Below are 47,118 nucleotides of genomic sequence, written 5' to 3'. Positions count from 1 at the left end.
CCGGAACCAGGACCGGACCCCGAGCGCGGGTGGCGGGCCAGGGCGCGCCGCGCCCCGTGGGGGACCCGCGGCGGTCGGGGTGCCGGGGACGGCTCCGCCACCGGCGAGACGCCGCGGACGGGACCGCGTCCGGGGGCGTCGGGACCGCACGCCACGCCGGAGCCGCCGGATCCGAGCGTGGTCGCCGCGGCGCTGGGCGGCGCGATCGACGACACCCCCGGCCTCTCCGTCCTCGTCTTCGACCGCGAGCTCCGCGTCCGGGCCGTGGCCGGCATCGACCTCGGGAGCGCCGAAGGCGCGCTCCTGATCGGCCGCCCGGTCGTGCACGCGTTCCCGCTCGCCGCCCGGCGTCCGCTGGCGGCCGCCCTGGCGGCGGCGCTCGAGGGCGCGGAGCGCACGGTCGCGCTGCCCGACGCCGAGGGCGCGGAGCGCCTCGAGGCGACCTGCCGCCCGGCGGTCGCGGGGGTCCCCGGCGGGGTCTGCGTGGTGCGCGACCTCGAGGTGCTGGGCGGCGGCTCGCTCCTCGTCGAGGCGCAGCGCGCGTTCGAGATCACCTTCCGGCACTCGCCGATCGGGCAGGGCCTGCTCTCGCGCACCGGCCGCTGGCTGCGGGTCAACGGCGCGCTGGCGGAGCTGCTCGGCCGCCCGGAGGAGGAGCTCGTCGGGGCCGAGGCGGTCGACGCGATGCACCCCGAGGACCGCGAGGACGAGCGCGAGCGCCTGCGCACCCTCGTCGACGGGGTCGACGACCACTACGTCGTCGGCACGCGGTTCCTGCACGTCGACGGGCACGTCGTCCGGACCCACACGCGGATGACGCGGATCACCGACGAGGACGAGATCGCCCGCGGCTTCGTCGCGCAGGTCGTCGACGCGGCCGCCTGGCGCCGGTTCCGCGGCGGCTGAGCGTCGTCGTCGGGGGCCGCGGCGGGCCGGCCCCGGCGGCCGCCCGGTCCTCAGCCGACCACGAACGGCACCGGCCGCAGCGCGCCGGCGTCGACGAGCCCGCGGTCGGTGATCTTCAGGTCCGGGATCACCGACAGTCCGAGGAAGCTGAGCGCCATGAACGGCGACGGCAGCGTCACGCCCCGCGCGGTCAGCGCGGCGTCGAGGTCCTGCTGCTGCGCGTGGACCGTCGCCGCGGGCAGGTCGGAGAGGAGGCCGGCGACGGGCAGCGGCATCTCGTGGACCACGGTCCCGCCGTCGGCGACGACCAGGCCACCACCCAGCTCCCGCAGCCGCTCGACGCAGACGACCAGGTCGTCGTCGTCCGTCCCGACCGCGATCACGTTGTGGGCGTCGTGGGAGACGGTGCCCGCGAACGCCCCGGACCGCAGGCCGAAGCCCGTGACGAGCCCCAGTCCGACGCGACCGGTGGCGTGGTGGCGCTCGAGGACCGCGATCTTCGCCAGGTCGCGCGCCGGATCGGCGAGCACGAGGCCGTCCCGCACGGTCGGGACGACCTGCTCCTCGCCGGTCAGCAGCTGGTCGGGGATCGCACGGATCACCCGCACCCGCGCGTCCGCGTCGGCCGGGGCGGGCAGCGCGAACGAGGCCCGGTCCACCGTGCCCAGGTGGACGGTGTCGCGGACCCACCCCGGCGTCGGCGCCGGGGTGCCCGCGGGCGCGGCCGTCGGCCAGGCGCCGTCGTCGTCGACGGGCCGGCCGTCGCGGGCGACGACCGCGCCGGCCCGCACCACCAGCGACGGGCGGAACGTCGTCAGGTCGTCGAGCAGCAGCAGGTCCGCGGCCCAGCCGGGGGCGATCGCCCCCACCCGGTCCAGCGCGTGGCACCGGGCGCCGTGGAGCGTGGCGAGCAGCAGCGCGTCCTCCGGGGTGACGCCGCCGGCCACCGCGGCGGCGCACATCCCGTCGATGTGGCCCTCCTCGAGGAGCGTGCCCGGCTCGCGGTCGTCCGTGCAGAACGCCAGGTGCTCGGGGCCGTGGCGCAGGACGAGCGGCAGCAGGTCGCGCAGGTTGCGGGCGTTGGTCGCCTCGCGCAGCAGGACCCACGCGCCCTTGCGGCGCTTCTCGAGCGCCTCCTGCAGCGTCGTCGCCTCGTGGTCGGTCGACGGGCCCGCGGCGAGGTAGGCGTCCAGCGCGGCGCCGGTGACGCCGGGCGCGTGGCCGTCGACCCGCGCGGCCTCGGCCACGAGCGCCAGGACGGCCAGCGCGTGCGGATCGCCGTGGGCGACGCCCGGCGCGTTCATCATCTCGCCGACGCCGCGCATCCGCGGGTGGCCCAGGAGCTCGCGCAGGGCATCGGCGTCCAGCGGCCCGCGCGGCGACTCCAGGTCGCTCGCCGGGACGGTCGACGGCAGCATCGCGTGGACGCCGAGCGGCAGGCCGTCGCACGCGTCGAGCATCCACGCCACGCCCTCGGCGCCGAGCACGCCGGCGATCTCGTGCGGGTCGACGACGACCGTCGTCGTGCCGCGCGGCACGATCGTCCGCGCGAACTCGGCGGGCAGCAGCTTCGACGACTCGATGTGGACGTGCGCGTCGATGAACCCCGGGACGAGGTGCCGGCCCTCGGCCTCGATCACGCGCGTGGCGTCGTCGGGCGCGCCCGGCGCGAACCCGGCGACGCGCCCGTCCGCGACCGCGACGTCGTGCTCGCGCCACTCCTTCGTGAACGACGAGAACACGCGGGCGCCCCGGACGACGAGGTCGGGCGCGGCCTCACCGCGGGCGACGGCCAGCAGACGGGGGGACGGGGTCGGCATGGATCCAGCGTGGCAGGACGACGAACGACGCGGCGGGTCGCCCCCGAGCGTGAGCGCCGCACACCCGGCGAGGTCCCGGCCGCCTACCATGGAGGGTCGCCCATGGCCGTCCTCATCGCCTCCGACCTGAAGAAGGACATCAACGGCAACCCGCTGTGGAAGGGGCTGTCGTTCAAGCTCGAGCGCAAGACGCGCATGACGCTGTCGGGCCGCAACGGTGCCGGCAAGACGACGCTGCTGCGGATCCTCGCCGGCCAGTCCAAGGCCGACGGCGGCGACCTCTCGTTCGAGAAGGGCGCCCGCGTGATCCTGCACGACCAGCGCCCGCCCCGGGAGCAGGGGATCACGCTGCGCGAGTACGTCACGTCGGGCCGACAGGACCTCGTCGACCTCGAGATCACGCTCCGCGCCCTCGAGCAGAAGATGGCCGACGGCGACATGGAGGTCTTCGACAAGTACGCCCGGGCGCAGAGCGAGCTCGAGTCGCTCGGCGGCTACCGCTGGCGCGACGAGGCCGCCGACATCGTCCGCGGACTCGGGTTCGACGACGCGGCGCTGGACCGCAACCTCGAGACGTTCTCCGGCGGCCAGCTCACGCGCGCCTCGCTCGCCCGTGCGCTGTCGGCCAAGCCCGACCTGCTGCTGCTGGACGAGCCGACCAACCACCTGGACCTCGAGTCGCTCGAGTGGCTCGAGAAGACGCTCGTCAACTACGAGTCGGCGATCGTGCTCGTCGCCCACGACCGCTGGTTCCTCGAGGCCGTCGGCACCTCGGTGCTCGAGATCGAGGCCGGCCGGGCCAAGTTCTTCCCCGGCACCTGGCACGCCTGGCGCCGCGAGCAGGCGGCGCGCGAGATCGCCCTGGGCAAGTCGATCGCCAAGCAGGAGGCCCAGATCGCGCGGATGGAGGACTTCGTCCGCCGCTTCTCCGCCAAGGCGACGAAGGCCAAGCAGGCGCAGAGCCGCGTCAAGGCGCTGGACAAGATCGAGAAGATCACCCGCGATCCGACCGACGACCGGACGATGGGCTTCAACTTCAAGAAGGCCGAGCGCGCTGGCGCGGTCATCTACGAGCTCGAGCACGGGCGCATCGAGGTCCCGCCGCCGACGATCGTCAAGGACGTCAACACGAACCACACGACGATGGTCAGCGACCCGCACGCGCGGGTCCTGCTCGGCGACGCGGAGCTGTGGCTCGAGCGCGGCGAGCACGTCTGCCTGGTCGGGCCCAACGGCGTCGGCAAGACGACGCTGATCGAGACCCTCGCCGGTCGTCGCCCACTGGCCTCGGGCGTCATCCGGACGGGGCACAACGTCAAGGTCGGCTACCTCAGCCAGCACGGCGAGGAGATGCACCACGGCGGGGCCCGGACGATCCTCGAGGCGTGCATCAAGGCGACGAACCTGAAGCCCGGCGAGGCCCGGTCGCTGCTGGGCAAGTTCCTCTTCACCGGCGCGGACGTCGAGAAGTCGCTGGACGACCTCTCCGGCGGTGAGCACAAGCGCCTCGGCCTCTCGATCCTCGTGGCCTCGGGCGCCAACGTCCTGATCCTGGACGAGCCGACCAACCACCTGGACATCGAGTCGCGCGAGGCCCTCGAGGACGCGCTCTCGGGCTACGACGGCTCCATGATCATGATCAGCCACGACCGGGCGCTGCTCGAGGTCATCGGGACCCGCACCGTCGCGGTCGAGGACGGCAAGCTCGAGTCCTACCTCGGCGGGTGGCAGGAGTACGTCGAGGTCCGCGAGGACCGCATGGCCGCCGCGCGTGCCGCGAAGGACGCCGGCAAGAAGGCCGACGCGGCCGCCCGCAACGGCGCGGCGAACGGCAGCGGCAACGGCAACGGCGGCGGGGCCAAGAACGGCGGCGGGGCGAAGAACGGCTCGAACGGCACCGGATCGGGTGGCGCGAAGGCCGGCGGCTCCGGCGGCCGGTCCGGTGGCGCGACGACCGTGGCGTCCGGGGGTTCCTCGGGCGGCGGCACGGCCACGAAGGCCCCGCCGGCGGGCCCCCCGATGTCGAAGAACCGCCGTCGCGAGATCGAGAAGGCGGAGGCCCGGATCGAGCAGGCCGAGGTCGCGCTGGCGGAGCTCGAGGAGGAGCTCGCCGCTCCCGGCGCCTGGGCCACCCCGGAGTCGACCGAGAAGAACACGGCGCGCCACGAGTCCGCCAAGGCGAAGGTCGCCGAGCTCTACGACACGCTCGAGCGCCTCTCCGCCTGACGGGCGGTCGGCGGCCAGGACACGTGTCCGGACCACGCCCCCCGCGGGCCGTCGTCGGGGGGTGGGAGGCCACGGGGCTGCTCGAGGTCCGGGACGATCCCGGTGCGCTGGACGAGGGCGGCCGGTGGGCGGTGGTGCGGACCTTCGAGGGGGCGCTGACCGCGGCGCGGTTCTCCGACTGGCGGCCGCTCGGCGCGACCCGCCCCGCGCGTCCGGTCCCGTGGACCCCGGTGCCGCCCGGGGCGTGGAGCTCCAGCCTCGACGAGGACGCGTTCCGCGCGGGCGTCGCCTCCGTCCGGGAGCGGATCGCCGCCGGCGACGTCTATCAGGCCAATCTCTGCCGGGTCCTGTCCGCGCCGCTCGCCGAGGACACGACGCTGCACGGTCTGCACGACCTGCTGACTGCCCGGCACGCCGCGCCGTACGCCGCGCACGTGCACCTGCCCGACCACGGGATCGACGTCGCCAGCGCGTCGCCGGAGCTGTTCCTCTCCCGCGACGACGACCTCGTCGTCTCACGGCCGATCAAGGGGACCGCGCGGACCGCGGCGGAGCTCCTGCCGAAGGACCGCGCCGAGAACGTGATGATCGTCGACCTCGTGCGCAACGATCTCGGCCGGGTCTGCCGCCCGGGCACGGTCCGCGCGACGGAGATCTGCGGCGTCGAGGCCCACCCGGGTCTCGTGCACCTCGTGTCGACCGTCGAGGGGCGGCTCCGGCGGGACGTCGGCTGGCGGGCGCTGCTGGACGCGACGTTCCCCGCGGGGTCGATCGTGGGGGCCCCGAAGCTCGCGGCCCTCGCCGTCCTCGCCGGCCTCGAGCCGGTGCCGCGCGGGCCGTACTGCGGGGCGGTCGGCTGGGTCGACGCGGACCGCGGTCGGGCGGAGCTCGCCGTCGGGATCCGGACGTTCTGGCGCGAGGGAGCGACGCTGCGGTTCGGGACCGGGGGCGGGATCACCTGGGACAGCGACCCCGGGGGCGAGTGGCGCGAGACGGTGCTGAAGGCCGGGCGCCTGCTCGCGGTGGCCGCCGCCTGACCCCGGACGGGGCCGCCGCCCGCCGTCCCGCCCGCCGGGCGCCTGCCAGGATGCGGCGCATGGAGACGTTCCGGGTCGAGCTGACCGCACCGCTGGACCCCGGCGCCCTGCACGCCTACCTCGAGGACCTCGCCGCCCACCCGGAGTGGCGCTTCGACGTCGCCTCGTCGGTGCTCGCGGGCGGGCTGACCGGCGGCGTGGGGGCGCGCTACGACCAGCGCACGGCGGACGACGGGCGGGAGACGGAGGCGGAGCTCACGGACTCCGAGCGCCCCACGATGGTGGCCTTCGCGGTCGTCGACGGGCACGAGCGGCTCGACGTCGAGCAGACCTTCGAGCCCGACGGCCCGGGCTGCCGCATCACGATGGACGTCACGACGACCTGGACCGGCCGTCCCTGGCACCGCCGGCCGAAGGGCCGGCCGTCGACCGAGGAGCGTGCGGCGCGCTACGGCCGGGCGCTCGCCGAGCGCCTCGGCGGCGAGCTGCTCTAGCGTCGCGGCCCGCCGCCCTCAGGTCCCGATCCCCCGGATCGCGACCGTGACGTCGTGCCCGGGCGGCAGCTCCCAGCGGCCGCGGACCCAGCGGACCGGGGCGCCGTCGGGCAGGTGCGCCACGGCGCGCCCGTGCTCCGGCTCGCCCCACAGCGTCGCGACGTACGGGACCTCGTCGTCGGGGGCGGACCCGAGCCCCCGGGCGACGTGGTGGGCGGGGTGGGTGACCACGATCGCCCCGCGCCGCACCCAGACCGGGACGCGGTCCAGCGGGGCGTCGACCGTCACCGTCGACCCGCCGCCGGAGACGACCTCCGCGCCCGACCACGCCTCGATCCAGCGGCCGCGGGGGAGCGGGACGCTCCGCTCCACGCCCCCCTCGTCGACGACGGGGGCGACCACGAGCGACGGGCCGTAGGCGAAGGCGTCGGGCACGCCCCACAGCGCGTCGTCGGACGGGTCCAGCAGGCTCAGCGGCCGGACGATCGGCACGCCCGTCCGGGCCGCCGTGCGCGCGGCGGCCCGGACGTAGGGGACGAGCATCTCGTGCAGCAGCACCGCCCCGCGGAACAGCGCGAGCGTCTCGTGCCCGTAGGTCCACGGCTCCTGCTCCAGTCGCGCGTGGGCCTGCATGAGCGGCGTGAAGCACCCCAGCTGCGCCCACCGGACGAGCAGCTCGCCGGTCGCCCGCTTGACGCCGGCGTCGCCCAGGTAGCCGCCGACGTCGTGCGACCAGTTCGAGATCCCGGAGTGGGCCGCCGAGACCGTCGCCGCCAGGAGCACCCGCAGCGACCAGAAGTCCGACGCCTGGTCGCCGCCCCAGAGCATCCCCGTGGCCTGCTGTCCGGTCCAGCCGGAACGGCCGAAGAGGACGCCGTCGCCGGGGTGGGTGTTCTGGAGCGCCCGGCGCATCGACCGGCGGTAGTCGTCGCCCCAGCGCCACGCGCGCGTCGCGCCGGTGGAGCCGTCGGCGAAGCGGACGTCCTCGGGCAGGTAGTACCCCTCGCCGTCGTCGGCCTTGATGCCGCGGACGCCCAGGGCCAGGGCCTCCTCCGCCTGGGCCCGCCACCACGCCTCGCCCGGCCCGGTGAAGTCGATCGGGGAACCCCGGCCCATCCACCACTGCGCCAGGTAGGGGACGTCCGCGTCGGGCAGGCCCTGCAGCTCGTCGTCGCCGGCGCGCCGCATCGTGCCGCGGATCTCGCGGGCGTGGTCCCGGGCCTCGGCCGCGGGCGGCCGCAGGAACGCCCGGGCCCGCGCGCCCTCGGCGTACGTCTCGGCCGGTCGGCGGTGCATGCGGATCGACGCGGGGTCCGACGGCGACTGGCCGCCGGCGGAGTCGACGTTGACCCACGGCGTCACCCAGACGACGGTGCGCACCCCGTCGTCGAGCAGCCGGCGGACCATGCCGGCGAAGTCCGGGAACTGGTGGGGGTTCGGGCGCCAGGTGTTGTAGTTCGTCTCCCACGGCGAGTCGAGGACGACGGCGTCGACCGGGATGTCGTGCCACCGGCAGCCGTGGACGTCCTCCATCACCTCGTCCTGGTGCTGGTGGATGTCGCGGGACTTCCAGAACCCGTAGCCCCAGGCCGGCAGGAGCGCCGGGCGTCCGGTCGCGCGGGCGAAGGCGCGCAGGCGGGTCGTCGGCCGCGGGTGCAGGTGCAGCCGCAGCCGCAGCGGCCCGGCGACGGTCCGCACGCTGGGGGAGACCCGGCCGCCGTCGAGGTCGAACCGGGTGCCGTTGCCGGCCGTGTCCAGCCACGCGGCCCAGCCGGCGTCGGTCTGCAGGAACGGCACGGGGGCGTAGTCGCCCTGCGGGATCCCGCCGCGCGCGGCCAGCGCGGGTGCGCACCCGGGACCGAGGTAGCGGCGGTCCGCGCCGAGCTGGATGTCCCGCCCGGCGTGGTCGACGGAGGGGTGGTGCCGGGCGCCGAGACCCGCCAGGCGCGGCCGGTCGACGGTCCAGCGGACCCCCGTGCGCAGGTGTGGCCCGGGGCCGTCGTCCTCCGCGGCGGCGCCGCGCACACGGCGGACGGCCCGTGCGGGGGCCGGGGGGCGCGGCGGCGCGTCCGAGGTCAGGTCGACGTGGACGACGTCGGGTTCCGGGAGGGCGACGCGGAGCGTCCCGGTCCGGCCCGACGCGAACGTCAGGGCGAACGTCGCCGTGGTCGTCGTCCGCTCGGACCGCGCCGGTGGCACGGCGCCCGGATCGTCGTCCGCCGGCCCCGGACCGTCGGGTGCACCGGGCACCGGCCGCGCCCGCACGATCCGGTCCTCGGGCTCGCGGTGTTCCCGCGGGACGACGCCCTCCGTCACGCGCACGAAGCGGTCGTCGACCGTGCCGTCGCACGCCCACGGCTCCAGGCCGGCCACGACCGTCCGGCCGTCGCGCAGCACGTCGACGCGCAGCGGGGCCAGGCCGACGAGCACGGAGACGCGTCCGCGGCCCAGGACGACCGGCAGCGCGGGGGCGGTGGGCGCAGCGGTGCTCACGGGAGCATGCTGGGCCACCCCTCCGCGGTCCCGGTGAACGTCCCGTGAAGCACGACCCATCCGGCGAACCGCCTGCAACCGGGCGGGTTCTGCGCCCGCACGGGAGATCCGTCCGTCTTCACTCCATCGTCACCGGTCGGACACGCCGCCGTCACTCGACCCGGCCCGCCGGGGCGGAGCCTAGGGCGCATGAGCCCCAGCCCAGGCAGCGTTCCGAACGTCCCGCCGGCCCTCTCCCGGTGCGACCTCCACGTCCACTCCACCGCGTCGGAGTTCTCCAAGCTCGGCGTCCAGCGCTCGGTGGGCATGCCCGAGTGCGCCACGCCGCCGGAGGAGGTCTACGAGCTGGCCAAGCGCCGCGGGATGGACTTCGTGACGATCACCGACCACGACACGATCGCCGGTGCCCTGCAGATCGCCGACCGCCCCGACGTCTTCGTCGGCGAGGAGCTGACGGTCTGGTTCCGCGGCGAGCCGCAGGCCGTGCACGTCCTCTGCCTCGGCATCACCCAGGACGACCACGACTGGCTCCAGGCGCACAACCACGACGTCGTGCGCTGCGCCGAGTACCTGCACCAGAACGAGATCACCACCGCGCTGGCGCACCCCTTCTACTCCGTCGAGGCGCCGCTGACCGCGCGCCACCGCCGGCAGCTCGCGGAGCTCTTCCCGATCTGGGAGGTCCGCAACGGCTCCCGCGCCCGGGAGCTCAACGCGCCGGCCGCGACGTTCATCGACGTGCGCGGCGGGATCGGCATCGGCGGCACCGACGACCACGCCGGCGTCGACATCGGCCGCACGTTCACGGAGACGCCGCTGGCCTACACGCCCGAGGAGTACCTCGCGCACATCCGCGCCGGTCGTGCCGTCGCGAAGGGCACGCAGGGCAGCGCGGCCAAGTGGACCCACGCCGCCATGGGCATCGCGATCCGCTCGCTCGGCGTGGACCCCCGCGGCGAGGCGCCCGATGCGCCGATCGAGCGCCCGCGCCCCGAGGCGATCGCCACGATGGTCTCGTCGCTCATGACCGAGGGCGACGTGCGGCGCGGCTCGGAGGACCAGGAGATCACGCCCGACGACGCGCGGATGCTCCTGCGCGCCTGGCTCGACGCGGTCGGCCTGCGCGACCTGACCGCCCGCCAGCTGCTGGCGATGTTCCAGGAGGACGACTTCGACCACCGCGACCTCTTCCGCCGGGCGCGCACCGCCCACGAGGGCAAGCTGGCCGAGACGGTCGAGGCCGTGGTCGCCGCGGCCGAGCGGGTCGGAGCGGGGGAGGAGCCCGACCTGACCGCGATCGGCGGGCAGCTCCTCGACGCGCTCCTGCCGGCGCTGCCCTACGCGCCCGCCGCCGCGTTCCTGGGCCGCGAGCGCCGCAAGCTCAAGACCCGCCTGGACGGCGAGCTGCCGCGGGTCGCGCTCGTCGCCGACGGCATCGGCGGCATGCACGGCGTCACGCACACCATCGACACCCTCCGCCGCATCGGCGTGCCCGGCTACGAGGTCGAGGTCATCGGCACCGACGTCCGCGTCGACCGGCGCCTGCCCGCCGTCGCGGACGTCGACATCCCGTTCTACGCGGGCCTCCAGGTCGGCATCCCGGGCGTCCCCGCCCTGGTCGAGCAGATCGCGGAGGGCCGCTACGACGTGGTCCACCTCTGCTCGCCCGGACCGGCGGGGATCGTCGCCGGCGCGCTGGCGAAGATGCTCGACATCCCGGTGCTGGCCAGCTACCACACCGAGCTGGGCAGCTACACCGGCCTGCGCTCCGCCGACCCGCGGCTGCAGACCTACGCCGACCTCGTCCTGGCGGTCTTCTACGGCCAGGCCGACGTCGTCGTCACCCCGAGCCCGCAGAGCGACGAGGCCGTCCGGCAGCTCGGCGTCGCGGCGGACGCGGTCGGCCGCTGGGACCGGGGCGTCGACGTCGAGCGCTTCCGCCCGACCCGCCGCTCCGACGAGACCGCCGTGCGCGTCCTGGGGGCGGCCCCGAACGAGACGACCCGCGTGAACGTCCTCTACGCGGGGCGGCAGAGCGCCGAGAAGGGCGTCGACCTGCTCTGCGACACGTTCCTCCGCGCCCGGGCCCGCGACCCGCGGCTGCACATGGTGCTCGCCGGCGGCGGGCCCGAGGAGCACGTCCTGCGCGAGCGGCTCGGCGAGCACGCGACGTTCCTCGGCTGGCTCTCGGGCGACGACCTCGCCGACGCCTACGCCAACGCGGACGTCTTCCTCTTCGCCAGCCGCACGGACACGTTCGGCCAGGTCCTGCTCGAGGCGCAGGCCTCCGGGCTGCCGATCGTCGCCGTCGGCGAGGGCGGTCCGCTGTCGATCGTCGAGGACGGGGTCTCCGGGCTGCTGCGCCCCGCCGACGCGGGCGCGCTCTCCGACGCCCTGGTCGCCGTGGCCGGCCGGCCCGGCCTGCGCCGGCGCCTGGCGCTCGGGGGCCTGATGCGCGTCCAGGACCGCACGTGGGAGGCCGCGATGGGTCGTCTGGCCGACGGCTACGCCCGGGCGCTGGCGGCGGGGACGCTGCGCGCGGCGCGGCGCGAGGCGGAGGCCTCGGCCGCCCGCGAGCTGGTCCGCCCGAAGACGGGGCAGAAGCGCGTCGCCTGAGCGGGAGCGTCGCCCGGGCGGGAGCGTCGCTGGGCGGGACCCGGCCGCCTGCGGCTGCGCGGGAACGCGTGGCCGTCGCCCGGAACGCTGCGGGGCGGTCGTCCGTCCCGCGCCCTACCGCCTCTTGAGCCCGATGCCCTCGAGGTGGTGGGCGACGGTCTCGCAGGCGTCGATCGCGTTCTCGAAGGCGCCGTAGATGTCCTTCCAGCGGATCACGAAGAGCGGGTCGACGCCCTCCTCGAACAGCGAGGCGATCGCGTCGCGGCTGATGCGGTCGCCGTCGTTCTCCAGCCGGTTGATCTCGACGAGGGCGGGCCCCATGTCCTCGCCGTCGCAGAGCGCCTCGAGCGCCAGGGCCACCTGGCGGGCCGCCAGGACGAGGATGTCGACCAGCTGCAGCGCCTGGTCCGTGGGTGCCTCGACGCGGTACACGGCGAGCATGTCGCCGGCCGCCTCGGCGTCGTCGACGACGTCGTCGAGGGCCGTCGCGAGGCGGAACCCGTCCTCGACGTCGAACGGGCAGCGCAGGCGCGAGCGGTCGGCGCCGTTGAGGCGATGGATCAGGTCGTGGGCGATCCGGTCGCCCTCGTGCTCGGCCGCTACGAGGTCCTCGAGCAGGGCCGTCCCCTCCGGGTACGTGTGCACCAGGTCGCGCAGCAGGCGCGTCGACGTCTCGATCGTCCCGGCGAAGTCGAGCAGCAGCTCGGAGATCGCGGGGTCGAAGGTCTGTGCTCGTGGACCGGCGGGCATCCCGGGCCACGCTAGCGGCGGACGCCGTCCGTTTCGGGGTTGAGGACGAGTGTTCACATCCCGTTCACGGACCGTTCACGGGATGGTGACCGGGAGCACGGTGCCCGCGTCGGACACTGCACGCGATGAGCACGGAGACCCGAGCGGTGGACGCGGGAAGCCCAGGCGACGGCGGCCCGATCCGCGTCGCCCAGGTCGAGATCCGGCCGTCGGAGGGCCTGGCGCTCGTCGCCGGCCGCGCGGTCAGCCTGTCCGTCCGCGAGCTCGAGCTGCTGTCCGCGCTCGCCCTGCGCTCCGGCCACGTCGTGGCGCGGGACGAGCTGTTCTCGAACGTCTGGGGCGGTCCGCTGCGTTCCGGCGACCGCTCGATCGACGTCTACGTCCACAAGGTCCGGCAGAAGCTCGAGGCCGCCGCGCCGGGCTGGAGCTTCATCCACACGCACATCGGCTTCGGCTACCGGTTCGCCCCGGAGCCGATGGCCTGATGCGCTCATCCGCCGGCGGCCCGACGGGCCGCCGTGTGCCCTCCGTCACGCCGCTGCGACTCCCCGTCGCACGCGTGAACGACTTCTTCACACCCGTTTCACATCACGACCACGGCCGAGTAACAGGATGTGCAGCGAGCGCTGCCAGCCTCCTCGGCGTCACGTTCTGAGCAATCAAGGAGACCACGTGCGCACTCGTACGTTCGCCGCGTTCGGCGCTTCCGCCGTCCTCGCCCTCGGAGTCACCGCTTGCGGTTCCGACGACAACACCGACAGCACCACGGCCGCCTCCGGCGCCGCCACGTCCACGGCCGCGGAGAGCACACCCTCCTTCACCGGTTCGATCAACGCCGGCGGCTCGACGTTCGCCAAGCCCGTCTATGACACCTGGGGCGCGAACCTCAAGGCCCAGGGCCTGAGCTTCAACTACGCCGGCACGGGCTCCGGCGCCGGCATCGCCGGCGTCACCGACGGCACGCTCGACTTCGGCGGCTCCGACTCCGCCACGGACGACGACGAGCTGAAGGCCGCCGAGAAGAAGAACGGCGACGTCCTGAACATCCCGATGTTCTTCGGCGCCGTCACGGCCTCGTACAACGTCGAGGGCGTGAAGACCGGTCTGAAGCTCGACGGCGAGACGCTCGCCAACATCTTCCTGGGCGACGTCACGACCTGGAACGACAAGCAGATCGCCGACCAGAACCCCGGCGTCACGCTCCCGTCCTCCAAGATCACCGTCGTCCACCGCTCGGACGAGTCCGGCACGACGAAGGCGTTCCTGTCGTACCTCGGCGCGTACTCCAAGAAGTGGGAGGACGGCCCGGGCGTCGACAAGTCGGTCAAGTGGCCGACGGGCACCGGTGCCAAGGGCAACGACGGCGTCGCCGCCGCCATCAAGCAGACGCCGAACTCCATCGGCTACGTCGAGCAGGCCTACGCGCTGAACAACGACTTCACGTACGCCTCGCTGAAGAACAAGGCCGGCAACTACGTCGACCCGACGCTCGAGTCCGTCTCGGCCGCCGGTGACAGCGTCGAGGTCCCCGCCGACCTGCGCTTCGCGATCGGCAACGCCGAGGGCGACCAGACCTACCCCGACGCGTCCGCCACCTTCGTGGTCGTCGCGAAGGACCTCTGCAAGGCCGGCAAGACCGAGGCCGTCGCGAAGGACATCAAGGGCTTCCTCACCTACGGCCTCGCGGCCGGGCAGGACGAGGCCAAGAAGCTCGCCTACGCCCCGCTCCCCGACAGCGTGAAGACGAAGGCCCAGGCCGCCGTCGACTCGCTCGAGTGCAACGGCGCGCCGATCGCCGCCACCCGCTGATCACCCCGCGGGCCCTCGGGTCCGCGGAACCGGTCCGGACCGCCCTGCCCCCTCGGGGGCACGGCGGTCCGGATCAGCAGTTGCAGTGACGCCCCGCTCACGCCCGCAGAAGACCACCAGCCGCCGCCATGGAATCCAGCACCGTCAAAGCACCGACCGACGCAGGGGCCCGTCTTCGCGACCACCTCGCGCGGACCAAGACGGGCAGCTGGCTCGATCCATGGGTCAAGGGCGCGCTGACCGCCCTGGCCGGGCTGATCTTCGTCCTGCTCGCGTACTTCCTGATCAAGCTCTTCGTCGAGGCCCGCCCGGTCTTCGCCGCCTACGGGGTCCTCGACTTCGTCTTCAAGGTCGACTGGCTGCCGTCGCAGGACACCTACGGCGCAGGCGCACTGGTCGCCGGCACCGTCATCACCTCGATCGTCGCCCTGATCATCGGCGTGCCGGTCGCCGTGGCCACCGCGCTCTTCGTCACCGAGCTGGCGCCGGTCAAGCTCCGCGGCCTGATCTCGGGCACGCTCGAGCTGCTGGCCGCCGTCCCGTCCGTCGTCTACGGCCTCTGGGGCTTCCTCTTCCTCGCGCCCAAGATCAAGGGCATCGAGCAGTGGTTCGCCGACACCTTCTCGTTCATCCCGTTCATCGGGGGCGAGGTCTCGGCCGCCAACTACTTCATCACCGGGCTGATCCTCGCGATCATGATCATCCCGATCGTCTCCGCCATCTCCCGCGAGGTCATGGCCACCGTGCCGGCCGACCAGAAGGAGGCCGCGCTGGCCCTCGGCGCCACGCGCTGGGAGATGATCCGCTCGACCGTCCTGCCGTACTCGCGCGCCGGCATCGTCGGCGGCTCCATGCTCGGCCTGGGCCGCGCGCTCGGCGAGACCATCGCCGTCGCGATCCTCATCGGTGGCGCCACGTCCGGCGTCGGCGACTCGCTCTTCTCGCAGGGCTCGACGCTCGCCTCGGTCATCGCGCTGGAGTTCCAGGAGGCGACGGCGAGCCCCGAGCACCGCGCCGCGCTGATCGGCGCCGGCCTGCTGCTCTTCGCCGTGACCCTCGTCATCAACGCGGTCGCCCGCGGCTACATCTCCCGCGCCGAGTCGCGTCTGGTGCGCGCCGAGAAGGACGCGAAGAAGGCCGCCGCGGCCTCCGCGGCCGGCGAGGCGCCGAAGGGCCCGTCCCTGATGTCGCGCGTCCCCCGCCCGCACCTGCCGGAGCTCGTCACGTCGCTCAGCGGCCGCAAGCGGGTCGACTCGATCGCCCGCGGCTCCGTCGGCTTCCTGACCGGCGTCGCGCTGCTGCCGCTCGTCGCGCTGCTCGCCTTCCTCGTCATCCGCGGCGGCGGCGCCATCTCCTGGGACTTCTTCACGACGGACCCGACCGGCGCGGCCGGCGCGGTGAGCAACGCCAACCGGTTCCTCGGCGGCGACGCCGCGGCCTCGACCGCCGGCCAGGACCTCGGCGGCATCCGCTCCGCCATCGTCGGCTCGCTCGAGGTCGTCGGCCTCGCCGCGGTCGTCGTGGTGCCGATCGGCATCGCCGTCGCGGTCTACCTCGTGGAGTACGGCCAGGGCACCTGGTTCGGCGGCTTCGTCCGCTACCTCGTCGACGTGATGACCGGCGTCCCGTCCGTCGTCTTCGGCCTCTTCGTCTACATCTCGCTCGTCGTCTCGCAGGTCGGCGGCGTGCCGTTCGCCGGCTGGAAGGCGTCCGTCGCCCTCGGCCTGCTGATGCTGCCGATCGTCATCAACTCGTCGCTGCCGGTCCTCCGCCTGGTGCCGTCGGCGCTGCGCGAGGCCGCGCTCGCCCTCGGCGTGCCGCGCTGGAAGGTCATCCTCCGGATCGTCCTCCCGACCGCGCTGCCGGGCCTCGTCACCGGCGCGCTGCTGGCCATCGCCCGCGCCGCCGGCGAGACCGCCCCGATCATCTTCACCGCCGGGGTGGCCACCGCCCTGGTCGGCGACCCCAACGGGCCGCTGAACACCCTTCCCGCCCAGATCTACGCCGACGTCACCGCCTCGTCGTCGGCGCAGCACGACCGCGCCTGGGGGGCTGCACTGACGCTCGTCGTGCTGATCCTCCTCCTCAGCCTCGTCGCCCGACTCGCCCAGCGCAGGAGCCGCATCTCATGAGCACCGATCCCCAGACCCCGACGCGCGACACGTCGATCGCCGACGGCGTGGAGACCCCCTTGCAGACGCCCGCCTCGATCGCCGCCGACCCCGCCACGAAGGCCGCCAGGCCGGCCGTGACCGGCACCGGCCACGAGGTCACGCTGAAGAACGTCAAGTCGTTCTACGGCGACAACATGGCCGTCAAGGGCGTGGACCTCGAGTACCGCGCCAACCAGGTCACCGCCATGATCGGGCCGTCGGGCTGCGGCAAGTCGACGCTCCTGCGCTCGATCAACCGCATGCACGAGGAGATCCCCGGCGCCCGCGTCGAGGGCGAGATCCTGCTCGACGGCGTCGACATCAACGCCACGGGCACCGACGTCGTCGCGATCCGCCGCATGATCGGCATGGTCTTCCAGCGGCCCAACCCGTTCCCGACGATGTCGATCCGCGAGAACGTCGCGGCCGGCCTGAAGTTCAACAAGGTCAAGGACGTCGACCACGACGAGCGCGTCGAGTGGGCGCTGCGCGGCGCCGGTCTGTGGGACGAGGTCAAGGACCGCCTGAACGCCCCGGGCGTCGGCCTCTCCGGTGGGCAGCAGCAGCGGCTCTGCATCGCGCGCACGATCGCGATCAAGCCCGACGTGATCCTGATGGACGAGCCCTGCTCGGCGCTGGACCCGATCGCGACGCTGAAGGTCGAGGAGCTGATCCAGGAGCTCAAGCAGGAGTTCACGATCGTCCTCGTCACGCACAACATGCAGCAGGCCGCCCGCGTCGGCGACCGCACCGCGTTCATGTACCTCGGGGACCTCGTCGAGGTCGACGAGACGTCGAAGATCTTCACGAACCCCTCCGACACGCGCACGGAGGAGTACGTCTCCGGGAAGTTCTCGTAGACGATTCGGTCGACCCCGTACGGGTACGGTCCTCATCGTGACGACGCGCAGCCAGTACCGGGAGGAGCTCCGGAACCTCGAGCAGGCGACGCTCGGGGCGCTGGACCTCATCGTCCGGCAGGTCGAGCGCGTCACGGAGGCGCTCGAGCAGCAGGACGTGGAGCTGGGCACGTTCGTGATGGCGGACGACGACCGCGTCGACGGCCGCTACCTCGACGTGAACCAGGGCGTGCTGTCGCTCTTCGCGCTGCAGGCGCCCGTGGCGGGGGACCTGCGGCTCGTGGCCTCGCTGCTGCACGTTGCCAAGCACTTCGAGCGCATGGGCGACCAGTGCGTGAACATCGCCAAGCTGATCCCGCTGACGGGCAACGACCCGCCGCGGCGGGCCGAGGTGCTGACGCCGATCCTCCGGATGGGCGCGCTGGCCCGCGACGAGGTCGTTCAGTGCCGGCAGGCGCTCGAGCTGCGCGACGTCGACCTGGCGCTCGACATCGTCCGGCGCGACCAGGAGCTCAACGAGCTCAACCGCGAGGTCTTCCGCCTGGCGATCGAGCTGGGCGACGACATCGACACCCGCGAGTGGCTGATGACGATGACCATGGTCGCCCGGGCCTTCGAGCGCATCGGCGACAACGCCGTCGACATCGGCGAGCAGGTCGCGTTCGTGGTCGAGGGGCTCTACCCCGAGTTCGGCGACCGGGCGGCCCGCCTGGCACGCCGGCGTCCGGTCGGCCCGGCGGTCCCGCCGGCGGGCGGCGACCCGGCTCCCGACGACGGGGCCGGCGAGCCGACCTGACCCCGGGGCGGGGCGCGCGGTGGCGGCTGCCGGGTGCGGTCCCCCGGGCGACGGCCTCCTGGGTCCGAGCCACGGCTCCCTGGGCCCGCGCGACGCCCTCCCGGGTCCGGTCGGGCGACCGCTCCGGCGCGTGGCGGGGTCGGCGGCCCGGCCCGGGGGCCGGACGTCCTGCAGGGGAGCGGTTTTCGCGGAACGGCGGGCAGCGTACGCGGGGGGTGTCGGTTGTGAAGAGGTTGTGTCCGGGCCGGGAAACCCGTCGCGGGCGTCCGACCGCGCTCTACACTCCCTCGGGATGCAGGAGCACCAGTCCGCCCCAGCAACGACGGTCGCCGACGGTCCGGCCTCGGGCTCGACCGTCTCGCGGACCCTCCGCGTCGCGGTGATCGACACCGACAGCGGCTTCCTCCACGTCCTCGGCAAGCGCTTCGAGCGCGCCGGGTGGCAGCAGCGCACGCTCGCCAGCCCCGTGCCGGTCGAGGACCTCGTCGCCATGCGGCTCGCGGCCCTCGTGGTCGACGTCGCGATCCTCGGGCCCCAGGCCTGGGAGTACCTCGAGAAGGTCGCGACCCGCATGCCGGGCCTCGGCATCATCGTCTGCACCGGGCAGTCCAGCGTCGCCCAGCGCGTCCGTGGCCTGCGCCTGGGCGCCGACGACTGGGTGTCCAAGCCCTGCCACCCCGACGAGCTGATGGCCCGCATCGAGGCCGTCGCCCGCCGACGCCGCCGGGTCGAGCCGCAGCAGGAGCAGCGCCCGCGCCTGACCGGCGAGCTCGAGATCCGCGGCGACCAGTTCCAGGCCTTCGCGGCCGGCGTCTCCGCCGAGCTGACCAAGCGCGAGTTCGAGCTCATCGACCTCCTGGCCGCCGCCGAGGGCCGCGTCCTGGAGCGCGAGGAGATCTACCAGCGCGTCTGGGGCTACGCCATGGCCCGCGGCGACCGCTCCGTCGACGTCTTCGTCCGCAAGCTGCGCCAGAAGCTCGACAAGGCCTCGCCGGGCTGGCGCTACATCCACACCCACTTCGGCGTCGGCTACCGGTTCGCCCCCGAGCCCGTCGGCGACCTCGTCGCCGAGCCCGAGCGCCCGGCCGGTCGCGTCCGCACGCCGGAGGAGCTGCTCGCCGAGGACCGCGCCAGCGCCCTCCGTGGCGACGCGCTCGAAGCCGCGTTCGCCGAGCGCGTCTGACGGCGACCCCCACGGCCCGGTCGTCGCAGACGCCCAGGCCTGTCGCAGCGCCCGGAGTTCCGCCACGCCGGTGTCGCGGCACCGCGGCGTCGGGTGACCCCGGCGGAGTAGGCTGACCACGTGACCACGGACCGCGTCCGCGCCCTCCTCATCGTCGTCGCCCTCGCGGCGATCGTCTACGCGGTGCCGTCGGGGCAGAACAGCGCCAACGCCGTCGGTGCGGCGTTCAGCGCGCTCATCCTCGCCGCGCTGGTCCTCTTCGGGGCCCGGATCTACCGCGAGCACCGCGGACGCCTCGAGGAGCTGGGCGACGCCCACCGCCTGCTCTTCTTCGCCGGTCTCGGCTCGTTCGTCGTCGCGATGGCCGCCCGGCCGTCCCTGACCGACACGGGCCCGGGCACGGTCCTCTTCATCGTTCTGCTGCTGATGCCCGTCGTGATGCTCTACGCGGTCTACCAGCGCTGGCGCGACGTCTTCTAGGCGGGAGGGCCTCGGTACGGCCGAGGAGTGGCGGACGGCGGGGTGAGGCCGCAGGGCGGCCGGCCTCGTGTTCCGGATTCGTGATGCGGGACCGCACCAATCCGGTAACGCGGGGCCAGGCGGGGTCCCGTGGTCGCCGCGTTCCGGATTCGTGACGCAGGAGTGCGCGATTCTGGTAACGCGCCGTCGGACGGGCTGCGGCCACCATCGTGTTCCGGATTCGTGATGCAGGAGTGCACGATCCCGGTAACGCGTGGTCGGTCGGCCGGCTTCTGGCACCCCGTTCCGGACCGGTGCCCTGGGTCGCGGCTGGTCCGGTGATGTGAGAGGCCGGAGTACCCGCCTTTCCGACGGACCCCGGAGAACGGTCCCGCCGGTCGAGGAGAAACGCCGCGCCCGCGACACGATCCTGGCGCGATCGGACGGTGGTTCCGACACGGGCGCCCGGGACAGGCTGCGGACATGTCGCCGCCCCCGCTCGTGCCGCCGTCGCCGCTGCCGCTCCCCGGGGGCGAGGCAGGGCAGGGGAGCGTCGAGTTCGTCGCCCTCCTGCCGATCCTCGCGCTCGTCGTCCTCGCGCTGTTGCAGGCCACGCTGGCGGGCTTCGCGGCCTGGTCGGCCGGGACGGCCGCCCGTGCCGGCGCCCGCGCCGCGGCGGTCGGCCGGGACCCGGGCGCAGCCGTACGGCGGGCGGCGCCGATCGGCGGCGCCGGGGCGACCGTCCGTCGCGACGGCGACACCCTGCACGTCCGCCTGCCCGTGCCGTCGATCCTCCCCGTCTCCTTCGGGACCGTCGGCGCCGTCGCCCACCTGGAGGCCCAGCGATGAGCCGCGACCGGTCGACGTCGCCGCAGCGCGAGCGTTCCGTGGACGCCCCGCATCCTGCGATGCCCGGGGACGCGTCGGGGTCGCCCCGGGCGCGGTCCTGGAGGACCGACGTGGGCAGGCGTCCGTCGAGACCGTCGCCCTGGCTCCGATCGTCGGACTCGTGGTCGTCGCCCTGGCGGTGGCGCTGAGCGCCCACCGGGCCGGCGAGGCCGCCGGTCTCGCCGCGCACGCCGCAGGGTTGGCGGTGATGCAGGGCCGCGATCCCGAGGACGCGGCCCGCGAAGCGATCCCCGACGTGGGGAAGGAGCGCCTGCGCGTGTCCGTCGACGGGCCTCGGATCGTCGTCCGGGTGCGTGCCGAAGGTCCGCGGGGCCTCGTGTCGGGCTTCGACGCGGAGCGCCGGGCCGTCGCCCGACGCGGCGAGGGTCGCTGATGCCGTCCCTCCGCGCCCTCGTCCTGCGGCCCGAGCCGGTCGACGACACGGGCCTCGCCCCGGGCGACCGGCCCGGTCCGGCGTCGACCGAGCACCCCGGCCCCGGCCTGGGCGACCGGCCCGGTCCGGCCTCGACCGCACACGCGGCCCCCGTTCCGGACGACCAGAGCCGGCCGGACGCCGCGGAGGGGCGGGACCGCATCGCCGGCCCCGGCGCCGAGACCCCCGACCCGACCGACGAGGACGGTCGCACGCACCGGCCGGGGCAGGGCCTCCGTCGACGGCTCCGGGGCGGGGCGGGCGGCGCGGCCGGCGATGAGGGCCGGCCTCGCGACGTCAGGGCGGGCAGGACGGTCCGTCGTCCCGGCGGCCGCTCCGTCGATCGCCCCGAGGAGCATCCGCGGGGCCTCGCGGTCGTCCTGGCCCCTGCCGACCGTGCCCTCGTGGCCGGGGCGGCGGTCGCGGCGGCGGCTGCGCGGTCGCGGCGGTCGGCCGCGCCCGTCCTCGCGCTGTGGGACCCGCGGGGAGGCTGGCCGTCCGCGGAGGGCACCACGAGCACGGCCGGTGCCCGACGGACGGCCGTGCACGCGGCGAGCTGCGGGGTCGAGGCCGTCGCGGTCGGACGGACGGTGCGGGTCGAGCTGCCCGCGGACGACGTGCAGGCCGTCGCCGCGGCGGAGCGCCTGGAGAGGGCCGACGGCCTCGGGCCGGTGGTGCTCGTGATCGCCGGGCCCTGGGGCGCACCGTTCCTGGCGCCGATCGAGCGGGCGGGCCTCGTCCACGCGGACGGCGGACCGGCGGCCCTGGCGGCGTGCGGGCGGACCCTCTGCCGGCACGGCGTCGAGGTCGCCCGGGTGCCGGTCCCGACCGGCCCGGTGGCCCGGGTGCTGCTGCGGGCGGGATGGGTCGGTCGGTCGCAGGTCCGGGTCCGGGCGGCCGAGGACGCGGGGCAGTCGCTGCCGATGATCCTCGGGGCCCTGCTGCTGGCGCTCGTCCTGGCCGGGGTCCTCGGGGCGGTGGCCTCGGCGATGGGCGGGCGCGAGGACCGGCAGCGGGCCGTCGACCTGGCGGCGCTGGCGGCCGCGGACCGCATGCGCACCGACTGGCCCTCGAGGGCCGGTTCCCCGCCGACCATCGGCGTCGACCGCTACCGCGACCGGGCGATCGAGGCCGCGCGGCGCGCCGCCACCTCCAACGGGCTCTCGGGCGTCCGGGTGACCTTCCCGGATCCCGTCGCGGACGAGGCGGGGCCGCTGACCGTCCGGGTCCGGGCCCCGGGCAGCACCGCGGTCGCGGGCGTGGACCTCGGCACGTCCGTCGAGGCCACGGCGGAGCTCTCGCCGCCGGCGCTTCCCGTCGACGTGACGTCCGGCGACGAGTACGACGGACCGCTCTCACGGCGACAGGGCAAGCCGATGCGCCCCGACGTCGCGCTGGCCTTCGACCGGATGAACGCGGCGGCGACCGCCGCCGGGCACCCGCTCTCGGTGACCAGCGGCTTCCGCTCCAACGCCGAGCAGGCGCGGCTCTTCGCGGCGCATCCCGACCCGAAGTGGGTCGCGCGGCCCGGGACGAGCCTGCACCGCCTGGGCACCGAGCTCGACCTGGGGCCGAACGGCGCCTACGGGTGGCTCGCCGCCAACGCGATGCGCTTCGGGTTCAAGAAGCGCTACAGCTGGGAGCCCTGGCACTTCGGGTTCGTCCGCGAGACCGGCTCGAGCCACGTGGCCGAGCAGGGACGCAACCCGAAGGCGCCCGCGAGCTCCGGGGCGCTGCCGGCGTGGACGCCCGCCCGGTTCCGGCCGACGATCCTGGCGGCCAGCATCCGCTTCAAGGTCTCGGCGGCCCTGTTGGCGGCGCAGCTGAAGCAGGAGTCCGGGTTCGATCCCGGCGCCCGCTCCCCGGCCGGCGCACAGGGCATCGCGCAGTTCATGCCCGGGACGGCCCGGGCGATGGGGCTGCGCGACCCGTTCGATCCGGAGCAGGCGATCCCGGCGCAGGCCAGGCTCATGTCGCTCCTGCTGCGGCGGTTCGGGTCGGTGCAGCTGGCCCTTGCGGCCTACAACGCGGGGGAGGGCAACGTGGCGCCGTGCGGCTGCGTGCCCCCGTTCCCTGAGACCCGGCACTACGTCGCGACGATCGTGGCGCTGATGAAGGGCTACGACCCCGCCGGGGGCCTGGCCGACGTCCTGTCGATCAGGCTCGTGCGTTGAGCGGGCGCCCGACCGCACCGCCGCGGCCGGTCTCGCCGGCCGACGGCCCGTTCGCCACTGAGGACCGGGGTCGTCCGCGACCCCCGCGTATCCTGGAGAGGATGGCTCCCCTCTCCTCGGACGCGGGTCGCAAGGAGCGGCTCACGACCCAACGCCGGGCGCTGCCCGACGGCCCCGGGGTCTACCTCTTCCGGGATCGCGGCGGCACCGTGATCTACGTCGGCAAGGCCAAGTCGATCCGCAAGCGGGTCGCCAACCACTTCAACAACTCCGTCACGCGCGGCGCCGTCGAGATGGTCGACGTCATCGACGACATCGAGTTCGTCCTCGTCTCGAGCGAGACGGAGGCGCTGCTCGTCGAGAACGGCTTCATCAAGCAGTACCAGCCGCAGTTCAACATCCGGCTGCGCGACGACAAGTCGTACCCCTACATCTGCGTCACGCTGCGCGAGGACTACCCGCGGGTCTACCCGACCCGCGAGAAGCACCGCCCGGGCAACCGCTACTTCGGTCCGTACTCCAACGCCAAGCGCGTGCGCAACACGCTCGAGCTGCTCGGGCGGCTGTTCCAGTACCGCACCTGCCGGGGCGCGGAGCCCGGTCGCCGGTCGGGCTCGCCGTGCCTCGATTACCACATCGAACGGTGCACGGCCCCCTGCGTCGACTACGTCAGCAAGGCGGAGTACCGCGACCAGATCGACGGCGTGATGGCCTTCCTGGCGGGCCGCTACCGGGAGATCGAGTCCGGGATCGAGACGCGGATGAAGGAGGCCGCCGCCGACCAGGACTACGAGCGCGCCGCCCGCGAGCGCGACCGGCTGCAGTCCGTCCGGTCGCTGCTCGAGCGCCAGCGGGTGACCAGCGACAGCATCGGCTCGCTGGATGCGATCGCCGTGACGGTCGAGGGCGACGACGCCAACGCGCAGGTCTTCCAGGTCCGCGACGGCTCCCTCGTCGACCGGCAGTCGTTCTACCTGACCGGCGTGGCGGGGGAGGCCCTCGCGGCCCGGGCCGAGGCCGCGGCGGTCGGGACCACCGCGGCCACGATCGCCCCGGGCGCCACGGTGCCGGGGACCACCGCGCACCTCGAGGCCGCCGGGGCCACCGGGGCCGTCGCGGCGCCGGACGCCCCCGAGCCGGACGACGCGACCTCCGGCGCGGACGCCCGCGCCGGATCCGCGTCCGCCGACCCGCCGGAGGACCCGACCGCCGTCGACCCGGGGGACGACGAGGACGTCGTGCCCTTCGATCCCGCCGAGCCCGGGGGCTTCGGGGCGCGCCTCGCCGCCGACGACGCGGTGGTCGCGGAGGTGCTCGAGCAGTTCCTGCTGCGCTACTACGCCGGGGCCGTCGTGCCGCCGGTGGTGCTCGTGCCGGACGCCGTGCGCGACCACGCGCCGCTGGCCGCGGCGCTGGCCGACGTCCGGGGCAAGCGCGTCGAGGTCACGACCCCGCAGCGCGGCGATCGGCGTCGGATCCTCGACATGGCCACGCGCAACGCCGAGCTGGCCCTCGGGCAGGAGCGGCTGCGGGCCGAGCGCAGCCGCGAGCAGCGCTCCGGCGCGCTCTCCGACCTGCAGGCGTCGCTCGGGCTCGAGCGGCTGCCGATGCGGGTCGAGTGCTACGACATCTCGCACACCATGGGCACCGAGACCGTCGCGTCGATGGTGGTGCTCGAGGGCGGCATGCCGTCCAAGGCGCACTACCGGCGGTTCATCATCCGCGACCTCGAGGAGGGCACTCCCGACGACTTCAAGTCGATGAACGAGGTGCTGCGCCGGCGGATGGCCCAGTGGACCCGCCAGCAGGAGAAGGGGATGAACGAGCCCAACCGGGACGCGTCCTTCGCCGCGCTGCCCGACCTCATCGTCATCGACGGGGGCAAGGGCCAGCTGTCCTCCGGCATCGGCGCGCTCGAGACGTTCGTCGAGCGCGGCGTCGCCGTCGTGTCCCTGGCCAAGCGGATCGAGGAGGTCTTCGTGCCCGGGAAGGGCGTCCCGATCGTCCTGGGCCACGACACGCCGGGGCTGCAGATGCTCCAGCGCGCCCGCGACGAGGCGCACCGGTTCGCGATCACCCACCACCGGGGCCGACGCGACAAGAAGCTCACGACCTCGGTGCTCGACGACCTGCCCGGCGTCGGTCCGGCCCGGCGCAAGGCGCTGATCCAGCACTTCGGCTCGCCGGACGCCGTCGTCGCCGCCAGCCGCGACGAGCTCGAGGCCACGCCCGGCCTGCCGGGCAAGCTCGCACGCGAGATCTACGTCCAGCTGCACCGCGGCGGCTCCTGACGGGCCGCCCCGCGGGCGGGGGCGGGTCGGCGGTCCCCGCCGACCGTCCGGGAGGCCGGTGCGTGGCTCCGCGCCGGGGGCCCGCTCCTATAGCCTCAGCCCTCTTCCCAGGTCTCCCGGCGCACAGGGCGCCTCGGGGGGCCTGCGTCGTTTCTCGCATCGCACCCTCGACTGGACCAGAAGGACGGCTTCATGACCGTACGCGTCGGCATCAACGGCTTCGGCCGCATCGGCCGCAACGTCTTCCGCGCCGCCAAGGCCTCGGGCGCAGACATCGAGTTCGTGGCGGTCAACGACCTCACGGACCCGAAGACGCTCGCCCACCTCGTCAAGTACGACTCCCTGCTCGGGCCCTACAAGGGCACGGTCGAGGCGACCGACGACGGCATGATCGTCGACGGCCAGGAGATCAAGATCTTCGCCGAGCGCGAGCCCGGCGACATCGACTGGGCGTCCGTCGGCGCGCAGGTCGTCATCGAGTCCACCGGCTTCTTCACGGACGCCGAGAAGGCCAAGGCCCACCTCGGCGGCGACGTGTCGAAGGTCATCATCTCCGCCCCGGCGAAGAACGAGGACATCACGCTCGTGCTGGGCGTCAACGACGACCAGTACGACAAGGACCAGCACCACATCATCTCCAACGCGTCGTGCACGACGAACTGCCTCGCGCCGTTCGCCAAGGCGATCAACGACGCCGTCGGCATCGAGCACGGCCTGATGACGACGATCCACGCGTACACGGGCGACCAGCGCCTGCTCGACGCCCCGCACAGCGACCTCCGCCGTGCCCGCGCCGCCGCCGTCAACCTGATCCCGGCGTCCACCGGTGCCGCCAAGGCCGTCGGTCTGGTGCTCCCCGAGCTCAAGGGCAAGCTCTCCGGCTTCGCCGTCCGCGCCCCCGTGCCGACGGGTTCGGTCGTCGACCTGACGATCCGCACCGCCAAGGACACGACGGTCGAGGAGATCAACGCCGCCGTCAAGGCCGCCGCCGACGGCCCGATGAAGGGCATCCTCGCCTACACCGAGGACCCGATCGTCTCCACCGACATCACGCAGGACCCGCACAGCTCGATCTTCGACTCGCTGCTGACGGTCGCCATGGAGGGCCGGATGGTCAAGGTCGTCTCCTGGTACGACAACGAGTGGGGCTACAGCAACCGCGTCGTCGACCTCGTCGGCCGCGTCCTCTAGCCGACCGCCGACCCGACGGGTCCCGCCCCGACCGACCGTCGTCCCCGGGGCGCCGGCCCGGTCGGGGCGGTGCTGTCCCGCATCCGCCCGCCGTCCACGGCGGACGGCGCCCGCGTCGGCCCGCCGGCGCACCCGCACCACCGCGCATCCCACGAGAAACGACCCGCACGCACCCATGACGCCCGACGCCGCGACCTCGCCCATCCGCACCCTCGAGGGCCTGGACGTGAGCGGCAAGCGCGTCTTCGTCCGGGTCGACTTCAACGTCCCGCTGGCCTCCGAGCCGCCCGCGGACAGCAACGCCCCCGACGAGCAGATCGCCGACGACACGCGCATCCGCGCGGCCGTCCCGACGATCGAGAAGCTCCTCGCCGACGGAGCCGCGCTCGTCCTCGCCGCCCACCTCGGCCGACCGAAGGGCGTCGACCCCAAGCTCTCGCTCGCGCCCGTCGCCGCCCGCCTGCAGCAGCTGCTCGGCGAGCGCGTGACGCTCGCCCCGTCGGTCGTCGGCGACGAGGTCACCGCGGCCGCGCAGGCGCTCGAGCCCGGCGTCGAGGGCCGCCGCGTCCTGATGCTCGAGAACGTCCGCTACGAGGACGGCGAGACGAACAACGACGAGGGCTTGGCCAAGGCCTACGCCGCGCTCTCCGACGGCGTCTTCGTCAACGACGCGTTCGGCGCCGCGCACCGCGCGCACGCCTCCACCGAGGGCGTCGCCCACCAGGTGCAGCAGTCCGCCGCCGGCCTGCTCCTGCAGGGAGAGGTCGAGACGCTCGAGGGCATCCTGGAGAACCCCGGCCGGCCGCTCGTCGCGATCGTCGGCGGTGCCAAGGTGACCGACAAGATCGGCGTCATCGACGCGTTCCTGGACCGCGCCGACACCGTGCTGATCGGCGGCGCCATGGCGTTCCCGTTCTTCAAGGCGCAGGGCCACGACGTCGGTTCGTCGCTGTGCGAGGAGGCCGGCGTCGAGCCCGCCGCCCGCGCGCTGCGCGACGCCGAGAAGAAGGGCTGCCGCCTGCTGCTCCCGAGCGACCTCTCGCTCGGCCGCGAGTTCTCCGCCGACACCGAGCAGCAGGACCTCGACGGCGTCGACACGCCCGACGGCTGGATGGGCCTGGACATCGGTCCGAAGACCGCGCAGGCGTACCGCGAGGAGATCCTCGCCGCGGGCTCCGTCTTCTGGAACGGCCCGATGGGCGCGTTCGAGCTGGCGCCGTTCGAGCCCGGCACCCGCACCGTCGCCGAGGCCGTCGCCGAGACGACGGCCACCACCGTGGTCGGCGGTGGCGACTCCGCCGCGGCCCTCCAGCAGTTCGGCCTGGGCGACCAGGTCACCCACCTCTCGACGGGCGGCGGCGCGTCGCTCGAGCTGATCGAGGGCAAGACGCTCCCGGGCGTCGAGGTCCTCCGCGGCTGAGCCGCCGCGCCCGTCCCGGCCGCCGCCGGGACGACCACCCTCCCCGTTCGCGTCGCACGGGGACGGGGAAGAGGCGGCCCATCGGGTCGCCGGCCGCGTCCTCCGGGCCGGCCACCAGACGCGCCGCACCACCGCCCCGCACCACCGAACCACCGAGGTCCTCGATGTCCCGCACCCCGTTCGTCGCCGGCAACTGGAAGATGCACAAGACGATCGCCGAGGCCGAGGAGTTCATCACCGGCCTGCTGCCGCTGGCCGGCGCCGTCGACGACGTGCAGATCGGGGTCTGCGTCCCGTTCACGGCGATCCAGGCCGTCGTCGACTCCACGCGCGGCTCGTCCATCGAGGTCTACGCGCAGAACGTGCACCACGAGCCCAGCGGGGCCTACACGGGCGAGATCTCCCTGGCGATGCTCGACGAGCTCGAGGTCCACGGCGTCGTCGTCGGGCACTCCGAGCGTCGCCAGTACTTCAACGAGACCGACGAGGCCCTGCGGGCGAAGGTCCCCGCGATCCTCGCCGCCGGCCTGACCCCGATCCTCTGCTGCGGCGAGACGGACGAGCAGCGCGAGGGGGACGAGACCGAGGCGGTCCTGCGGACGCAGGTCGTCGAGGGCCTCGCCGACGTCGCCGACGAGGACCTCGCGAAGGTCACGATCGCCTACGAGCCGATCTGGGCGATCGGGACCGGCAAGGTCGCCACGCCCGAGCAGGCCCAGGAGACGTGCAGGTACGTCCGCTCGCTCGTCGCCGAGCGCTCCGCCGAGGCCGCCGAGGCCATCCGCATCCAGTACGGCGGCTCCGTCAAGCCCGGCAACGCCGCCGAGCTGCTCGCCCTCCCGGACGTCGACGGCGCGCTCGTCGGCGGCGCCGCGCTGGACCCCGAGTCCTTCGCCGGCATCGTCGAGGGCGCCCGGGCATGACGAGCGCGCCGTCGGTCGCCCTCGTCATCCTCGACGGCTTCGGGCTGGCGCCCGACGGCCCCGGGAACGCGGTCTCGCTCGCGTCGACGCCGACGTTCGACGGCCTGTGGGAGCGCTTCCCGCACGCGCAGCTGATCGCCTGCGGTCCGGCGGTCGGCCTGCCGGAGGGCCAGATGGGCAACTCCGAGGTCGGCCACATGAACCTCGGCGCCGGCGCCGTCGTCAAGCAGGACCTCATGCGGATCGACGAGGCGGCGAAGGACGGGTCGATCGCCAGGACGGAGGCGATCCACCGCGCGCTGACCGGTCCGGACGGCGGGCAGGACGGCCGTCGCGTCCACCTGATCGGCCTGGTCTCCGACGGCGGCGTGCACTCCTCGATGGAGCACCTGCACGCGCTGATCGGGGCGGGTGTCGAGCAGGGCGTCTCCGATCTGGTGATCCACGCGTTCACCGACGGGCGCGACACGTCGCCGAAGGGCGCCGAGAGGTTCCTGCAGACCGTCCAGGACTGGGCCGACGAGGCCTCGACGGACGACACGACCGTCCGCATCGGCACCGTGATCGGCCGCTACTTCGCGATGGACCGCGACCAGCGGTGGGACCGGGTCCAGCAGGCCTACGACCTGCTCGTCCACGGCACCGCCTTCCACCACGCCGACACCGCCGTGCAGGCCGTGCGGGACGCCTACGACCGCGACGAGACCGACGAGTTCGTCGCCGCGACCTCCGTCGGCGACGAGGCGACGATCCGCCCCGGCGACGCGGTGATCGTCACGAACTTCCGTCCCGACCGCGTCCGCGAGATCACCCGCGCGCTGGCCGAGCCGGGCTTCGACGAGGTCGACCGCGGACAGGTCGAGGGGCACCCCGACGGCGAGCCGGTCGTCGCCGTCGAGGACTACGTCTGCATGACGACCTACAAGGCCGACTGGCCCTACGCCGTCGCGTTCCCGCCCCGGCTGCCCGAGGTGACCCTCGCGGACGTGATCGAGGCCGCCGGCGCGGCGCAGGTCCACGTCGCCGAGACCGAGAAGTACCCGCACGTCACGTACTTCTTCAACGGCGGGATCGAGGACGAGCACCGGCAGGAGTACCGCGACGTCGTCCCGAGCCCGCGCGACGTCGCCACCTACGACGAGAAGCCGCAGATGTCCGCCCGCGAGGCGGCCGACGCGTTCATCCGCCTGTGGGGCGAGAACGAGCCGCGGTTCGGGATCATCAACTTCGCCAACCCGGACATGGTCGGCCACACCGGGTCGATCCCCGCGGCGGTGGAGGCCATCGAGTTCGTCGACGGGTGCCTCGCGGACGTGGTGCGGACGGTCACCGACACCGGCGGCGTCCTGCTGGTCACGGCCGACCACGGCAACGCGGACCACATGCTGGAGCCCGACGGCTCGCCGAACACGGCGCACTCGCTGAACCCGGTGCCGTTCGTCGTGACCCGCGAGGGTCTGACGCTGCGCGAGGAGGGCATCCTCGCCGACGTGGCGCCGACGGTCCTGGACCTCCTCGGCATCGACCAGCCCGCCGCGATGACGGGCGAGTCGATGATCCGCAGGGCCTGAGGCGCACGGGGACACGGCGGATCTCGCCACCCGCGGCGGTCGGCAGTGCGGGTGCACGGCTCTCCCACCGCGGGCAACGACCTGCTCGGTCCCCGTCCACCTCGGATCCCTACGGGGCGTGTGGCTACCGGTCGGCGCGGAGCGGCGCGATCAGCCGCGCCACCTGCGCCAGGCGGGCGCCCTGCGCCTTGCCGGCCTCGACGTACTCGTCGGGCAGCGGGGTGTCGGTGGCCCCGCCGCTGGCGTAGCCCGTGCCGTACGGGTTGCCGCCGGCCGCGTACGGGTTCGCGCTCGTGTAGCCCGAGGGGACGATGATCGCGCCCCAGTGGGCGTAGACGTTGTTCAGGGTCAGCAGCGTCGACTCGTTGCCGCCGTGCGCGTTGGAGGCCGAGACGAACGCCGTCGCCGCCTTGTTGGCCAGCAGGCCCTGCTGCCACTGCGGGCCGAGCCCGTCGATGACCTGCTTGAGCTGCGCGCTCGGCGTGCCGTAGCGCGTCGGCGTGCCCAGGGCGTAGCCCTCGGACCAGACGAAGTCGTCGGGGGTGACGTCGGGGACGTCGGCGACGGCCTCGAGGTGCGCCTTCCACGCGGGGTTGGACTCCACCGCCTCGGCGGGGGCCAGCTCGGGCGCGCGACGCAGGCGCACCTCGGCTCCGGTGGACTCGGCGCCGGCCGCGACGGCCTGGGCGATCTGATGGACGTTGCCGGTCGACGAGTAGTAGGCGACCAGGATCTTCGTGCTCACGATGACCTCCGTGACGGGGGTGGAACATGACGCGTACCCGTGTCCACTGGTCCGATGCATTTGTCCCTGCAACAATGTCCAGCATGGCGACTCCGCAGGCTGGAACAGACGTCCGTCTCCTCGGCGACCGCGAGCTCGCGGCGTGGCGCGGCATGCTCCGGTCCTACGTCCTCCTGCAGCGCGAGCTCGAGCAGGGCCTGGAGGAGCGCCACGGGCTGCAGCACTCGACCTACGAGGTGCTCATGCACCTCTCCGACGCACCCGACGGCCGGATGCGCCTGTCGGACCTCGCGAAGCTGGCGGTCCTCAGCCGCAGCGGCCTGACGCGGCTGATCGACCGGCTCGAGAAGGACGGCCAGGTCGTCCGCGAGCGCTGCGCCACCGATGCCCGCGGCTACTTCGCGGTCCTGACGCTCGAGGGCCGCGCGCGGGTCCAGGAGGCCCGGGGCGAGTACCTCGACGAGGTCCGGAGCCGCTTCCACGACCTGATGACGCCCGAGGAGCAGGAGGTCCTGGGCACCGTCTGGACGAAGATCCTCGATCGCCTGGAGCCGGGTCTCCAGCCGTAGGGACGCCCCGGGGGCCCGGCCCCTACGATCGACGGGCATGCCGGACGCCGCCGACCGCCCCTCGCTCGACGCCCCGCCGCGCCCCGCGGCAGAGCGCCCGAAGGAGGTCTTCCGGATCGTCGCCCGCGCCGAGGAGCACGGCCATCGCGCCCGCGCCGGCGTCCTCTCGACCGCGCACGGCGACATCCGCACCCCCGGGTTCGTGCCGCTGGCGACGAAGGCGACCGTCCGCGGGATGCTGCCGAGCGAGATCCGCGACCTCGGCTACGACATCGTCCTGGGCAACACGTTCCACCTGATGCTCTCCCCGGGCGCGGAGCACATCAGGGAGCGCGGGGGACTGCACCGGTTCATGGGCTGGGACGGCCCGATCATCACGGACTCCGGCGGGTTCCAGGTCTTCTCGATGGGCCACGGCACCGTCGCCGACGAGATCAAGGGCCGGACGAAGGGCAAGGGCCTTCGGGGTCACGGGCGCATCGACGCGATCGAGGAGCACGGCGTGCGGTTCCGTTCCCACATCGACGGCTCGAAGCAGGTGCTCTCGCCCGAGCGGTCGATGGAGGTCCAGGCCGCGCTGGGCACCGATCTGGCGGTCGTCTTCGACGAGTGCACGCCGTTCAACGTCGACCGCGAGTACACCGCCCGGTCCACGGAGCGGACGCACCGGTGGCTCGAGCGGTGCCTGACCTTCCACGAGCAGCACGCCCCGGACTGGCAGCTCGTCTACGGCATCGTCCAGGGCGGCGTCTACCAGGACCTGCGGGTCGAGGCCACCGAGCTCGTCGCGTCCTCCCGCGTGGACGCCGTGGCGATCGGCGGGTCGCTCGGCGAGCACAAGGACCAGATGAACGAGGTCGTGGGCTGGGCCACGGCCGCGCTGGGCGGCGCGCACGAGAAGAAGCCGCGCCACCTCCTCGGCATCGGCGAGATCGACGACCTCGTCCGCGGCGTCGAGCAGGGGATCGACACGTTCGACTGCGCGATGCCCACCCGCCTGGGCCGACACGGCATGGCGCTCGTCCCCGAGCCCGAGAAGCGGTGGCGGGTCGACCTCAACCAGGCGCGGTGGAAGACGAGCGACGAGCCGATCTGCGAGGGCTGCCCGTGCCCCGCCTGCGCGCACGGCTTCACGCGTGCCTACCTGCGCTACCTCGTCCACACCAAGGAGCTGCTCGGCATGCGGCTCCTGACGGAGCACAACCTCGCGTTCGTCTCCCGCGTGATGCAGCGCCTGCGCCAGTCGATCATCGACGGCCGGCTGACGGAGGAGGCCGCCGCGATCCGCGGCGGCGTCATGCCGTAGGGCCGCCCGGAGCCCGCCTACTTCGTGTTGTCGTCGATCAGCTTCTGGACGTCGTCGATGATCTTGCTCGGCGTGTTGCCGCTGATCTCGCGCAGCTTCGGCGCGACCTGCTGCGAGAACACGTAGTAGATGCCGCCACCGACGATGGCGGCGAGGATCAGCATGATCGTCAGCGTGCGGGCCAGGCGGCCGAGGCAGCCCCCGCCGCTGCGGCGGGCCTTCGGCGGCTGGTCCTGCACCCAGTTGCCCGGCTGGGCGACGCGCCCGGTCGGCTGGGTGCGACGCGGCTCGCGGACGGTCCGCGCGGGGACGGCGGGGCGGTCCTGCGTGACCGGCGCACGACGCGCGGCGACCGGCTGCACCTGCGTGCGGTGGTCGTCCTCGTCCTCGAGCGGGTCGAAGTCGCGCTCGATGTCGTCGATCGCACCGCGGGGGACGATCGCGGTGGCGCCGGTGAACGGGCCGGTGACGGGGGAGACCCGCGTGCGGTCCTCGTCCGTCGACGGGCCGACGCCCGCGACGCCGTCGTCCAGGGCGCCCGCGTAGCCCTCGGCGCTCGGGTAGCGCATCTCGGGCTCGAGGCTGAGGGCCCGGTCGACGACGAGCCCGATCTCGGGCGGGACCTCGGCGTTGAGCTGGTCCAGGAGCGGCGGGGCCTCGCGCTGCTGCTTCAGGGCGAGGGCCGCGAGCGAGTCCGCCTCGTAGGGCAGCCGCGCGGCGAGCATCTGGTAGGTGACGACGCCCAGGGCGTAGATGTCGGCGGCGGGGCCGACGTCGCCCCCGGTCGCCTGCTCGGGCGCCAGGTAGCTCGCGGTGCCCACGACGGAGCCGATCTGCGTGATCGACGACTCCTCGGCCATCGCCTTGGCGATCCCGAAGTCGGCGATCTTCACCGTGCCGTCCTCGGCCAGCAGGATGTTGCCGGGCTTGACGTCGCGGTGGATCACGCCGTTGCGGTGCGCGTAGTCCAGACCGCGGGCGGCCTGACCGACGATCGAGATCGTCTCGGGCACCGAGAGGTAGCCGCGGGCGTGGAGCAGCTCGGCCCCGGACTGGCCCCGGACGGCCTCCATGACGATGAAGTAGCGCCCGGAGTCGTCGTCGAAGCCGAAGTCGAAGACCTGGACGATGTTGTTGTGGACCAGGCGCGCCGCCGAGAGGGCCTCGCGCCGGAAGCGCGAGACGAACTGCCGGTCGTCGGCGAGGTGCTCGGCGAGCAGCTTGACGGCCACGTGGCGCTCGAGCCGGCGGTCGAACGCCAGCCGGACGGTGGACATGCCACCGCTGCCGAGGCGCTCGCCGAGCTCGTACCGGCCCGAGAGAAGGTCGTTGCTCACCCGCCGCCCCGACCCTCGAAGTACTTCTTGGCGCGCTCGCGCAGGTCCTTCAGCCGCTCCTTGAGCGGCTTGTCGGCCTTCGGGCCCTGGCCGCGGGAGCGCTCGCTGGCGCCGGGCCCGTCGACGCCCGGGACCACGCCGCCGGATCCGTCGTCGCCGCCGTCACCGGGGTCCGCCGGCGTCGTCGGATCGGTCGCCGGGGGATCGATCGGCGTGGTGGTGCCGGGATCCTCGGGCGTCGTGGTCGGCGTCTCCGGCTGGGTGGGGGTCGTCGGCTCGACGGGCTCGGTCGTCGTCGGCGCGGTGGTCGTGGTCTCCGGCGCGGTCGTCGTCGTGGTCGACTCCTCGCAGTCGGTGCCGACGCGGTCGGAGAGCTCCTGGAACCCGGTCTTCAAGCGGTCCTTGAGGTCGCCGTCGACGCTCGAGGGCAGCTCGTCGACGCGCTTGGCCCCAGCGGTCGCGGCGCTGCGGGCCTCGTCGCAGCGGCCGTCGTCGATCGCCGTCTGGACCTTGCCCAGGCTGGCCTGGAGGTCGGACGCGGTGCTGCCGTCGAGCAGGCTCGACCCGCCGCACCCCGTCAGGGCGACGGCGGTGCAGCTCAGCACGACGGGGACGGATCGGCGAAGGCGCATCAGTGGGACGATCGGGGGAAGGCTACCGGCCGACGCCGAGGCGGTCGGCCAGTGACGTGGGCAGCCCGGCGTCGCGGATGGCCTGCTGGGCGCCGCCGACGTCGTAGCGGACGCGGTGCCAGGCCACGCGGCCGTCGTAGGGGTGCAGCTCCATCCAGGAGGCCCGGGGATCCTCGTCGCGCGGCTGCCCGACGCTGCCGGGGTTCAGGAGCCAGCGCTGGGCGCCGATCTGCGCCTCGTCGCCGTCGGTGCGACGCTGCGGGACGACCGGGCGGTTGCCGTCGCGCGCGAAGGACAGCGGCACGTGGCTGTGGCCGATCAGGGCGACCTGCTCCTCGAAGGCGTCGAGCGAGGCCTCGGCCTGCGCGGCGGTCAGGACGTACTCCCAGACCGGGTGCAGCGGGCTGCCGTGGGCCAGCAGGAACGACTGGGCGGTCGCCTGGGGACGCAGGGAGCCCAGCCACGCGCGGTGCTCGGCGGTCAGGTGCTCGCCGGTCCACGTCGCGGAGGTCGCCGCGTCGTCGGTGAAGCTGTCGGTCGACAGGCTGCCGATGGCCGCCAGGTCGTGGTTGCCGGCCAGGCAGACGGACGCGAAGCTGCGCACCGCCGCGCAGCAGCCGTCGGGGTCCGCGCCGTAGCCGACGACGTCGCCCAGGCACCAGACCTCGTCGCAGCCGCGGTCGTCCGCGTCCGCGAGGACGGCGTCGAGCGCGTGGCGATTGCCGTGGATGTCGGAGATGACGGCGACGTGCATACTCGGGCGATGGCGTCGGTGCGGATCCTCGGGCGGTGCGGCGGCGGGATGCCGATGCACGCGCGGGACCGTCCCGGGCGGTGCGACGAGGCCTGCCCGCGACGCACCGGGGCGTGCGGACGGGGTCCGCGCACCGACGGCGAAGGGTACTCGACCCCCGGCCCCCCGGTCCCCTCGCACGAGCGTGGCCCGGTTCGGCCGGGCCGGGGCCCGTGCGTCTCCCGCGGACCCGCCGCCGTCCGGTCGTCCGTCCGTCGCGTGCGGGGGACCGTCCCGTGCGCGTGACCGTCGTGGCGGTCGGGCGCACCCGCGCCCCGTACGCGGACGACCTGGCCCACTACGAGAAGCTCCTGCGGCCCTACGTCCGGCTCGACCAGATCGAGCTGCGCGACGACGCCGACGCCGAGCAGGTCGCCCGCCGGGTGCCCGAGCGGGCCCACTGCGTGCTGCTGGCCATCGACGCGCCCGCGCGGGACAGCGTCGCGCAGGCGACGTGGCTCGAGGAGCGTCGCCAGAGCGGGCGGGACCTGTGCTTCGTCCTCGGCGGCGCCGACGGCCTGGACCTCGACCGCGCCGACGAGCGCGTGTCGTTCGGCCCGATCACGCTGCCCCACCAGCTGGCGCGCGTGATCGTCCTGGAGCAGCTCTACCGCGCGCACCGGATCCTCCGCGGCGAGCCCTACCACCACTGAAAGCCCGGAACGGGCCCCGACCCCTGCTTCTCGGGCCCAGATCGCGCGGCTGTCGGCGGGGCATGGGCCACCCGTGGGGAGGTGAACGGGCCCCGACCCCTGCTTCTCGGGTCCAGATCGCCCGGCTGTCGGCGGGGCATGGGCCACCCGTGGGGGACCGGCCCCGGTGCGACGAGGCTCGCGCCACCCGCCTGTCCCTAACCTAGGGGCGTGACCTCGGGATCTCCTCTCCAGCGCCTACGTACGGTCCTCGACGACGCCGTGCTGAACGTCACGGGCGGCGAGCGCCCGAAGTCCGCGCCGACGCTCGAGCGCCCGAAGCAGGCCGCCCACGGCGACTACGCCACCAACGCGGCGATGCTGCTGCCCAAGATCGTCGGTGCCGCGCCGCCGATGATCGCCGAGCGCCTCTCCGTCGCCCTGTCGGAGTACCTGGGCGACGATCTCTCCTCGATCGAGACGGCCGGGCCGGGCTTCCTCAACCTGCGGCTCTCCGACGGGTGGCTCGCCAAGGCCCTCGCCGACGTGCTGGCCGCCGGCGATGCGTACGGCTCGGGCGGCGCCGCCGCGGGCGGGTCGGGCACGGAGTCCGTCCACCTCGAGTTCGTCTCCAACAACCCGACCGGCCCCGTCCACATCGGGGGCGCCCGTGGCGCCGCGTTCGGCTCGTCGCTGTCGAACCTGCTGGTCTTCCACGGCCACCGCGTCCACCGCGAGTACTACGTCAACGACCACGGCAACCAGGTCGAGCTGTTCGGGCAGTCGCTGCAGGCCCGCGCCCGCGGCGAGGAGCCGCCGGAGGAGGGCTACCAGGGCGGGTACGTCGCCGACGTCGCCGCACGGATCCCGGACGCCGCGACGCGCCCGGTCGAGGAGGTCGCCACCGAGGGCATCGCCCTGATGGTCGCGGCGCAGAAGGCGTCGCTGGAGGCCTTCCGCACGACCTTCGACCAGTGGTTCTCCGAGAACGCGCTGCACGAGCCGCGCGGCGAGCGGGTCTCCGAGGTGCAGGAGGCGTTCGACGTCCTCGCCGAGCAAGGCCGCACGTTCGAGCAGGAGGGCGCGCTGTTCCTGCGCACGAGCGACCTCGGCGACGACAAGGACCGCGTCCTGGTCCGCTCGGACGGCCGCGCGACCTACTTCGCCTCCGACGTCGCCTACCACCACGCCAAGCGCACCCGCGGCTACGACCGCGTGATCAACGTGCTCGGCGCCGACCACCACGGGTACGTCGCCCGCATCGAGGCGGCGTTCGAGGCCCTGGGCGGCGACCGCGACCGGATCGAGCTGCTGATCACGCAGTTCGTCAACCTCTTCGACGGCGGCGAGCGCGTGAAGATGTCCAAGCGCGCCGGCGAGTTCGTCGCCCTGGACGACCTGGTGGACGACATCGGCGTCGACGCGGCCCGCTGGTACCTGCTGGCCCGCTCGCACGACACCACGATCGACCTGGACCTCGCCGAGGCCCGCGAGCAGTCCGCCGAGAACCCCGTCTACTACGTGCAGTACGCGCACGCCCGCATCCGCTCGATCCTCACCCGCGCCGAGGCGGGGGAGACCACCACCGCGAACCCGGGCGACGGCGCGGTGGCCCCGAGCGAGCGCGAGCTCTCCCTGGCGCTGCTGGCCTGGCCGGACGAGGTCGCCGAGGCCGCCGACCGCCGCGCGCCCCACCGCATCGCCACCTACGCCCTGTCGCTGGCGCGGGGCTACTCGGCCTTCTACCGCGACTGCCCGGTGCTGGCCGCGGGGCTGCCCGACGACGTCCGCGCCCGCCGCCTGGACGTCTGCCGCGCCACCGCGACCGTCCTGGCGTCGGCCCTGGCGATCCTCGGCGTCGACGCCCCGGAGCGCATGGACCGCGAGGACGCGGTCGAGGCCTGAGCCTCCGGGTGCCCCGAGCCGCGCCGCAGTCCGGACGCGGTCCGGCCCGAGACGCTCGGGGTGGGGCCCGGTCCCTTACCTCTCCAGCCAGGCGACCACGCCGTCGAGGCCCAGCGCGTCGATGACGTCGCGGGCCTCGCTCGCCAGGCGCGTCATCTGGTGGGTGGCCACGAGCCAGCCGATGACGATCAGCAGGACGCCGCCGACCACGGTGATCACGGTGTAGTGGTTGCGGATGACGCGGGCGGCGTTCGTCACGCGCTCGAGCGCGAGCGCCGCGCCCATGAAGGGGACGGCGAGGCCGAGTCCGTAGGCGAGCAGCAGGAACGCCCCGCCGCCGGTGCCGGTCTGGGTCGCCGCCGCCGTGAGGATCGCCCCGAGGATCGGGCCGGCGCACGGGGTCCAGGCGACGGCGAAGGCCATCCCGGCGATCATCGGCCCGCCCGTCCCGGCCTTGCGCATCAGCGCGTCGGAGCGGAAGGAGCGGTTCAGCAGCGGGACGAACGGCGATGCGACGAAGACGACGCCCATCGTGATCAGCAGGATCCCGGCGACGACGTCGAGCGTGTCGCGGCTGCCCTTCAGCGGCGCGCCGAGGCCCTGGGCGAAGAGCCCCAGGACGACGAACACGAGGATGAAGCTCATGCAGAAGATCGCCGCCGGGCCCAGGATCGCCCCGGTGCGGCGGTCCCCGGCGGAGCGGACGCTCTCGCCACCGGTCAGCACGGACAGGTAGCCGGGGACGAGTGGCAGCACGCACGGCGAGGCGAACGAGAGCAGACCGGCGGCGAACGCCGCGAAGACCGTGGGATCGGCGGCGGCCAGCGGCAGGAGGGCGACGCTCACGCGTAGCGCTCGAGCTCGGCGTCCAGCCGGCGCCGGTCGTCGTCGGTCAGGCCGGAGGAGGACGAGTCGAGGTCCGGGCCGCCGTCCGTCGGGAGGCCGTCGCCCGCCGGGCCGTCGCCGTCCCCGTCGTCGAGCCGGGCCCGCCGCCGCCAACGGCCGATCAGGACGACGAGCAGGGTGATGCCGAAGACCGCCGCGACGCCGGGGATGGCGATCCGCGCGACCCGCAGCCCGCTCTCGGGCGGGTCGATCAGGACGGGGTCGCCGTAGATGGCGACCATCGCGTCGATCGCCTGCTGCTTCGTCTTCCCCTGGGCGACGAGCCGCTCGATCTGGTCGCGCTCCTCCAGCGCCTGCGGGGCGTTGCTCTGGTTCAGCGGCGTCCGGCAGGTGACGCACATCAGCTCGGCCTCGACCGCCTCGAGCGAGGTCCGCGGCGTGGCGGCGCCCGCGGGGGCGACGAAGGAGAGCAGCAGCAGCACGATCGCCGTGAACAGGGCGAGGGTCGCCGTCTTCGACGGGGCGACGGTGACCGCGGTGGGCGGTGTCTCGATCTGCGTGGTGCCGGGGCCGGCGCCCTCGCGCGGGGGCGGGTCGCCCTGGAGGGTCCCGGGCCGCGGGCCGGTCGACTCCGCGGTCGCGTCCTGCGCCGGGCCGCTCATCGGGCGAGGACCTGCTTCGGGACGCCGGCGCGCTCGAGCGCGCCGTCCATGAAGTCCGTCGTGACCGCGGTGCGGGCGATCGCGTGGATGCGGCCGCGCCGGTCGATGACGAACGTCTCGGGCATCAGGCTGGCGCCGTACTCCTGTGCCAGCTCGGTACCGGGGTCCTGGAACGACGGGTAGGTCAGGCCGAAGCGCTTCTCGAACGCGATGCTCTTCTCGGGCACGTCGTTGTTCGTCACGCCCAGCACGGTGCCGACGCCGGCGGCGGTGAGCTTGCGGTGGTACCGCTCGAGCAGGGGGGCCTCGTCACGGCACGGGGTGCACCACGAGCCCCAGAAGTTGAGGACGACGACCTGGCCGCGGAACTGCGCCAGGGTCTTCTTCGCGCCACCCGTCAGCGGGACGAGCCCGCGGTCGGACCCGGGGGCGACGACCGGCGTGCCCTCCTGCACCTGCGCGTCGAGGCGCTTCTGGTTCTGCTGATCGGCCGGCGAGCGGGTCAACGCGAACGCGAGGACGGCCACCAGGGCGACGGCGAGGATCCCGAGCAGCGCGGGAACGGCGGAGCGACGCATCACCCCGAACGGTACGCCCTCCCGCGCGAGGGAGGCGCCATCGTCGGCCCCCGCCCCGGCCGCCGCCGGTCGCACCGCCGCGCCGCCCCTGCCGTGGGCGCGGTATCGTCCGCCGGGCGTGCGGCAGTAGCTCAGTTGGTAGAGCATCAGCTTCCCAAGCTGAGGGTCGCGAGTTCGAATCTCGTCTGCCGCTCCTCGAAGGACGCCCCGTCGACGCGGGGCGTTCGTCGTTCCGGGGTCCCTCTCGGCGTGTCCGCCGGGCCGATCGGCCCGACGACGCGGAGCGGGGCCGCCGGTCAGTCCCTGCCGAGGGCCAGCGCCCGGAACGCCCGGCGCTGGAGGCCGAGCGGGATCCGGGCGATCCGCGTGTGGTCCAGGTGCCGGCCCGCGATCCGGGCCAGCTCCCACGGGCGGGGCGGCAGGTGGCGCAGCTCGGCGTCGAGCTCCGCGAAGGTCTCGTCGATCGCGATGGCCGGGGTGATCGTCGCCGTGCCGCGGGTGCCTCGCCGGACCGCCCAGAGGTCGTGCGGCGTGCCCGCGGGGATCGTCGCGTGCTCACCGGGCCGGACGACGACGGAGCGGCTGCCCCTCCGGCGCACCAGGACGGCGCCGCGCCGGACGTCGATCCGCTCCTCCGCGTGCGGGTGGACGTGCAGGCCCGGGGCGACGGGGCCGGGCGGCGCGGCGAAGCGGAAGCGGACCATCGACCCCGCCGACGACGGGGTCTCGACGACGATCGTCACCGGTCCGAGGTGCAGCTCCCGGCCGGGCTCGGGCGGGGCGGGGGCGGGATCGGGCACGCCGTCCGGCTACCCGATCGCGCGCCGGGCCAGGCGGGTCCTACCCGTAGGTCGCGAAGAAGAAGAACCAGATCGTCGCGACGACGATGGCGATCGAGACGGAGCCGACCATCACGACGTCGATGGCCGAGGTGGTGCGACCCGTGGTGCGGCCGTCGCGCATGGACTGGTTCCACGGCATGCGGACGGTGACCTCGTCCGAGCCGCCCATGACCTTCGCGTACCAGCCGTTCAGGACCGCGAGGACCTTCACCATCACGAAGCCGGTGAGGGCGATCGCGAAGATGACGAACGCCGCCTGGCCCATCGTCAGGTTCTGCGAGTCGGCCCGCGCGGCGGTCACGCGGATCCACAGGTACGGGTTGCCGGCCCACATGAAGAGCCCGCCCGCCAGCATCAGGGTGAGGATCAGGGCGCCGCCGACCTTGCGCGGAGCGCTCGGCGAACGCGTCGTCGGAGTGTTCATCGTGCGCGATGCTACCGCCGGTCGGTACCGCGCTGCCAGTGCGACTTCGGTCGTCCGTCCGCCGGACCCCGCCGGTGGAGTCCCCGCACACACGGCGTCCGCACCACGGGGTGGGGCGGTTCGCGGCGCAACCTTGCCACACTCCATGGCATGACGCGGACGTTGCGCCTCACCTTCGCGATCGTCGCCGCGGTGACCCTCGCGGCGGCCCTCCTGTACACGAGCTTCGCCGGCTCGGCCGAGGCCCGCCAGCCAAGTCAGATGGCCGGCGCCCAGGTCGGCCAGGACTACCGGCTGACCGGCATCGTCGTGCCCGGCACGTTCGCCCGCAAGGGCGACGCCATCAGCTTCCGGGTCAAGGACCGCAAGGGCGGCGCCTCGGTCCCGGTCGTCTACAGCGGCCAGGTCCCCGACGCGTTCCGCGAGGGCCGCGAGGTCATCGTCACCGTCCAGAAGGACGGCGAGCGGTACCAGGGCGAGGCGGACTCGCTCATCACGAAGTGCCCGTCGAAGTTCGACGACGGGAAGTCGGGCGATGCGCAGTCGATGGAGTGGCGCGACGGGTCCGACAAGGTCGTCGAGGGCAAGTAGCCCCACATGGACCTCCTGGGTCGCGGACTCCTGGTCCTCGCGCTCCTCGTCTCGGCCTACGGCGCCGTGGCGAGCATCGTCGGGGCGCGCAGGCTGCAGCAGGCCGGCGGACCGGCCGTCGACGACGGGTCGCTGAACACGCACGGCTCGGCGTTCGTCCGCTCGGGCCGCCGGGCGATCTACCTCGTCGCCCTGATGACGACGGCGTGCTTCGTCCTCGTCGAGATCGCGTTCATCCGCACCGACCTGACGTTCGACGTCGTCGCGAGCCACTCGTCCGCCACCACGCCCCTGGGCTACCGGATGGCCGCGCCCTGGAGCTCGCAGGAGGGCTCGCTGCTCCTCTGGGTCTGGCTGCTCAGCCTGTGGAGCTCGCTCGTCGTCCGACTGGCCGGCCGACGGATGGCCGACGTCGTGCCGTGGGCGCAGGCGGTCCTGCTCGGGCTGAGCCTCTTCTTCCTGCTGCTGCTCGTCTTCTACAGCTCGCCGTTCCGGCTGAGCTCGCCGGTGCCGCTGCAGGGCGAGGGCCTCAACCCGCTCCTGCAGTACCCGAGCATGATGATCCACCCGCCGATGCTCTACAGCGGCTACACGCTGTTCGCGATCCCGTTCGCGTTCGCCGTCGGCGCCCTGATCGCGGGGCACGTCGGGTCCGACTGGATCCGGCACACGCGCCGCTACGCGCTGGGCGCCTGGCTGCTCCTGGGCATCGGCATCGTCCTGGGCTCGCGCTGGTCCTACGCCGAGCTGGGCTGGGGCGGCTACTGGGGCTGGGACGCCGTCGAGAACGCGTCGCTCATGCCGTGGATCCTTGGCACCGCCTTCATCCACTCCGTGATGATCCAGGAGAAGCGGGGGATGCTCCGCACCTGGAACGTGTCGCTGATCCTGGCGACGGGGATCCTCTGCATCCTCGGCACCTTCATCGTCCGCTCGGGGATCATCTCCTCGATCCACGCCTTCGGCTCCTCGACCGTCGGCTGGCAGTTCCTGACCCTGCTCGGGATCATGACCGCCGGGTCGATCGGGCTCGTGACCTGGCGCCGCGGGCTCCTGCGATCCGAGCACCGGATCGACTCGCTCCTCTCGCGCGAGGCCATCTTCCTGGCCGGCAACGTCGTCCTGGTCCTCCTGGTCCTCGTGATCCTGTGGGGCACGTTCTTCCCGCTCCTGTCCGACCTCATGACGGGCAAGCAGCGCCCGTGGGCGTCGTCGACCTGGGGCTGGTGGGTCGGCCCGCTCGCGCTCGCGCTCGTCGGTCTCATGGGCCTCGGGCCGCTGGCCGCCTGGCGGAAGACGACCAAGGCGCAGGCCTGGCGGCAGATGCGGGCCCCGCTCGCCGTCGCCGTCCTCGTCCTGATCGGCGGCGTCGTCGTCGGCGGCGGCGGACGCGTCGACGTCGTCCTGGCGCTGCTGCTCGGGGGCTTCGTCCTCGGCGCCGTCGGGCAGGAGCTCGTCCGCGGCACCCGGTCGCGGCACATCTCCACCGGCGAGGCCTATCCCGTCGCGCTGCCCCGCCTCGTCGGCCGCAACCGCCGGCGCTACGGCGGCTACCTCGTGCACGCGGGCTTCGCGGTCCTCGTCCTCGCGGTCGCGGCGTCGTCGGCGTTCAAGGACACCCACCGCGTGCACGCCCAGGTCGGCGACCGCTTCAAGGTCGGCGGCTACGAGCTGCGCTACGAGGGCGCGATCGGCGACTACCGCCTGCGCGACCAGCGCATCGAGAAGCTGATCATCGGCGCGACGATGGGCGTCTACCGCGACGGCAAGCGGATCCAGACGATCCGTCCGACTCGCGAGTTCTTCCCGTCGCTGAACACCGCGGACGGCCCCGTCGGCCGGTACTTCAACGGCGAGGCCGCCACCGAGGTCGCCCTCGACGCCGGGCTCACGCGCGACCTGTGGGTCGCCATGCAGCCCGACGGCGACGCGCTCGTCTCGGTCTACCAGGCGCTCGACGACAAGCTCAAGGGCACGGAGGCCCCGTTCGCCCGGGGCGCCGAGCTCGCGATCGGGCTGACGCAGGTCTACGGGCAGCGCCCCGCACCGGTGACCTTCCAGGTGATCGTGTCGCCGCTGGTGACCTGGATCTGGATCGGCAGCATCTTCATGGCGCTGGGCGCGCTCCTGGCGATCTGGCCCGCGCCGGACCTGCAGGCCCGTCGCGTGCGGGCCAAGCAGAAGGCCCGGATCGCCCGCGATCTCGGCCGGGCGCAGGAGTCGCCGTCGTGACCGTCGTCGGCCCGCTGCTCGTCCTCGTCGCCTTCGCCCTGGCGCTGTTCCTGCTGTCCCAGCCGTTCTGGCCGGGACAGGAGGAGCGGGCCGCCGAGGCCGACGCGCTGCGCCGCGCCGACCTCGACGCCGCCAAGATCGCGAAGTACCGCGAGATCCGCGACGCCGCGCTGGACCACTCCACCGGCAAGCTCTCCGACGCGGACTGGCGCCCGATCGACACGCGCCTGCGGTCCGAGGCGGTGGCGATCCTCGACGAGCTCGACGGCCTCGATCACGTGCGGGGCACCGGCGACGGCGTCCGCGAGGCGCTGCCCGACGGCGCCGCGGTCCCCGGGCCCGCCGGGGTCAGCGACCCGGTGGTCGCGCGCGACGCCGCCCGTGCGGACGACCTCGACGGACCCGCCGAGGCGGCGGACTCCGCGGCCCGCTAGGATCGCCCGCGATGGAAGCTGTGCTCTCGGTCCTCCAGATCGTCGTGTCCGTGGTGGTCATCGCCCTGATCCTCATGCACTCGGGCAAGGACGCCGGACTCTCCGGCGCCTTCGGCGTCGGCTCGGGCACGGGCCCCCTCGGCGGCGGCTCCAACACGGAGCGCAACCTGAACCGCTGGACGATCTTCTTCTGCATCGTGTTCGTGCTGAACACGATCGTGCTGATCCGGATCGGCTAGCGCGCGATCCCGGGGCGCCGCGAGCGCCCGCCCGACGACCACCGCGTCGTCCCACCGCGACCCCGGACCTCCGGGGTCGTTCGCGTTCCGGGGGAGGCGGCGGATCGGGACACGCGCCGCCGGGGCGTCGGGCAGCTCGGTGCCGGCCGCCGGCGGGACGGAGGCGGGGCCCCGGGATCGGGCGGGCGTCGCGGGACGGCTCGCTGGGCGGCGCCTCAGTCCGTGACGACGATGCCGCCGGTCGTCCGGAGCGCCGGGGCGAGGATGCCGTGGCCCAGGCGCGCACCGTCGCGCGTGGGGGAGCCGACGAGGGTCCGGCCGGTCGTGAGCGCCTCGACCCCGGCCAGGACGTCGAGCGGCGAGACGAGCAGCGGCACCGAGCCGGCCGCACCCGCGACCTCGCCGTCGACGATGCGCGACGTGCCCTCGGCGGCGATGCCGTAGGCCAGGCCGAGCTCGGCGTTGATCGGCCGGAGGTCCCCGATCGAGGTGACGAGGAGCCCGACGTCGACGCCGGCGACCAGCGCGGCGAGGTCGGCGGCGTCCCCGCCCGCCAGCACGAGGTTCGTCGGGCGGGGGCCGCGGGCGTCGCCGCCGGGGCTCGTGGCGTGGCCCGTCGAGGTCCGGGAGCGGCCGTCGTGGACGAGCGACGCGAGCACCCCGGCGTCGACGAGCCGCAGCGGGCGCTTCGGGGTGCCCGAGGCGTCGAAGGCGCGGGGGAGGGTGCCGGGGTCGGTGGGGTCGTCGATCAGGTGGACCAGCGCCGAGCCCACCGCCGTGGCCAGGCGGCCGTCTGCGCGGGTCCGGCCGTCCGCCGAGGCGAGGCCGTCGAACACGAGCGGGCCCGCGACGTCGAGGATCGCGGCGACGGCCTCCGGCGTCAGGACGATGGTCTGCTCGCCGGCGGTCGGGTCGTGCCACTCGCCGCCGGGGATGCGCCCGAGCGCCCGTCGGGCCAGCGCCCCGGCGTCCAGGGCCCCGGCGGCCTGGGCGCTCTCCGCCGCCATCGCCGCGCGCACGCCGCCTGCCCCGGTGCGGACCCGCAGGTGGGCGTCCGTGGTGCGCTCGCCCAGCACGAGGCCCGTCGAAGCCGCGACGGCCCGCGTCACGGCACCGTGGACCCACCGCGCGGCGACGGGCGTGTCGCCGGCCGCGGCGCGGACGGCCTGCACGGCGGCCAGACCGTCGGCGGCCTCGGCGGCCGCCGTCTCCTCGTCCCCGTCGCCCGACGGGTCGACCGCGGCGGGCTCCGGCGGCGGGGTGGCGTCCCCCGGGCCGTCGGCCCCGGCGGCCGTCGCGTCGGCGGCGCGGATCGCCCGACGGGCGGCGGCGGCCAGCGCCGCACCGTCCACGGCGGAGGTGGTCGCCGACCCGAGGTGCCCGTCGCGCCAGGCGGTGAACGTGACCTCGGTGCGGTCGACCGTCGAGGTGCGCAGCTGGCCGCCCCGGGGCAGGACGACCGACGCGGACCGCTCGTGGGCGACGGTGACCCAGCCCGCGCCGTCGAGGGAGTCCAGGGCGCGGGCGGCGAGGTCGACGGGCGGGGGCGTGCTCATGCGGGCGGTTCCGGGTCGGGGTGACGGATGACGGGCGGTGGTCCCGTGCGGCGAGCGTCGGTTCGCGAGGACCTGCGCACCGGCCCGACGACGACCGGCTGCGAGGTGCCAGGCCCCCACGCTAACGGTCGGGCCGGGCGGGGCCGCCGGGCCGGGGACGGGGCCCTGTCGGCCCCTCCCCGATCCGCCCCGTACGCTGGGGGAATGCGCCCGGGTCGCGGCCTCCCGACACGCCGCACGCGCGCGGCGCTCGCCGCGTCGGCCGTCGCCGCCGCGACCGCCGCCGTGCTCGCCGCCACGGA

General features: G+C 74.2%; 41 protein-coding genes and 1 tRNA gene. 29 read left to right on the top strand and 13 right to left on the bottom strand.

From position 1 onward, the window contains the following. Positions 1-177: 177 nt before the first annotated feature. A complete protein-coding gene (locus Q7T67_RS14090) occupies positions 178-906 on the top strand; it encodes a PAS domain-containing protein (RefSeq protein WP_304790725.1) in 729 nt (242 codons plus the stop codon). 50 nt (positions 907-956) lie between these two features. Here Q7T67_RS14090 and ade read toward each other — a convergent pair whose 3' ends face one another. Next, entirely contained in the window at positions 957-2,726 is a 1,770-nt protein-coding gene (ade, locus tag Q7T67_RS14085) for an adenine deaminase (RefSeq protein ID WP_304790722.1), read from the bottom strand. 102 nt (positions 2,727-2,828) lie between these two features. On the opposite strand from ade, the gene abc-f reads away from it, so the two are divergent. From abc-f to Q7T67_RS14070, 3 genes are read left to right on the top strand one after another with little or no spacing between them, the layout of a single operon-like run. Continuing rightward, a complete protein-coding gene (gene abc-f, locus Q7T67_RS14080; protein WP_304790718.1) occupies positions 2,829-4,952 on the top strand; it encodes a ribosomal protection-like ABC-F family protein in 2,124 nt (707 codons plus the stop codon). 23 nt (positions 4,953-4,975) lie between these two features. After that, the gene (locus tag Q7T67_RS14075) at positions 4,976-5,989 is read left to right on the top strand and encodes a chorismate-binding protein (protein WP_304790714.1); all 1,014 of its coding nucleotides are present in this window, start codon (positions 4,976-4,978) and stop codon (positions 5,987-5,989) included. Positions 5,990-6,048: 59 nt separating this feature from the next. Further along, a complete protein-coding gene (locus Q7T67_RS14070; RefSeq protein WP_304790711.1) occupies positions 6,049-6,483 on the top strand; it encodes an SRPBCC family protein in 435 nt (144 codons plus the stop codon). A gap of 18 nt (positions 6,484-6,501) precedes the next feature. On the opposite strand, the gene Q7T67_RS14065 is transcribed toward Q7T67_RS14070, so the two are convergent. Beyond that, positions 6,502-8,976 carry a TIM-barrel domain-containing protein gene (locus Q7T67_RS14065; RefSeq protein WP_304790707.1) on the bottom strand — a complete coding sequence of 825 codons (2,475 nt, stop codon included), beginning with the start codon at positions 8,974-8,976 and terminating at the stop codon, positions 6,502-6,504. Positions 8,977-9,165: 189 nt separating this feature from the next. Here Q7T67_RS14065 and Q7T67_RS14060 point away from each other — a divergent pair, with 189 nt between their 5' ends. After that, positions 9,166-11,592 (top strand): glycosyltransferase, encoded by a 2,427-nt coding sequence (locus Q7T67_RS14060; RefSeq protein ID WP_304790704.1) that lies wholly within the window; start codon positions 9,166-9,168, stop codon positions 11,590-11,592. Positions 11,593-11,706: 114 nt separating this feature from the next. On the opposite strand, the gene Q7T67_RS14055 is transcribed toward Q7T67_RS14060, so the two are convergent. Then, a complete protein-coding gene (locus Q7T67_RS14055) occupies positions 11,707-12,342 on the bottom strand; it encodes a DUF47 domain-containing protein (RefSeq protein ID WP_304790701.1) in 636 nt (211 codons plus the stop codon). 125 nt (positions 12,343-12,467) lie between these two features. On the opposite strand from Q7T67_RS14055, the gene Q7T67_RS14050 reads away from it, so the two are divergent. From Q7T67_RS14050 to gpmI, 15 genes are all read left to right on the top strand, one after another. Then, a complete protein-coding gene (locus tag Q7T67_RS14050) occupies positions 12,468-12,827 on the top strand; it encodes a winged helix-turn-helix domain-containing protein (RefSeq protein WP_304790698.1) in 360 nt (119 codons plus the stop codon). A 187-nt stretch (positions 12,828-13,014) separates the two neighbouring features. Next, positions 13,015-14,151 carry a phosphate ABC transporter substrate-binding protein PstS gene (gene pstS, locus Q7T67_RS14045; RefSeq protein WP_304790696.1) on the top strand — a complete coding sequence of 379 codons (1,137 nt, stop codon included), beginning with the start codon at positions 13,015-13,017 and terminating at the stop codon, positions 14,149-14,151. Positions 14,152-14,279: 128 nt separating this feature from the next. Continuing rightward, positions 14,280-16,283 (top strand): phosphate ABC transporter permease subunit PstC, encoded by a 2,004-nt coding sequence (pstC, locus tag Q7T67_RS14040; RefSeq protein ID WP_304790693.1) that lies wholly within the window; start codon positions 14,280-14,282, stop codon positions 16,281-16,283. Beyond that, on the top strand, positions 16,280-17,164 hold the full coding sequence (gene pstB / locus Q7T67_RS14035) for a phosphate ABC transporter ATP-binding protein PstB (RefSeq protein ID WP_304790690.1): 885 nt from the start codon (positions 16,280-16,282) through the stop codon (positions 17,162-17,164). The genes pstC and pstB overlap by 4 nt, the downstream gene beginning before the upstream one ends. 37 nt (positions 17,165-17,201) lie before the next feature. Further along, complete coding sequence (gene phoU / locus Q7T67_RS14030) at positions 17,202-17,960, top strand: phosphate signaling complex protein PhoU (RefSeq protein WP_304790687.1); 759 nt, start codon at positions 17,202-17,204, stop codon at positions 17,958-17,960. 292 nt (positions 17,961-18,252) lie between these two features. Beyond that, positions 18,253-19,143, top strand: coding sequence for a response regulator transcription factor (locus Q7T67_RS14025; RefSeq protein ID WP_304790684.1), 891 nt, complete (start codon positions 18,253-18,255; stop codon positions 19,141-19,143). Between the two features lie 120 nt (positions 19,144-19,263). Continuing rightward, a complete protein-coding gene (locus Q7T67_RS14020) occupies positions 19,264-19,623 on the top strand; it encodes a hypothetical protein (protein ID WP_304790681.1) in 360 nt (119 codons plus the stop codon). 462 nt (positions 19,624-20,085) lie between these two features. Then, positions 20,086-20,451: a TadE/TadG family type IV pilus assembly protein gene (locus Q7T67_RS14015; protein ID WP_304790678.1), complete on the top strand. Its 366-nt coding sequence runs from the start codon at positions 20,086-20,088 to the stop codon at positions 20,449-20,451. Between the two features lie 160 nt (positions 20,452-20,611). After that, positions 20,612-20,884: a hypothetical protein gene (locus Q7T67_RS14010; protein ID WP_304790675.1), complete on the top strand. Its 273-nt coding sequence runs from the start codon at positions 20,612-20,614 to the stop codon at positions 20,882-20,884. Next, positions 20,884-23,097 (top strand): lytic transglycosylase domain-containing protein, encoded by a 2,214-nt coding sequence (locus tag Q7T67_RS14005; protein WP_304790673.1) that lies wholly within the window; start codon positions 20,884-20,886, stop codon positions 23,095-23,097. The genes Q7T67_RS14010 and Q7T67_RS14005 overlap by 1 nt, the downstream gene beginning before the upstream one ends. A 101-nt stretch (positions 23,098-23,198) precedes the next feature. Next, entirely contained in the window at positions 23,199-25,388 is a 2,190-nt protein-coding gene (gene uvrC / locus Q7T67_RS14000) for an excinuclease ABC subunit UvrC (RefSeq protein ID WP_304790670.1), read from the top strand. A 192-nt stretch (positions 25,389-25,580) separates the two neighbouring features. Then, positions 25,581-26,579, top strand: coding sequence for a type I glyceraldehyde-3-phosphate dehydrogenase (gene gap / locus Q7T67_RS13995; protein WP_304790667.1), 999 nt, complete (start codon positions 25,581-25,583; stop codon positions 26,577-26,579). A gap of 175 nt (positions 26,580-26,754) precedes the next feature. Continuing rightward, positions 26,755-27,999, top strand: a complete 1,245-nt coding sequence (pgk, locus tag Q7T67_RS13990) for a phosphoglycerate kinase (RefSeq protein WP_304790665.1) — start codon at positions 26,755-26,757, stop codon at positions 27,997-27,999. Between the two features lie 164 nt (positions 28,000-28,163). Beyond that, positions 28,164-28,922 (top strand): triose-phosphate isomerase, encoded by a 759-nt coding sequence (gene tpiA / locus Q7T67_RS13985; protein ID WP_304790663.1) that lies wholly within the window; start codon positions 28,164-28,166, stop codon positions 28,920-28,922. Continuing rightward, positions 28,919-30,493 carry a 2,3-bisphosphoglycerate-independent phosphoglycerate mutase gene (gene gpmI, locus Q7T67_RS13980; protein ID WP_304790660.1) on the top strand — a complete coding sequence of 525 codons (1,575 nt, stop codon included), beginning with the start codon at positions 28,919-28,921 and terminating at the stop codon, positions 30,491-30,493. The genes tpiA and gpmI overlap by 4 nt, the downstream gene beginning before the upstream one ends. 124 nt (positions 30,494-30,617) lie before the next feature. Here gpmI and wrbA read toward each other — a convergent pair whose 3' ends face one another. After that, the gene (gene wrbA / locus Q7T67_RS13975; RefSeq protein ID WP_304790657.1) at positions 30,618-31,238 is read right to left on the bottom strand and encodes an NAD(P)H:quinone oxidoreductase; all 621 of its coding nucleotides are present in this window, start codon (positions 31,236-31,238) and stop codon (positions 30,618-30,620) included. An 83-nt stretch (positions 31,239-31,321) separates the two neighbouring features. Between wrbA and Q7T67_RS13970 the strand changes: the two genes are divergently transcribed. Together Q7T67_RS13970 and tgt are read left to right on the top strand one after the other, a co-directional pair. Beyond that, positions 31,322-31,807 carry a MarR family winged helix-turn-helix transcriptional regulator gene (locus tag Q7T67_RS13970; protein ID WP_304790654.1) on the top strand — a complete coding sequence of 162 codons (486 nt, stop codon included), beginning with the start codon at positions 31,322-31,324 and terminating at the stop codon, positions 31,805-31,807. Between the two features lie 37 nt (positions 31,808-31,844). Next, positions 31,845-33,113 carry a tRNA guanosine(34) transglycosylase Tgt gene (gene tgt, locus Q7T67_RS13965; RefSeq protein WP_304790651.1) on the top strand — a complete coding sequence of 423 codons (1,269 nt, stop codon included), beginning with the start codon at positions 31,845-31,847 and terminating at the stop codon, positions 33,111-33,113. Between the two features lie 17 nt (positions 33,114-33,130). On the opposite strand, the gene Q7T67_RS13960 is transcribed toward tgt, so the two are convergent. Genes Q7T67_RS13960 through Q7T67_RS13950 form a run of 3 tightly spaced genes read right to left on the bottom strand, consistent with a single transcriptional unit; the run spans position 33,131 to position 35,836 of the window. Beyond that, complete coding sequence (locus Q7T67_RS13960; RefSeq protein ID WP_304790648.1) at positions 33,131-34,450, bottom strand: protein kinase; 1,320 nt, start codon at positions 34,448-34,450, stop codon at positions 33,131-33,133. Beyond that, complete coding sequence (locus Q7T67_RS13955) at positions 34,447-35,082, bottom strand: hypothetical protein (RefSeq protein WP_304790645.1); 636 nt, start codon at positions 35,080-35,082, stop codon at positions 34,447-34,449. Before Q7T67_RS13955 ends, Q7T67_RS13960 begins: the two co-directional genes overlap by 4 nt. Positions 35,083-35,104: 22 nt before the next feature. Continuing rightward, positions 35,105-35,836 (bottom strand): metallophosphoesterase, encoded by a 732-nt coding sequence (locus Q7T67_RS13950; RefSeq protein WP_304790643.1) that lies wholly within the window; start codon positions 35,834-35,836, stop codon positions 35,105-35,107. A 281-nt stretch (positions 35,837-36,117) separates the two neighbouring features. On the opposite strand from Q7T67_RS13950, the gene Q7T67_RS13945 reads away from it, so the two are divergent. Further along, complete coding sequence (locus Q7T67_RS13945) at positions 36,118-36,528, top strand: 23S rRNA (pseudouridine(1915)-N(3))-methyltransferase RlmH (RefSeq protein WP_304790640.1); 411 nt, start codon at positions 36,118-36,120, stop codon at positions 36,526-36,528. 210 nt (positions 36,529-36,738) lie between these two features. After that, positions 36,739-38,412 carry an arginine--tRNA ligase gene (gene argS, locus Q7T67_RS13940; RefSeq protein WP_304790637.1) on the top strand — a complete coding sequence of 558 codons (1,674 nt, stop codon included), beginning with the start codon at positions 36,739-36,741 and terminating at the stop codon, positions 38,410-38,412. A 75-nt stretch (positions 38,413-38,487) separates the two neighbouring features. Here argS and Q7T67_RS13935 read toward each other — a convergent pair whose 3' ends face one another. The 3 genes from Q7T67_RS13935 to Q7T67_RS13925 are packed head-to-tail and all read right to left on the bottom strand — an operon-like array spanning position 38,488 to position 40,498. Next, positions 38,488-39,258: a cytochrome c biogenesis CcdA family protein gene (locus Q7T67_RS13935; protein WP_304790634.1), complete on the bottom strand. Its 771-nt coding sequence runs from the start codon at positions 39,256-39,258 to the stop codon at positions 38,488-38,490. Beyond that, on the bottom strand, positions 39,255-39,920 hold the full coding sequence (locus Q7T67_RS13930; protein WP_304790631.1) for a cytochrome c-type biogenesis protein: 666 nt from the start codon (positions 39,918-39,920) through the stop codon (positions 39,255-39,257). Before Q7T67_RS13930 ends, Q7T67_RS13935 begins: the two co-directional genes overlap by 4 nt. Next, positions 39,917-40,498: a TlpA disulfide reductase family protein gene (locus Q7T67_RS13925; RefSeq protein WP_304790628.1), complete on the bottom strand. Its 582-nt coding sequence runs from the start codon at positions 40,496-40,498 to the stop codon at positions 39,917-39,919. The genes Q7T67_RS13930 and Q7T67_RS13925 overlap by 4 nt, the downstream gene beginning before the upstream one ends. 120 nt (positions 40,499-40,618) lie before the next feature. Here Q7T67_RS13925 and Q7T67_RS13920 point away from each other — a divergent pair. Beyond that, a tRNA-Gly gene (locus tag Q7T67_RS13920) sits at positions 40,619-40,691 on the top strand. A gap of 103 nt (positions 40,692-40,794) precedes the next feature. Here Q7T67_RS13920 and Q7T67_RS13915 read toward each other — a convergent pair. Both Q7T67_RS13915 and Q7T67_RS13910 read right to left on the bottom strand, forming a co-directional pair. Further along, positions 40,795-41,298: a cupin domain-containing protein gene (locus Q7T67_RS13915; protein WP_304790625.1), complete on the bottom strand. Its 504-nt coding sequence runs from the start codon at positions 41,296-41,298 to the stop codon at positions 40,795-40,797. Positions 41,299-41,338: 40 nt separating this feature from the next. After that, positions 41,339-41,764 carry a hypothetical protein gene (locus Q7T67_RS13910; protein WP_304790622.1) on the bottom strand — a complete coding sequence of 142 codons (426 nt, stop codon included), beginning with the start codon at positions 41,762-41,764 and terminating at the stop codon, positions 41,339-41,341. 150 nt (positions 41,765-41,914) lie between these two features. Here Q7T67_RS13910 and Q7T67_RS13905 point away from each other — a divergent pair, with 150 nt between their 5' ends. From Q7T67_RS13905 to secG, 4 genes are read left to right on the top strand one after another with little or no spacing between them, the layout of a single operon-like run. Further along, positions 41,915-42,355, top strand: coding sequence for a cytochrome c maturation protein CcmE (locus tag Q7T67_RS13905; RefSeq protein ID WP_304790619.1), 441 nt, complete (start codon positions 41,915-41,917; stop codon positions 42,353-42,355). 6 nt (positions 42,356-42,361) lie between these two features. Continuing rightward, a complete protein-coding gene (locus Q7T67_RS13900; protein ID WP_304790616.1) occupies positions 42,362-44,587 on the top strand; it encodes a heme lyase CcmF/NrfE family subunit in 2,226 nt (741 codons plus the stop codon). Continuing rightward, positions 44,584-45,021, top strand: a complete 438-nt coding sequence (locus tag Q7T67_RS13895; protein WP_304790614.1) for a hypothetical protein — start codon at positions 44,584-44,586, stop codon at positions 45,019-45,021. The genes Q7T67_RS13900 and Q7T67_RS13895 overlap by 4 nt, the downstream gene beginning before the upstream one ends. Before the next feature lie 11 nt (positions 45,022-45,032). Beyond that, a complete protein-coding gene (secG, locus tag Q7T67_RS13890; protein WP_304790612.1) occupies positions 45,033-45,260 on the top strand; it encodes a preprotein translocase subunit SecG in 228 nt (75 codons plus the stop codon). A gap of 215 nt (positions 45,261-45,475) precedes the next feature. Here secG and Q7T67_RS13885 read toward each other — a convergent pair whose 3' ends face one another. Then, the gene (locus Q7T67_RS13885) at positions 45,476-46,816 is read right to left on the bottom strand and encodes a metallopeptidase TldD-related protein (protein ID WP_304790609.1); all 1,341 of its coding nucleotides are present in this window, start codon (positions 46,814-46,816) and stop codon (positions 45,476-45,478) included. Positions 46,817-47,118: the final 302 nt, after the last annotated feature.

Origin of the sequence: Patulibacter sp. (genome assembly GCF_030655195.1) — a bacterium.
Classification (GTDB): domain Bacteria; phylum Actinomycetota; class Thermoleophilia; order Solirubrobacterales; family Solirubrobacteraceae; genus Patulibacter.
This window is presented reverse-complemented; position numbering and strand designations above follow the sequence as displayed.

Coding starts and splice junctions, on each gene's coding strand:
- Q7T67_RS13900 (WP_304790616.1), top strand. CDS start 42,362: ATGGACCTCCTGGGTCGCGGACTCCTGGTCCTCGCGCTCCTCGTCTCG.
- Q7T67_RS14050 (WP_304790698.1), top strand. CDS start 12,468: ATGAGCACGGAGACCCGAGCGGTGGACGCGGGAAGCCCAGGCGACGGC.
- Q7T67_RS13970 (WP_304790654.1), top strand. CDS start 31,322: ATGGCGACTCCGCAGGCTGGAACAGACGTCCGTCTCCTCGGCGACCGC.
- Q7T67_RS13910 (WP_304790622.1), bottom strand. CDS start 41,764: ATGAACACTCCGACGACGCGTTCGCCGAGCGCTCCGCGCAAGGTCGGC.
- Q7T67_RS14060 (WP_304790704.1), top strand. CDS start 9,166: ATGAGCCCCAGCCCAGGCAGCGTTCCGAACGTCCCGCCGGCCCTCTCC.
- pstC (WP_304790693.1), top strand. CDS start 14,280: ATGGAATCCAGCACCGTCAAAGCACCGACCGACGCAGGGGCCCGTCTT.
- Q7T67_RS13885 (WP_304790609.1), bottom strand. CDS start 46,816: ATGAGCACGCCCCCGCCCGTCGACCTCGCCGCCCGCGCCCTGGACTCC.
- uvrC (WP_304790670.1), top strand. CDS start 23,199: ATGGCTCCCCTCTCCTCGGACGCGGGTCGCAAGGAGCGGCTCACGACC.
- Q7T67_RS13955 (WP_304790645.1), bottom strand. CDS start 35,082: ATGCGCCTTCGCCGATCCGTCCCCGTCGTGCTGAGCTGCACCGCCGTC.
- Q7T67_RS13930 (WP_304790631.1), bottom strand. CDS start 39,920: ATGAGCGGCCCGGCGCAGGACGCGACCGCGGAGTCGACCGGCCCGCGG.
- ade (WP_304790722.1), bottom strand. CDS start 2,726: ATGCCGACCCCGTCCCCCCGTCTGCTGGCCGTCGCCCGCGGTGAGGCC.
- Q7T67_RS14055 (WP_304790701.1), bottom strand. CDS start 12,342: ATGCCCGCCGGTCCACGAGCACAGACCTTCGACCCCGCGATCTCCGAG.
- Q7T67_RS14025 (WP_304790684.1), top strand. CDS start 18,253: ATGCAGGAGCACCAGTCCGCCCCAGCAACGACGGTCGCCGACGGTCCG.
- Q7T67_RS14070 (WP_304790711.1), top strand. CDS start 6,049: ATGGAGACGTTCCGGGTCGAGCTGACCGCACCGCTGGACCCCGGCGCC.
- tpiA (WP_304790663.1), top strand. CDS start 28,164: ATGTCCCGCACCCCGTTCGTCGCCGGCAACTGGAAGATGCACAAGACG.
- Q7T67_RS13925 (WP_304790628.1), bottom strand. CDS start 40,498: ATGCGTCGCTCCGCCGTTCCCGCGCTGCTCGGGATCCTCGCCGTCGCC.
- abc-f (WP_304790718.1), top strand. CDS start 2,829: ATGGCCGTCCTCATCGCCTCCGACCTGAAGAAGGACATCAACGGCAAC.
- tgt (WP_304790651.1), top strand. CDS start 31,845: ATGCCGGACGCCGCCGACCGCCCCTCGCTCGACGCCCCGCCGCGCCCC.
- pstB (WP_304790690.1), top strand. CDS start 16,280: ATGAGCACCGATCCCCAGACCCCGACGCGCGACACGTCGATCGCCGAC.
- Q7T67_RS13950 (WP_304790643.1), bottom strand. CDS start 35,836: ATGCACGTCGCCGTCATCTCCGACATCCACGGCAATCGCCACGCGCTC.
- secG (WP_304790612.1), top strand. CDS start 45,033: ATGGAAGCTGTGCTCTCGGTCCTCCAGATCGTCGTGTCCGTGGTGGTC.
- Q7T67_RS13905 (WP_304790619.1), top strand. CDS start 41,915: ATGACGCGGACGTTGCGCCTCACCTTCGCGATCGTCGCCGCGGTGACC.
- Q7T67_RS14015 (WP_304790678.1), top strand. CDS start 20,086: ATGTCGCCGCCCCCGCTCGTGCCGCCGTCGCCGCTGCCGCTCCCCGGG.
- gpmI (WP_304790660.1), top strand. CDS start 28,919: ATGACGAGCGCGCCGTCGGTCGCCCTCGTCATCCTCGACGGCTTCGGG.
- Q7T67_RS14005 (WP_304790673.1), top strand. CDS start 20,884: ATGCCGTCCCTCCGCGCCCTCGTCCTGCGGCCCGAGCCGGTCGACGAC.
- gap (WP_304790667.1), top strand. CDS start 25,581: ATGACCGTACGCGTCGGCATCAACGGCTTCGGCCGCATCGGCCGCAAC.
- pgk (WP_304790665.1), top strand. CDS start 26,755: ATGACGCCCGACGCCGCGACCTCGCCCATCCGCACCCTCGAGGGCCTG.